This is a genomic window from Bradyrhizobium sacchari (assembly GCF_002068095.1).
Taxonomy (GTDB): domain Bacteria; phylum Pseudomonadota; class Alphaproteobacteria; order Rhizobiales; family Xanthobacteraceae; genus Bradyrhizobium; species Bradyrhizobium sacchari.
In genome coordinates this window covers 263,276-308,684 of the sequence record NZ_LWIG01000026.1, presented here as the reverse complement: position 1 = coordinate 308,684, position 45,409 = coordinate 263,276, and the positions used below count along the sequence as shown (strand labels likewise).

The 45,409-nt window shown below is 65.4% G+C and carries 47 protein-coding genes and 1 pseudogene; 21 read left to right on the top strand and 27 right to left on the bottom strand.

The window, feature by feature from the left end; genetic code table 11:
- Together A5906_RS25525 and A5906_RS25520 are read left to right on the top strand one after the other, a co-directional pair.
- A partial coding sequence (locus A5906_RS25525) for a Ppx/GppA phosphatase family protein (protein WP_430642415.1) occupies positions 1-469 on the top strand: 469 nt, incomplete at its 5' end.
- A 1-nt stretch (position 470) separates the two neighbouring features.
- Positions 471-1,148, top strand: a complete 678-nt coding sequence (locus tag A5906_RS25520) for an RlmE family RNA methyltransferase (protein WP_080138008.1) — start codon at positions 471-473, stop codon at positions 1,146-1,148.
- 150 nt (positions 1,149-1,298) lie between these two features.
- On the opposite strand, the gene A5906_RS25515 is transcribed toward A5906_RS25520, so the two are convergent.
- From A5906_RS25515 to A5906_RS25505, 3 genes are all read right to left on the bottom strand, one after another.
- Positions 1,299-1,490, bottom strand: a complete 192-nt coding sequence (locus tag A5906_RS25515) for a hypothetical protein (RefSeq protein ID WP_080138007.1) — start codon at positions 1,488-1,490, stop codon at positions 1,299-1,301.
- 40 nt (positions 1,491-1,530) lie between these two features.
- Positions 1,531-3,741: an autotransporter domain-containing protein gene (locus tag A5906_RS25510; RefSeq protein ID WP_080138006.1), complete on the bottom strand. Its 2,211-nt coding sequence runs from the start codon at positions 3,739-3,741 to the stop codon at positions 1,531-1,533.
- A gap of 117 nt (positions 3,742-3,858) precedes the next feature.
- The gene (locus A5906_RS25505) at positions 3,859-5,685 is read right to left on the bottom strand and encodes an autotransporter family protein (protein WP_080138005.1); all 1,827 of its coding nucleotides are present in this window, start codon (positions 5,683-5,685) and stop codon (positions 3,859-3,861) included.
- A gap of 252 nt (positions 5,686-5,937) precedes the next feature.
- Between A5906_RS25505 and A5906_RS25500 the strand changes: the two genes are divergently transcribed.
- Both A5906_RS25500 and A5906_RS25495 read left to right on the top strand, forming a co-directional pair.
- Positions 5,938-8,502, top strand: coding sequence for a sensor histidine kinase (locus tag A5906_RS25500; RefSeq protein ID WP_080138004.1), 2,565 nt, complete (start codon positions 5,938-5,940; stop codon positions 8,500-8,502).
- Positions 8,477-9,154: a response regulator transcription factor gene (locus A5906_RS25495; RefSeq protein ID WP_080138003.1), complete on the top strand. Its 678-nt coding sequence runs from the start codon at positions 8,477-8,479 to the stop codon at positions 9,152-9,154. The genes A5906_RS25500 and A5906_RS25495 overlap by 26 nt, the downstream gene beginning before the upstream one ends.
- A gap of 5 nt (positions 9,155-9,159) precedes the next feature.
- On the opposite strand, the gene A5906_RS25490 is transcribed toward A5906_RS25495, so the two are convergent.
- Positions 9,160-10,650, bottom strand: coding sequence for an MFS transporter (locus tag A5906_RS25490; protein ID WP_080138002.1), 1,491 nt, complete (start codon positions 10,648-10,650; stop codon positions 9,160-9,162).
- Positions 10,651-11,021: 371 nt separating this feature from the next.
- Here A5906_RS25490 and guaB point away from each other — a divergent pair, with 371 nt between their 5' ends.
- The 3 genes from guaB (at position 11,022) to A5906_RS25475 (ending at position 14,383) form a co-directional block, all read left to right on the top strand.
- Positions 11,022-12,515, top strand: coding sequence for an IMP dehydrogenase (gene guaB / locus A5906_RS25485; protein ID WP_080138001.1), 1,494 nt, complete (start codon positions 11,022-11,024; stop codon positions 12,513-12,515).
- Between the two features lie 281 nt (positions 12,516-12,796).
- Positions 12,797-13,819: an NADP-dependent oxidoreductase gene (locus A5906_RS25480; protein ID WP_080138267.1), complete on the top strand. Its 1,023-nt coding sequence runs from the start codon at positions 12,797-12,799 to the stop codon at positions 13,817-13,819.
- Positions 13,820-14,089: 270 nt separating this feature from the next.
- The gene (locus A5906_RS25475; RefSeq protein ID WP_080138000.1) at positions 14,090-14,383 is read left to right on the top strand and encodes a hypothetical protein; all 294 of its coding nucleotides are present in this window, start codon (positions 14,090-14,092) and stop codon (positions 14,381-14,383) included.
- A 6-nt stretch (positions 14,384-14,389) separates the two neighbouring features.
- On the opposite strand, the gene A5906_RS25470 is transcribed toward A5906_RS25475, so the two are convergent.
- From A5906_RS25470 to A5906_RS43155, 11 genes are all read right to left on the bottom strand, one after another.
- Complete coding sequence (locus A5906_RS25470) at positions 14,390-15,454, bottom strand: LacI family DNA-binding transcriptional regulator (RefSeq protein ID WP_080137999.1); 1,065 nt, start codon at positions 15,452-15,454, stop codon at positions 14,390-14,392.
- Positions 15,455-15,495: 41 nt separating this feature from the next.
- Positions 15,496-16,524 carry a succinylglutamate desuccinylase/aspartoacylase family protein gene (locus A5906_RS25465; RefSeq protein WP_080137998.1) on the bottom strand — a complete coding sequence of 343 codons (1,029 nt, stop codon included), beginning with the start codon at positions 16,522-16,524 and terminating at the stop codon, positions 15,496-15,498.
- A 57-nt stretch (positions 16,525-16,581) separates the two neighbouring features.
- The gene (locus tag A5906_RS25460; RefSeq protein WP_080137997.1) at positions 16,582-16,926 is read right to left on the bottom strand and encodes a RidA family protein; all 345 of its coding nucleotides are present in this window, start codon (positions 16,924-16,926) and stop codon (positions 16,582-16,584) included.
- A gap of 54 nt (positions 16,927-16,980) precedes the next feature.
- On the bottom strand, positions 16,981-17,778 hold the full coding sequence (locus A5906_RS25455) for a transporter substrate-binding domain-containing protein (RefSeq protein ID WP_080137996.1): 798 nt from the start codon (positions 17,776-17,778) through the stop codon (positions 16,981-16,983).
- Between the two features lie 54 nt (positions 17,779-17,832).
- Positions 17,833-18,561 carry an amino acid ABC transporter ATP-binding protein gene (locus A5906_RS25450; protein ID WP_080137995.1) on the bottom strand — a complete coding sequence of 243 codons (729 nt, stop codon included), beginning with the start codon at positions 18,559-18,561 and terminating at the stop codon, positions 17,833-17,835.
- Positions 18,548-19,198 (bottom strand): amino acid ABC transporter permease, encoded by a 651-nt coding sequence (locus tag A5906_RS25445; protein WP_080137994.1) that lies wholly within the window; start codon positions 19,196-19,198, stop codon positions 18,548-18,550. Before A5906_RS25445 ends, A5906_RS25450 begins: the two co-directional genes overlap by 14 nt.
- Before the next feature lie 10 nt (positions 19,199-19,208).
- Complete coding sequence (locus tag A5906_RS25440; protein WP_080137993.1) at positions 19,209-19,868, bottom strand: amino acid ABC transporter permease; 660 nt, start codon at positions 19,866-19,868, stop codon at positions 19,209-19,211.
- Positions 19,869-19,879: 11 nt separating this feature from the next.
- A complete protein-coding gene (locus A5906_RS25435) occupies positions 19,880-21,175 on the bottom strand; it encodes an alanine racemase (RefSeq protein WP_080137992.1) in 1,296 nt (431 codons plus the stop codon).
- Positions 21,176-21,317: 142 nt separating this feature from the next.
- On the bottom strand, positions 21,318-22,160 hold the full coding sequence (locus A5906_RS25430; protein WP_080137991.1) for a metallophosphoesterase family protein: 843 nt from the start codon (positions 22,158-22,160) through the stop codon (positions 21,318-21,320).
- Between the two features lie 107 nt (positions 22,161-22,267).
- Entirely contained in the window at positions 22,268-23,137 is an 870-nt protein-coding gene (locus A5906_RS25425) for a tetratricopeptide repeat protein (RefSeq protein WP_245326893.1), read from the bottom strand.
- A gap of 4 nt (positions 23,138-23,141) precedes the next feature.
- A complete protein-coding gene (locus tag A5906_RS43155) occupies positions 23,142-23,765 on the bottom strand; it encodes an acriflavin resistance protein (RefSeq protein WP_080137989.1) in 624 nt (207 codons plus the stop codon).
- Positions 23,766-23,923: 158 nt separating this feature from the next.
- On the opposite strand from A5906_RS43155, the gene A5906_RS25415 reads away from it, so the two are divergent.
- Together A5906_RS25415 and A5906_RS25410 are read left to right on the top strand one after the other, a co-directional pair.
- Positions 23,924-24,295, top strand: a complete 372-nt coding sequence (locus tag A5906_RS25415; RefSeq protein WP_080138266.1) for an MAPEG family protein — start codon at positions 23,924-23,926, stop codon at positions 24,293-24,295.
- A 35-nt stretch (positions 24,296-24,330) separates the two neighbouring features.
- The gene (locus A5906_RS25410) at positions 24,331-25,632 is read left to right on the top strand and encodes an RsmB/NOP family class I SAM-dependent RNA methyltransferase (RefSeq protein WP_080137988.1); all 1,302 of its coding nucleotides are present in this window, start codon (positions 24,331-24,333) and stop codon (positions 25,630-25,632) included.
- Between the two features lie 148 nt (positions 25,633-25,780).
- On the opposite strand, the gene A5906_RS25405 is transcribed toward A5906_RS25410, so the two are convergent.
- From A5906_RS25405 to A5906_RS25395, 3 genes are all read right to left on the bottom strand, one after another.
- Positions 25,781-25,990: a cold-shock protein gene (locus tag A5906_RS25405; protein ID WP_008141931.1), complete on the bottom strand. Its 210-nt coding sequence runs from the start codon at positions 25,988-25,990 to the stop codon at positions 25,781-25,783.
- 268 nt (positions 25,991-26,258) lie between these two features.
- Entirely contained in the window at positions 26,259-26,591 is a 333-nt protein-coding gene (locus A5906_RS25400; RefSeq protein ID WP_080137987.1) for a DHCW motif cupin fold protein, read from the bottom strand.
- Between the two features lie 234 nt (positions 26,592-26,825).
- Complete coding sequence (locus A5906_RS25395; protein WP_080137986.1) at positions 26,826-27,197, bottom strand: nuclear transport factor 2 family protein; 372 nt, start codon at positions 27,195-27,197, stop codon at positions 26,826-26,828.
- Positions 27,198-27,348: 151 nt separating this feature from the next.
- Between A5906_RS25395 and guaA the strand changes: the two genes are divergently transcribed.
- On the top strand, positions 27,349-28,947 hold the full coding sequence (guaA, locus tag A5906_RS25390) for a glutamine-hydrolyzing GMP synthase (RefSeq protein WP_080138265.1): 1,599 nt from the start codon (positions 27,349-27,351) through the stop codon (positions 28,945-28,947).
- A 50-nt stretch (positions 28,948-28,997) separates the two neighbouring features.
- On the opposite strand, the gene A5906_RS25385 is transcribed toward guaA, so the two are convergent.
- Entirely contained in the window at positions 28,998-29,849 is an 852-nt protein-coding gene (locus A5906_RS25385; RefSeq protein WP_080137985.1) for a LysR substrate-binding domain-containing protein, read from the bottom strand.
- 131 nt (positions 29,850-29,980) lie between these two features.
- Here A5906_RS25385 and A5906_RS25380 point away from each other — a divergent pair, with 131 nt between their 5' ends.
- A complete protein-coding gene (locus tag A5906_RS25380; RefSeq protein WP_080138264.1) occupies positions 29,981-30,616 on the top strand; it encodes an FMN-dependent NADH-azoreductase in 636 nt (211 codons plus the stop codon).
- Positions 30,617-30,856: 240 nt separating this feature from the next.
- Here A5906_RS25380 and A5906_RS25375 read toward each other — a convergent pair whose 3' ends face one another.
- The gene (locus A5906_RS25375) at positions 30,857-31,270 is read right to left on the bottom strand and encodes a GFA family protein (RefSeq protein WP_080137984.1); all 414 of its coding nucleotides are present in this window, start codon (positions 31,268-31,270) and stop codon (positions 30,857-30,859) included.
- Positions 31,271-31,554: 284 nt separating this feature from the next.
- Here A5906_RS25375 and A5906_RS25370 point away from each other — a divergent pair, with 284 nt between their 5' ends.
- Together A5906_RS25370 and A5906_RS25365 are read left to right on the top strand one after the other, a co-directional pair.
- Positions 31,555-32,805, top strand: a complete 1,251-nt coding sequence (locus tag A5906_RS25370; protein WP_080137983.1) for a serine hydrolase domain-containing protein — start codon at positions 31,555-31,557, stop codon at positions 32,803-32,805.
- A 187-nt stretch (positions 32,806-32,992) separates the two neighbouring features.
- Positions 32,993-33,874, top strand: coding sequence for an AraC family transcriptional regulator (locus A5906_RS25365; RefSeq protein WP_080137982.1), 882 nt, complete (start codon positions 32,993-32,995; stop codon positions 33,872-33,874).
- Between the two features lie 76 nt (positions 33,875-33,950).
- Here the strand turns inward: A5906_RS25365 and A5906_RS25360 are convergent.
- Positions 33,951-34,297, bottom strand: a pseudogene (locus A5906_RS25360) (cupin domain-containing protein).
- A gap of 194 nt (positions 34,298-34,491) precedes the next feature.
- Between A5906_RS25360 and A5906_RS25355 the strand changes: the two are divergent.
- A complete protein-coding gene (locus A5906_RS25355; RefSeq protein ID WP_080137981.1) occupies positions 34,492-35,154 on the top strand; it encodes an SRPBCC family protein in 663 nt (220 codons plus the stop codon).
- A complete protein-coding gene (locus A5906_RS25350) occupies positions 35,154-35,516 on the top strand; it encodes an ArsR/SmtB family transcription factor (RefSeq protein WP_080137980.1) in 363 nt (120 codons plus the stop codon). The genes A5906_RS25355 and A5906_RS25350 overlap by 1 nt, the downstream gene beginning before the upstream one ends.
- Before the next feature lie 27 nt (positions 35,517-35,543).
- Here A5906_RS25350 and A5906_RS25345 read toward each other — a convergent pair whose 3' ends face one another.
- Together A5906_RS25345 and A5906_RS25340 are read right to left on the bottom strand one after the other, a co-directional pair.
- The gene (locus A5906_RS25345; protein ID WP_161495431.1) at positions 35,544-36,311 is read right to left on the bottom strand and encodes a CPBP family intramembrane glutamic endopeptidase; all 768 of its coding nucleotides are present in this window, start codon (positions 36,309-36,311) and stop codon (positions 35,544-35,546) included.
- Positions 36,312-36,405: 94 nt separating this feature from the next.
- Entirely contained in the window at positions 36,406-36,903 is a 498-nt protein-coding gene (locus A5906_RS25340) for a peptide deformylase (protein ID WP_080137978.1), read from the bottom strand.
- A 75-nt stretch (positions 36,904-36,978) separates the two neighbouring features.
- Between A5906_RS25340 and A5906_RS25335 the strand changes: the two genes are divergently transcribed.
- The 5 genes from A5906_RS25335 to A5906_RS25315 all read left to right on the top strand — a co-directional run bounded on the left by A5906_RS25335 (position 36,979) and on the right by A5906_RS25315 (position 42,030).
- Positions 36,979-37,563 (top strand): TetR/AcrR family transcriptional regulator, encoded by a 585-nt coding sequence (locus A5906_RS25335; protein ID WP_080137977.1) that lies wholly within the window; start codon positions 36,979-36,981, stop codon positions 37,561-37,563.
- 112 nt (positions 37,564-37,675) lie between these two features.
- Positions 37,676-38,257, top strand: a complete 582-nt coding sequence (locus tag A5906_RS25330; RefSeq protein WP_080137976.1) for a DUF308 domain-containing protein — start codon at positions 37,676-37,678, stop codon at positions 38,255-38,257.
- A 112-nt stretch (positions 38,258-38,369) separates the two neighbouring features.
- Positions 38,370-39,386 carry an alpha/beta hydrolase gene (locus A5906_RS25325; RefSeq protein WP_080137975.1) on the top strand — a complete coding sequence of 339 codons (1,017 nt, stop codon included), beginning with the start codon at positions 38,370-38,372 and terminating at the stop codon, positions 39,384-39,386.
- Positions 39,387-39,604: 218 nt separating this feature from the next.
- On the top strand, positions 39,605-40,567 hold the full coding sequence (gene dapD / locus A5906_RS25320) for a 2,3,4,5-tetrahydropyridine-2,6-dicarboxylate N-succinyltransferase (protein WP_080137974.1): 963 nt from the start codon (positions 39,605-39,607) through the stop codon (positions 40,565-40,567).
- Between the two features lie 242 nt (positions 40,568-40,809).
- Positions 40,810-42,030 (top strand): MFS transporter, encoded by a 1,221-nt coding sequence (locus tag A5906_RS25315; protein WP_080137973.1) that lies wholly within the window; start codon positions 40,810-40,812, stop codon positions 42,028-42,030.
- Positions 42,031-42,051: 21 nt separating this feature from the next.
- Here the strand turns inward: A5906_RS25315 and A5906_RS25310 are convergent, their stop codons facing one another.
- Both A5906_RS25310 and A5906_RS25305 read right to left on the bottom strand, forming a co-directional pair.
- On the bottom strand, positions 42,052-42,438 hold the full coding sequence (locus A5906_RS25310; RefSeq protein WP_080137972.1) for an ester cyclase: 387 nt from the start codon (positions 42,436-42,438) through the stop codon (positions 42,052-42,054).
- Complete coding sequence (locus A5906_RS25305) at positions 42,435-43,346, bottom strand: LysR family transcriptional regulator (protein WP_080137971.1); 912 nt, start codon at positions 43,344-43,346, stop codon at positions 42,435-42,437. Before A5906_RS25305 ends, A5906_RS25310 begins: the two co-directional genes overlap by 4 nt.
- Before the next feature lie 102 nt (positions 43,347-43,448).
- Between A5906_RS25305 and A5906_RS25300 the strand changes: the two genes are divergently transcribed.
- Positions 43,449-44,174, top strand: coding sequence for an SDR family oxidoreductase (locus tag A5906_RS25300; protein WP_080137970.1), 726 nt, complete (start codon positions 43,449-43,451; stop codon positions 44,172-44,174).
- Positions 44,175-44,189: 15 nt separating this feature from the next.
- Here A5906_RS25300 and A5906_RS25295 read toward each other — a convergent pair whose 3' ends face one another.
- Together A5906_RS25295 and A5906_RS44980 are read right to left on the bottom strand one after the other, a co-directional pair.
- Positions 44,190-45,062 carry a bifunctional helix-turn-helix transcriptional regulator/GNAT family N-acetyltransferase gene (locus tag A5906_RS25295; protein WP_080137969.1) on the bottom strand — a complete coding sequence of 291 codons (873 nt, stop codon included), beginning with the start codon at positions 45,060-45,062 and terminating at the stop codon, positions 44,190-44,192.
- A 52-nt stretch (positions 45,063-45,114) separates the two neighbouring features.
- A partial coding sequence (locus tag A5906_RS44980) for a cupin domain-containing protein (protein ID WP_245326892.1) occupies positions 45,115-45,409 on the bottom strand: 295 nt, incomplete at its 5' end.

Genomic DNA, 45,409 nt, shown 5'->3' with positions numbered 1-45,409 from the left:
CTACGGCGTGGTCACGCTCGCCGAGCAGTTCGGCGGCCGCGACGTGACGCCGGAGACCTATGCCGCCATGGAGCGCGAGGTCGCAAGCCACGTCGCACCTTTCGCCGAGGAGCACGGCCGCGATCTCGCTGAGATGCATCTGCTCGGCACCTCGGGCACGGTGACGACGCTCGCCGGCATCCATCTCAACCTGCCGCGCTACGACCGCCGCCGCATCGACAGCATCTGGATGAACGATTCGGACATCACCGCGACCATCAACAAGCTGCTCGGCATGAGCTACGAGGAGCGCGCCAACAACAGCTGCATCAGCGTCGAGCGCGCCGACCTCGTGCTGGCCGGCTGCGCCATCCTCGATGCCATCAGGCACGCTTTTCCGCTGCCGCGCCTGCGCGTCGCCGACCGGGGCTTGCGCGAGGGCATGCTGGTCGAGATGATGCGCGAGGACGGCGCGCTCAGGAGCTGGTGAGATGGCGAAAGACACCACCGGCCGCTTGCACGTCCAGGTCAAGACCGGCGGCAAGCGCAAGCTGTCGTCGAAGCTGTGGCTGGAGCGACAGCTCAACGATCCCTATGTCGCCAAGGCCAAGGCGGCGGGCTATCGCTCGCGCGCAGCGTTCAAGCTGCTCGAGATCGACGACAAGTTCCGGTTGCTGAAATCAGGCATGGCTGTGGTCGACCTTGGTGCTGCGCCCGGCGGCTGGAGCCAGATCGCCGCCAAGCGCGTCGGCTCCACGGAAGGCAAGGGCAAGGTGGTCGCGATCGACCTCCTGGAAATGCCCGAGATTCCCGGCGTCGATTTCGCGCAGCTCGACTTCATGGACAATGACGCCCCCGGGAAGCTCACCGCGATGCTCGGCGGCGGCGCCGACGTCGTGATGTCCGACATGGCCGCCAACACCACCGGCCACCGCAAGACCGACCAGCTCCGGATCGTCGGCCTGGTCGAGACCGCGGCTGCGTTTGCCTGCGACGTGCTCAAGCCCGGCGGCACGTTCCTGGCCAAGACCTTCCAGAGCGGCGCCGACGCCGATCTGCTCGCCCAGCTCAAGCGCGATTTCGCAACCGTGCGTCACGTCAAGCCCGCCGCGAGCCGGCAGGATTCATCTGAACGCTACGTGCTGGCGACGGGATTTCGGGGTGGGTGACCACACCCACCGCTGTCGTCCCGGACAAGCGAAGCTCTCGGCAACGCGAAGCGTTGTCGAGTGCGGAGCGCCGATCCGGGACCCATAAACACAGAGAGTGGTTAGGCGAAGGCTCGTAGTTGCGAGCTTCGCGACTGGCGCCGCATGCCGCTAGTCATAATGCCCAAGCATCAGCTCCAGTGATGGAGCTGCGATCGTCGGTGCCGCGCGCGGCAGCAAGGTCACCGCCGTCAGAGCGTGGAGCATGACGAAGCCTGCCGCGATGATCGCCAGTAGCACGTTCTCGCTCAGCAGCGGGGCCTGAATGAAGCTCTCGCGCTGTTCTTCTTCTCTGATCGACATCGTCAGTGGCTCTCCAGGCTTGGCGTAATCATTGGCATCATCAGAAGCCGTACTTCACTGCCCCGCGCAGCCGCTGGCTTTCGACGCCGTTGAGGGAGCTCGTCAGCAGATATTCCAGATCGAGGCTGAGCGCGTTGCCGACGTCGGCGCGCAACGAGAGCCCGCCGGTCATGGTGTCGCGTGCGGTCGAAGTCCCGCTGAGCGCATAGCCGGAGGTCAGGCCGGCAAGATCGACGTAGTTCAGGCCCTGCACATAGCCGCCGTCGAAGGCGTGCCGCCATTCCGCGCGGACGGCCGGCGTCAGCACACCCCAGTTTTGCAGCATCGGATAGGCGAGGCGGCCGCCGAGAATGCTGGCGACGCTGGTCGCGTTCATCCTGTCGTAGCTCAGCGCCCAGGCGCTCGAGCCCGTCTCGCTGTAACCGTCGAGGCTCGCCCTCACGACGTCGAGCCGTCCATAGGACGAGAGCCTGAAGCCGTCCCATTTGGAGACGTGGCTCACGCCGACCGTGCCGAACACGTCGCGTCCCGAGCGCACGCCCGAGAGCATGACGTTGCCATCGCTGGACCAGCGCTTGCTGTCGAAGCGGAGCGTACCGTAACCGCCGGCGACGTCGAGATAAGTGTGCGGCAGGAAGCGCCAGCTCGCGTAGAGCGTCGCATCGAAGCTGCTCGCATCGATCCGCGAGCCGTCGGCCCCGACGTCGGTCCGCTCGAAGCCGAGGCCGACCGCCATGCCGGCCTTCAGGTCGTCGAGGATCCGCCGGTCGAAGCCGAGGGTCAGGCCGGAGGTCGTGAAGCGGTTGTCGAAACTGTTGTCGTTCTGCAACCGGCCAAATCCGACCGTTCCGGATGCCCAGACGTGGAAGGGCAGCACATTGGTCTTGTTGAGCGCATCGAGCGCCTGCGGAAGCGCTGCCGAAAGCTGGCTGACGGCGCGGCCGGCATCGTTCTGTGTGGCGAGACCGGTGCGGATCGGCAGATCGCTGGCATAGCCGAGCGCGGAGGCCGCGCTGGCCTGGCTGTCGAGCGGGTTCGCGGCGTGCGTATCGCCGGCGGCCTCGCCGCCTGCCGATGCGATGTTTCCGCGGCCTGTTCCGCCCTGGACCATTTGGCGACCGCCGCCGGTGCCGTTCGCGGCGCCATCATCCTCGTCGTGCAGGGCTTCGAAACGGCTGAAGATGTTGCCGATCTGGGTCTGCCCGAAGCGGACGGCGCTCGAGACTTGCGAGCTGACCAGGCCGCGCACGGTCGTATCGCTGGTGGGATCGGATCGCCCGACCTGCACGACGGTGACCGTCCCGGTACTCGAGGTCACCGACGCGTTGTTGGTGTCGCCATTGTACACCGCCGAGATCGTGTGCGCTCCCATCGCGAGAGGGGGGACCATCAGGATGGCGGTGGCGCCCGAGATCGTCGCATTGCCGAGCTGCGTCGCGCCGTCGTAGAAGGTCACGGTCCCGCTCGGCAAGGCGCTGCCGGACATCGTCGCGACCAGCGCGACCGAAGAGCCGTAGCCGATCGAAGAGGCCGACGCGTTGAGCGCGATCGAAGGCGTTGTCTTCGTCACCGTCACGGTCGCCGCGCTGGCCGACGTTGCGGCTTCGTGGTTGGAGTCACCGCCATAGCTCGCTGTGATCGCATGCGAGCCGACCGAGAGCGTGCTGATCGTCAGGCTCGCCGTCGTTCCCGAGACGGAGCCCGTGCCGATCGGTGCGCCGTTGTCATAGAAGGTGACGGTCCCGGTCGGCGAGAAGGCGTTGCTTAGCGTCGCGGTAAGGGTCAGCGGGTTGGTGTACGTCCCGGAGGACGGCGCCGAAACCGACAAACCGGGGGATGCTTTAGCGATGGTGATGTCGTACCCCACAGAGAAGAACGCGCCGCCAATGACCGCGTCGCTCGGAAATTGCGCGGAGCTGGTATGGAACTGGTAAGTCCCGGTGAAGGTCCCTGCGGCGGTGGGAGTGCCGTCGAGCCTGAAGGAGCACGTGAGCGAGCTCGACGTGTTCGTGAGTGTGAGGCCCGGGACGCTGAACGTGTTCAGCCCGTAGTTGCAAGCCAGTGTATCCGTATAAACGGCCGCGTTCTGCGAATAGGGAATGCCGACGGTGCCGCTGGCCAATATTCGATTGGCGTGCGCGCTTCCGTGCGCCGCGAAGCACAGCAAGGTCGCGAGCAGAATAGCGAACCAATCGAGCCCGATCTGACGCCGGCCGCGCCGCGCAATCACATCAAAGAAAAAAGACAGCATGCCCTATCCCCCAAACACCGGAGTGTCTGGTAGGCGACGGGAGCAAAATCGGCCATCAACGTGCGTTGATTGAGAAGTGATGGCCCGGACCGCGACCGCCCGAACGTGCGCGCAGCCTCAGAACCCGATCTTGAGATGGGCGCGCCCGCGCTCGCTGCGCGCGTTCTGGGCGATCAGTTCGTCAAGCTGGATGCCGAGACTGACGGACCGGTTCACCTGCAGCTCCAGGCCGAGACCGATCAGGGCATGGCCGCGCTTCTCCGCCGAGCCGAACATGCCGTAGATGGTCGTCGGATCAAAGCTGTAGGCGACCGCTTGCGTATAGGCGCCGCTGAAGCTGCGGCGATAGGCGAGCTCAAGGCTCGATCTGAGCGTGCCGGCCGAAGTGTCCGTCACATGGTTGAACCTGGTCCCGAGCACGCCGGCGAGATCGACGGCCGAGGTCTGGTTGAAGGCCAAGTTGTAGATGCCCGCGCCGGTCTCGACATAGCCGTCGAGCCGGATCCATTGCAGGTCGAGCCGCGCATAGGGCGCGATCTTCCAGCGGTCGAGCTTGATCTCACGGCTCACCGACAGCGAGCCGAACAGATCGTTGGCGCCGCGATGTCCGGAGCCGAAGGACTGCGCGGAGGCGTCGTAGCGATAATTGCCGAGACTGCCGACGGCATAGCCGAGGACGGCGTCGACGGACCAGTGCGGGGCGACTCGGTAGCTGGCATAGGCCTGTGTGGACCAGACATTGGCGTTGATGTGCGAGCCATCGCTGCCGATGGTGGCACGATCGATCCCGAATCCGACGGCGACACCGGCTTTCAGATTTCGGGCGAGGCGCGTGTCGACGCCGGCGGTCATGCCGGTCGAGGACACGTTGTACCTGGCATCGGCATAAGTCGTGTCCCGGCCGAACAGCAGCGCGCCCGCGGTCCAGTAGCGCAGCGATGGATCGGATCCGGGCGGCAATGGCACGGCCTGTCGATCCTTCGTCTTCTTCCGGGCCTGCGCCATGTCGGGTGCGGAGATCGTATTGTCGGCGAGATCCGCCGGCAGGCCGTATTGCCTCTGGGACGCCGGCATCTGCGCGAAGGACGCCCTGTTGCTGACCAGGGGCACGTCATCATTGTGCAGCTCGATCAGCCGGTCCTGCACATTGTCGATCTGCTGCTGTCCCATCACCTGCACGGTGTGCACCTGGAAGTCGACCATCGCTTTCACGGTCGGATCGGCGGTCGGGTCGGGCATGGCCGCGTAGCGATAGATGGCCGTGCCCGTGGCGGAGCCGAGCGGCGTGGTCACGGTGACATCGACCGCGCCCGCCGCATGCGGCGGCGTCACCACGGAGATCTGTGTCGCGCTCAGCACCGTAAATCCGAGCACGTTCACGCCGCCGAATTTGACTGACGTGGCGCCGGAGAGGTGCTGGCCGATGACGATGGTGGTTTGCTGTCCGGCGATCGGGCCCGATGCCGGATTGGTGCTGGTCACTACGGGGCCGGGGGCGGGGATGGGGCTGGGAGCGGCCGCACAGGTGACAGCGACGTCGATCCGCGACGGCAGGCCTTCGCTCAGGGAGCGCCAGCTGAAGGTCTGCGTGCCGGTCACTGCCACGGTGACCTGCAGCGTGCCCGACACCACGCCGGAGCCGTCGGCATAGTGGCCGCCGACACCGAGCTCGATGCCGTGGAAGAAGGTCGTGTCGACGACGAACGTGTAGTTCAGCTTGATGACGTCGCCGGCGGTCAGCGTCACCGGCGTGTCCGCCTGGAAGTCGGCGCCGCCCACGTTGAACGCGCCGGCATTGATGCCGGCACAGGTGGTCGCCGCGAGCGCCGGGCCGATGCCGGTTGCCTGAAGCAGAGCGAACAGCACGAGCGTGCGGAGGAGGGCGATGGGCGCCTGCTTGAAGCGGACAAGACGCGCGCACCTGTCGAGACCAACGAAAGCCATACCCCAATTCCCACTCGTCGAGATCCCCGGCCGCGATTGGCCGTGACGCGAGACCGCTTGTGATGCGACGTCGGACGTGTCTGGGATCGATTGACGGGGGCTGGTAGGCGAAAGGCGCGGAAACGACCATCAATGCGCGTTGATCCTGCCGCCGGTTGGAAACGAGACAACCGCCGACATTGGCTCTGGACGAGGGTGGATCAACTCTGCAATGGAAGAGCTCAGGGCGAATGAGCGCGAGGATTGGCCGGGATGCCGGCGGTAGAATTGGACCTTCAGGGACGCATCGGGACCAGCGGCGAATTTCGTGACCCGAAGACGGAGGCGGCGTTCTCCGAGAGTGTCTGGCGGTCGGCGCGCGCGATGGCTCTGCTGTGCGTCCTGGCCGACACCGCCGCGAGCCTCTCATTCCTGCCGCTCGACGTCATGACATTGGGCGGCTCGCGGCTCGTGTTTTTCCTGGAAGTGCGGCTCCTGATCGCGGTTGCGGCGGTCGTCGCCGTGCTGGCCCTGCTGCGGACGCACGGATATGTGCGCATTTTCGCGGTCACCTATGCGCACCAGTTTGCGTTCTTCACGCTCAACGCTCTGGTCTTCAACCATCCGAGCCTGACCCGTCACGGCGGATTGCTGCTGCCGCTGATCGCCATCGCGCTCAATCTGTGCCTGCCCGGGCGGTTTCGCTGGGTTGCGTTGATGAGCGCCTATGCGCCGATCGTCAGCCTGTTGTTCTGGGCCGTGCTCAGGCCGGATCCGGAGAGTCCGCTCGATCTCACGATCATCGGGCTGGTCGTGGCGGTCGGCTACGTCGTCGGTGCGGTCGCGCGCACGCAGTTCAACCGGCTGCGGCGCGAGGAATATCTGCGCATCGCGCGCGAGCGGCAGGTCAACCTCGATCTGCGCGAAGCCAAGGATGCGGCGGAGGCGGCCGCGAACGTCAAGGCCGACTTCCTTGCCGTCATGAGCCACGAGATCCGCACGCCGATGAACGGAATCCTCGGCATGGCGCAACTGGCGCTCGACGAGCCGCTGCCGCCCTCGCAGCGCAAGCGCCTGTCGATCATCAAATCGTCGGCGGAGGGGCTGCTCAACATCCTCGACGACATCCTGGATATCTCGAAGCTCGAACGCCAGGCCGAGATCTACGAGCGCGCGCCGTTCGACCTCCGGCAGAGCCTGCGCGAGATCGTCAATCTGATGACGCCGCGCGCGCACGAAAAGGGGCTCAGTCTTCAGCTGGAGCTGTCGCCCCTCGTGCCGCAATGGGTGCTCGGAGATCAGTCGCGCGTAAGACAGATCCTGTTCAACCTGATCGGCAACGCGGTGAAGTTCACGAGTCAGGGCAGCGTTACCGTCGAGGTCACGGCGGCCGGAGCGCAGGACCGGGCGCGGATCACGTTCTGCGTGTCCGATACCGGCATCGGCATCACGCCCGAGCAAAGGGCGCATCTGTTCCAGGCCTTCGGGCAGGCGGACGCGTCGATCCGGCGGCGCTTCGGCGGCACGGGACTTGGACTTGCCATCTGCAAGCGGCTGGTCGACGGCATGCACGGCGAGATCTACGTCGAGAGCGCGCCGGGAGAGGGCAGCCGCTTTCGCTTTTGCCTGCCGCTGCCGGCGATCGATGAACCGGCCGGCGGCGATGCGATCGATGCGGCAGCGCCGCAGGTCCGCCCCCTCAATCTGCTGCTCGTTGAGGATCTCCCCATCAACGCGATGGTCGCGCGCGGGATCCTGGAAAAGGCGGGGCACAGCATCGCGCTCGCCAGGTCCGGCGAGCAGGCGCTCGAACTGGTGCGGAGCGCCAGGTTCGATGCGGTCTTGATGGACATGCAGATGCCCGATGTGGACGGGCTGGAGGCGACGCGCCGCATCCGCGCCCTGCCGCCTCCGCACAGCGAAGTCCCGATCGTCGCGCTGACGGCCAACGTCATGTCGCAAGATGTCGCTGCGTGCCTTGCTGCGGGCATGGACGGGCACCTGGCGAAGCCGATCGACGTCGCGGCGCTGCACGCGGCGATCGAGGCGGCGCTGGAAGCCCGGCACTGGCCCGCATCCGGCCCGAGTGCGCCGCTGAAGGCCGGCGGCGATGTTCTCGTCGTCGGCGATGCGCGCAAGGCGACGCACGGTCCGCTTGAGGAGCTGGGTTTTCGTGTGTTTCCGGCGCAGTCGTTCGAGGCAGCCGGTACGATGGTCGCCGCGCGGGAATTCGCGGCGATCGTGGCTGTCGGCCCGCCGTCGGAGTTTGTCCGGTCACTGCGCCAGCGCGCGGCTGGAGAGGTCGGGGGCATGTTCATCGTCGGCGTTCCCGCCGATGGCGATGCCGCGGGACTCCTGGAGGAAGGCGCCGACCTCGCGCTTGCCGCGACGCTTGCGCCGGACGACATCGCCTGGAAGATCGGGGCCTTCCTCGCCTCGCAGCAGGCGTCCGGATCATTCGCGCTCGAAGAGGTTTTTGAGCGTGACCGCATCGACGAATTGCAGGGGCTGTTTGCCGCCAGCCTCAAGGAGCTGGACCGCGCTCTGGCGCGAGGCGACCTGGCACCGAGGGATCTTGCAGGCGTCGCGCACCGCATCAAGGGAAGCGCGGCAAACCTGCGAATGCCGGAACTCGCCGCGCGTGCGGATGATGCGCTGACGGCGGCAAGGGCCGCCGGAGCGAGTCGCGGCGGCCTCGACGAGGCGGTCGGGGCGCTGCGCCGGCAGATCGCCGTCGTCCTGAGGGAATTGGAAGCCGCCGGGCGAAGCAGGCTGGTGCCCGCCTCCGTCAACAGCGAGTTCGAGGGAGCGGATGTCGACGATCGTACTCGTGGTTGAGGACGCGCCGGAGATCCGGCTGATGCTGACCTCGTTCCTTCACGACGAAGGCATGGTCGTCCATGGCATGGCGACCGGCGGCGAGCTGCGTGCGGGGCTCGCTGCGCTCAGGCCCGACATTGTCCTGCTCGACATCAATCTGCCCGATGCCGACGGCATTGCGCTCGCGCGCGAATTGCGGCTCGGCGAGCAGTGCGGGCTGATCTTCGTCACCAGCCGGGATTCCGACGACGATGTTCTGTCGGGGCTGGAGGCGGGGGGCGACGACTATATCTCCAAGCCGATCAACCTGCGCACGCTGCTGGCCCGCATCCGCAGCGTCCTGCGCCGGACCAAGGAATCGGTCATCACCTTCGACGGCTGGATTCTCGACCCGGTCCGGCGTGAGTTGTTTCGTCCCGACGGCAGCATGGTCAAGCTGACGTCGGGCGAATTCAACATCCTCGCCGCGCTCGCCTCGCAGATGACGCGGCCGCTCAGCCGCGATTTCCTGCTCGACGTCATCTCCAATCGCGACCCTCGCGAGATCAGCGAGCACACGGTCGACAATCTGATCGTGCGGCTGCGACGGAAGATGCAATATGACGGAACGGCGGCGCCGATCGCAACGGTGCGCGGCGTCGGCTATGCGCTGAGGCCGCTGCAGCAATAACGCTGCTAGCCCAGCCGCTGGTCCCGCACGTCCTGGGTGTCTTCCGTCGCCACCTTTACGGCGGCCTTGGCTGCGCCTTTGCCGGCGCCCTTGCGGCTCGCGATCTCCACCGCCTTGCGGCCGGAGATCTCGTGGCCGGCATCCGCGGGCATCTGCCAGAAGAACCAGCTCGACGCCGCCGAGGTCAGCGCGACCACGACGAAGGCTGGCGCGAACACGGTGGCGTTGAGCTCGCTGACATGGCTGAGCCACATCGTCGTTTCCACCGAGGCGGCGCCGACGGCAACGCCGGCGGAGACCGCGAGCTGCTGGTTGACGCTGACCAGCGTGGTGGCGCGGCTCATCTGCGGGCCTTCCACGTCGGCATAGGCGACCGTGTTGATGGCGGTGAACTCGAGCGAGCGGAAGAAGCCCCCGACCACCAGGATCACCATGATGATCAGCAGCGGCGTCGTCACCGTGAACAGCGCGCAGACGCCGAGGAAGAACGCGCTGACGATCGCGTTCACCGTCATCAGGTTGCGGAAGCCGAAGGTGCGGATGATGCGCGCCGCCAGCGTCTTCATCCCCATGGCGCCGAGCGAGGAGGCGAAGGTGACGAGCCCGGAATGGAACGGCGACAGGCCGAAGCCGATCTGCATCAGGAGCGGCAGCAGGAACGGCAGCGCGCCGATGCCGAGGCGGAACAGGAAGCCGCCGAGAATCGCCGCGCGCAGCGTCGGCAGCTTGAGCAGCGAAAAGTCCAGCACCGGCGACCCCGTCCGCCGCGCGTGCAGGACATAGAGCGTCATCGAGATCGCGCCGCCGACGACCAGCGCGGCCACCGTGCTCCAGGGCAGCAGGTTGAGCCCGGCCACCGAGAGACCGAACGCGATGCCGGCAAGGCCGATGCCGGCGAGCACCATGCCGTAGAGATCGAACGGCTCCTGGGTCTCGCTCTTGATCGGATCGATGAACTTCAAGGCCATGAAGATGCCGAGCAGCCCGATCGGGATGTTGATCAGGAAGATCCAGTGCCACGATGCGTAGGTGGTGATGAAGCCGCCGAGCGGTGGTCCGATCACCGGGCCGATCAGGGCCGGGACCGTCACCCAGGCCATGGCATTGACCAGGGCGCTCTTGTCGACGGAGCGCAGCAGCACGAGGCGTCCGACCGGTGTCATCATCGCCCCGCCCATGCCCTGCAGGATCCGTGCGAACACGAAGTCGGTGACCGAGGTCGAGAGCGCGCAGCCGACTGAGCCGACCATGAACACGCCGACCGCGATCGCGAACACCATCCGCGCGCCGAAGCGGTCGGCGGTCCAGCCGCTCGCCGGGATGAACACCGCGAGCGACAGCAGGTAGGAGGTGATCGCAAGCTTCAGCGTCAGCGGGCTGGTGCCGATGTCGGCCGCAATCGCCGGCAGCGAGGTGGCGATCACAGTCGAATCCATGTTCTCCATGAAGAGAGCAGTGGCCACGATCAGCGGAATGATGCGTTGCTTGTCGACCATGACGGCTTGTTAATGAAAATCGGAAGAATGGGCGAGACCTGCGGCTTATCACTGCCACCCGGCCGGGACCATTGCGGATCGACGCATAGCACCTAAATCCTGTGCTCGCTCCTCGTCATTCCGGGCTCGCGGCTCCGTCGCGCCCAGGAACGACGGTGGGTGCCAGGCTATCCACGCCGAATTTACCCTAAAAAATGCCTGTGCATGGCTGGCCAGCGGCTCGAATTGCTTTGATTCGTCACGCGGGCGTGCTATCGACCCGCGTCAACCCCACCGATGGGCTCCGATTCTTAAGGCGATGCCGCAAGGTTCGCCGAGGGCGGCGCTCATCCATAGCTATTTGCGGCAGGGCCGCAGGAAGGAGTTGGCAGATGGCCACGGTGCAACTTCAAGGCATCCGCGAAGCCTTTACGTTCGACGACGTGCTGTTGAAGCCGGGCCTTTCGGACGTCATGCCGGGCGAGGTCGACATCCGCTCCCGCGTCACCCGCGCCATTCCGCTCAATATCCCGATCATGGCCTCGGCCATGGACACGGTCACCGAAGCCCGCATGGCGATCGCCATGGCGCAGGCCGGCGGCCTCGGCGTCATCCACCGCAATTTCGATCCCGAGGGGCAGGCCGCCCAGGTGCGGCAGGTCAAGCGCTACGAGTCGGGCATGGTGGTGAACCCGCTCACCATCAGCCCCGAGGCCAGCCTCGACGACGCGCTCAAGCTGATGAGCGACCACGGCATCTCCGGCATTCCCGTCGTCACCGGCGCCGGCAAGAACACACCGGGCAAGCTGGTCGGCATCCTCACCAACCGCGACGTGCGCTTTGCCACCGACCGCCGCCAAAAAGTCTCCGAGCTGATGACGCATGAGGGCCTCGTCACGGTGCGCGAGAATGTCAGCCAGGACGAGGCGCGGCGGATGCTGCATCAGCATCGCATCGAGAAACTGCTGGTGGTTGACGAGCAGTATCGCTGCGTCGGCCTCATCACCGTGAAGGACATGGAGAAGGCGGTCGCCCATCCGCTCGCCTGCAAGGACGCGCAGGGGCGCCTGCGCGTCGCTGCCGCCACCACGGTCGGCGACACCGGCTTCGAGCGCACCGAGCGGCTGATCGATGCCGGCGTCGATCTCGTCGTCGTCGACACCGCGCACGGCCATTCCCGCCACGTGCTGCATGCGGTGAACCGCATCAAGCGTCTGTCCAACTCCGTGCAGGTCGTCGCCGGCAATGTCGCGACATCGGAGGGCGCGCAGGCGCTGATCGATTCCGGCGCGGATTGCATCAAGGTCGGCATCGGCCCGGGCTCGATCTGCACCACGCGCATCGTCGCCGGTGTCGGCGTGCCCCAGCTCACCGCGATCATGGATGCGGTCGAGGCGGCCAAGAAGTCCGACATTCCCGTCATCGCCGACGGCGGCATCAAGTTCTCCGGCGACCTTGCCAAGGCGCTTGCCGCCGGCGCCGACATTGCCATGGTCGGCTCGCTGCTCGCCGGTACCGACGAGACCCCGGGCGAAGTGTTCCTGTGGCAGGGCCGGTCCTACAAGGCCTATCGCGGCATGGGCTCGGTCGGCGCGATGGCGCGCGGCTCTGCCGACCGTTATTTCCAGCAGGACATCAAGGACTCGCTCAAGCTCGTGCCTGAAGGCATCGAGGGCCAGGTGCCCTACAAGGGCCCGGTCGGCAACGTCATGCACCAGCTCGCCGGCGGCTTGCGCGCCGCCATGGGCTATGTCGGCGCCAAGGACATGAAGGAGCTGCACGACAAGGCCCAGTTCGTCCGCATCACCGGCGCGGGCTTGCGCGAAAGCCACGTCCACGACGTGACGATCACGCGCGAAGCCCCGAACTATCCGGGCGGGGGTTAGTCGGTCCGCTCGCGCTGCGCGTTAGGTTTAATGCGCTCGCCTCAATGACGGTGTCATGCCCCGCGAACGCGGGGCATGACAGTACGCTGCGGCTTCTCGGCTTGATCACTACTGTCTCTGGAATACTGGATCGCCCGCCTTCGCGGGCGATGACACCGAGTGTGTGGAGGTGGGTGCCACAACCTCGTCATTGCGAGCGCAGCGAAGCAATCCAGTCCTTTTGTGTTGACGCGGCTGGATTGCTTCGCTTCGCTCGCAATGACAGAAAAGTGGAGGAAGCCATGTCCCAAGCCAAGCGCATCGTTCTCGCCGCGCGTCCCGTTGGCGAGCCCAAGCCATCCGATTTCCGTATTGAGGAATTCGCTGTCCCGACGCCCGGCGCAGGCGAAGTCCTGCTGCGCACGATCTGGCTGTCGCTCGATCCCTATATGCGCGGCCGCATGAGCGAAGGACCGTCCTATGCCGCACCGGTGCCGATCGGCGGCGTGATGGAGGGCGAGGCGGTCAGCGAAGTCGCGGCCTCCAACAATCCTGACTTTGCTAAAGGCGACATCGTGCGCATCCGCTCCGGCTGGCAGACGCATGCGATCTCGAACGGCAAGGGGCTGAGCAAGGTCGATCCGAAGCTCGGGCCGATCTCGACCTCCATCGGTGTGCTCGGCATGCCCGGCATGACGGCGTATACGGGTCTGCTCGACATCGGCAAGCCGCAACCGGGCGAGACCGTCGTCGTCGCCGGCGCCTCCGGCGCGGTCGGCTCGGCGGTGGGGCAGATCGCCAAGATCAAGGGCGCCCGCGCGGTCGGCATTGCCGGCGGCAAGGACAAGTGCGACTACGTGGTGAAGGAGCTCGGCTTCGACGCCTGCGTCGATCACCGCGATCCTGATCTTGCCGCCAGGCTCAAGGATGCATGCCCGAAGGGGATCGACGTCTATTTCGAGAATGTCGGCGGCGCCGTGTTCGAGGCGGTGTTCCCGCTGCTCAACCCGTTCGCGCGGGTGCCGGTCTGCGGCCTGATCGCCCATTACAACGACACCGAGGCCAAGCCGCCGAAATGGGCCGCCAGCATGATGCGCGCGACCCTGACCAAGCGGCTGACCTTTCGCGGCTTCATCGTCTCGGACTTCGCCGCCCGCCACGGCGACTTCCTGCGCGACATGTCCGGCTGGGTCCGCGACGGCAAGGTCAAGTACAAGGAGTTCGTCACCGAGGGCCTGGAGAGCGCCCCCGGCGCCTTCATGGGCCTGCTGAAGGGCGCCAATTTCGGCAAGCAGCTGGTACGGGTCGGGCCGGATAAGACCTAAGCATGATCCGGAAAAGTGCGAAGCGGTTTTCCGGAAAGATCATGCGCAAACAATAACTTAAAGCGCGATGATGATTACATCCAAGTCTCATCGCGCTTTAAGCGACACGGACGCGGACTCCCGTTGCTCCACAGCCACATGCCGGCTGGGGATAGTTAAGAAAGAGTCACCAAATGGTCACACCTGCCCGCAAAAGCCGCAGGTGTGACGGCCTGTTCATTGACGCGCCGGCGAAGGCATTGAATCATCGCGCATATTTCAGGTGCTGCGATGTTAGAGATTGTTCTTTTCTGCGTAATCCTCGTTGCCGCCGGCTATTGGGCGACGATGTTCGTCATGGGCCGCCGCGACGATGTCATCCATGGCAAGTTCGTTCATGCCGAGGAGGAGGGCGATTTGGCGCCAGCCGCGATGCCGGCACCGCCGCCGTTCCCGAAACGGCCGGTCAAGGCTGTTCAGCCCAGCAGCGTCCAGCCCGCGACCGCCGAGGCCAAGCCGGTGAACAGCGCCGCGCTGGAATCGCTGCTGGCCGCGATTCAGCAGGATCTGAAGAGCGTCGCGTAAGCACGCTCAGACGCTGCCGCGCTCCACGAGGAACAGATCGATCGCGAGCCGCTGCTCGGCGAGTGGCGTGCCGGACAGGCGCGCCAAAAGCAATTCGCCCGCGATACGTCCCATCGCCGCCGCATCGAACGAAATGGTGGTGAGGCCGGGCGTGATCTGATCGGCAACGTCGTTGTCACCGAAGCCGAGCACGGCGAGTTCGCGCGGCACGGAAATCCCGCGGGCGCGGGCCTCGATCAGCGCGCCGGTCGCGAGCAAGTCGTTGGCGCAGAACACGGCATCGGCCTTGCCGCCGCGCTCGAGCAGGGCGGTGAAGGCGGCACGGCCGTCGACCAGGCCCGTGATTTCTCCCACACCGATCTCGTGGACGATCTCGAGCCCAAGTTTGGCTGCAGCGGTCCGAAAACCGTCGCGGCGCAATGCGCCACGGCCGCTGCTGCGGCCGATGAAGGCGACGCGGCGATGTCCGGCCTCCGCCAGCCTGCGCGCCGCGATGGCGCCGGCATCCGCGTTGGGCAGACCGACCAGCATGTCGATGGGATCGCGCGGAAACGCCCAGGTCTCGATCACGGGAATGCCGAGCTCGGCCAGCGCTGTGCGGTTCTCCTCGAGCTCGATGACGCCGGTGAACATCACTCCTGCGGGACGGATGCCGCGCAGCGACTGGATCATCGCGACCTCCTTGGCATAGGAGTAGGAGGTCTGGCCGACCAGAACCTCGAAACCTTGCGGCTCCAGCGTCGCAGCAAAGCTGCGCACCGCAAGGCCAAACTGCTGGCTGAGGATGTTGGAGACGAAGGCGACGACCACGTTCGAGCGGCCCGAGCGCAGCGCGCGGGCATGCGGGTTGGAGGCGTAGCCGGTTGCTTCGATCACCTCGAGGATGCGCTCGCGGGTCTGTCGATTGACCTTCTCGGGGTGGCGCAGCACCCGCGATACCGTGATCGGCGCGACGCCCGCGCGCTCGGCGACTTCCTCGATGCGCGGCGGCCGCCCGGTCGCATTGCTGCGGCCGGGCGGCGCCGGAATGCGCACGACGTCGTCGTAACCTGGCTTGGCCGGATCGGTCATCGAATCCTGAGGTTGGTCGCAGTCGGTATCGTCGCCAAAGTTCAGCGCGCGGGCAACTCCTCGCGTGACAGCGCGCGGCCGACCTGGACCAGGCAGTCGCCGCTCTGGCTGTCGGTGTGCAGGCGCTGCGAGATCACGATGCCGTCGGCGGGGAAGCGCAACACCTCTTCGGCAAGCTCGGGACGCTCGAAGTCGTGATACCAGCCGGCAATGTCGCCCGCCTTGACACGCGCACCGACGGTGACAGCGGGCTCGAACCAGCCGCGCCGCGTCGCGAACACCGCCTGGGCATGGCTCTGAAGGGCCAGCAGCTCTGTGACGCGCTCGACCGGCGCATGCGGCCCCAGCACGGGCGCTTGGACGAGGCCAAGCGCGAGCAGCAGCCGGTCGACCGCGCGCGCGGTGAATGCCATGGTCTGCGGCGTGACGGTGCCGCCGCCGCCGAATTCACCAGACAAGCCGATCGCGCCGGCGCGCGCGGCCGCGGCCATCGAGGTCGGCGCCGTCGCGCCGTTCTCGGCGACGAAGGCGAAGGGCATGCCGAGCCCCTCCATCAATCGCAGCGCGTGGCCGAACATTTCCGGCGGGCCCTGCCGCTCGATCAGTGCGCACGGCACATGCGCCATCGAGGTGCCGCCGGAGTGGATGTCGAAGACGACATCGTGGCGCGGAAACAGCTCGTGCTCGAGGAAATGCGCCAGACGGAATGTCGGGGTGCCCGCGGCATCGCCGGGGAAGGCGCGGTTGAGATTGCCTTCGTCGAGCGGCGAGCGCCGCCGCGCCGCCATCACGGCGGGCAGATTGGCGAAGGGCAGGACGGTGATCTCGCCCTTGATGTCCTTCGCATCTAACCGGCGATACAGCCGCGTCAGCGTGATCTCGCCCTCATATTCGTCGCCGTGATTGCCGGCCATCAACAGTAGCTTCGGCCCGGCGCCGTTCTTGATCCGGAAGATCGGGATCTTGACTTGGAAGTAGGGGGAGCGGTCGATCGAGAAGGGAATGCCGAGATGGCCGGACCATTTCTGGTCCTTCTCGAAGTCGATCTCGTGAAAAAGTCCGGTATGCATGGGAGCCTCATGGCCGCGTCGTCGCCGACGCTGGCCGAAGGTTGGGAGAAGTGGTCTTTACAGCAGAGCGACTGCGGTCATCTCGACGCGCAGATCGGGGTCGGCGAGGCGGGCTTCGACGCAGGCGCGGGCCGGCGGATTGGCGGGATCGATCCAGGCGTCGTAGACCGAGTTCATGGTGTCGAAGTCGATGATGTGCGGCAGGAAGACGTTGACCGCGATCAGCTTGGAACGGTCGGTGCCGGCTTCCTTCAAGAGCGCGTCGATCTTGGCGAGCACCTGCTGGGTCTGCGACACGATGCCGGCCTTGCGGTCATCGGCGACCTGGCCTGCGATGTGCACCATGCCGCCGGCGGCGACGGCCTGGCTCATGCGCGAGCCGACAACGTAGCGTTTGATCATCTCAATTCTCCTCGTGAAGGTCGGCTCCCGCTGATGCGGGAGCCATGTGCGAGCTTACAGCGTCGGCAGCGACTGCTCTTCCTTGAACCATTTCAGCTGCAGGGCACCGAGCTTGCCGTTGAGCTTGTTGAAGAAGATGTCGGTGTTGATCCAGTTGAGCAGGTTCTGCTCGCCCTGGCGCACGCCGACATGGGCCGGCGACTGCCGGATCAGGAATTTCAGCTCGACCTCCTTGGTCGGGTTCTGGTCCTGGACCTTCAGCGCGATGGCGCTGTTCTCGGCGAAGGTGTCGGCCTGTCCGGCGAGATAGGCTGCGATCGCAGCCGGCGTGTCCTCGAAGCGCACAAGCTTCACCTTCGGCGCGTTGTCGGTGAGCCAGACGTCGAGCGTCGAGCCCTTGGCCACAGCGACGCTGCGGCCGTCGAGATTGTCGGGCTTCTTGCTGGTGGCTGCGGGAAGCGACTTGGCACCGTAGACGCCGAGATTCACCACCGCATAGGGCTGCGAGAACATGACCTGCTGGGCCCGCTCGGGCGTGGCGCCGAGACCGGCGATCAGCATGTCGATCTTGTCCGAGAGCAGGCTAGGAATGCGCGCCGCGCCCGTCACTGGCACGATCTCGAGCTTCACGCCCATGTCGGCGGCGATCAGCTTGGCGAGATCGGCGTCAAGGCCGGCGATCTCGCCCTTGTCGTCCTTGAAGCCCCAGGGTGCTGCATCGGTGAGGATGCCGACGCGAATCTTGCCGGCGCCGAGCACGTCCTGGAGCTTGTCTGCCCTGGCGACGTTCGGTCCGGCAAGGACGGCGAGGGCGGCCGCCGCAATGGTGAAGAGGGACTTTAGATGTCTCATGACTCTCTCCTTGAGGGGGAAGGTTCTCACTCGGAAGGTTTCACTTGGAAGGTTTTATTTGGCAGATGCGATGAAGCTTGCGAGCTCGGGGGTTTCAGGGTTGGCGAACAGCTTTGCGGGCGGTCCCTGTTCCCAGACGCGGCCCTGATGCATGAAGACGATGCGGTTGGCGACGTTGCGGGCAAAGCCCATCTCGTGGGTGACCAGGATCATGGTCATGCCCTGCTTCGCCATCGCCTCCATCACCTTCAGGACTTCGCCGACGAGCTCGGGATCGAGCGCCGAGGTCACCTCGTCGAACAGCATGAGGTGAGGGGACATGGCGAGGCAGCGCGCAATCGCCACGCGCTGCTGCTGGCCGCCGGAGAGCTGCTCGGGCCAGGCGTCGATCTTGTCGGCAAGGCCGACGCGGGTCAGCACATCCTCGGCCAGCGCGCGGGCCTTCGCCTTGTCGATGCGGCCGGTGAGGAGCGGGGCCAGCGTGATGTTGCGCTCGACCTTCAGATGCGGAAACAGATTGAAGGCCTGGAACACGATGCCGACGCGCTGACGGAATTTCTTGAGGTCCGGCATCCCAGCGTGGACCTTCTGGCCCTCGACGCGAATATCGCCGGAATCGACGCTCTCGAGCGCGTTGATGCAGCGGAGCAGCGTCGACTTGCCCGAGCCCGAGCGGCCGATGATGGTGACGATCTCGCCTTCCTCGACATCGAGCGAGACGCCCTTGAGCACCTCGACCTTGCCGAATGTCTTGTGCACGTCGCGGATTTCAACGAGAGCCATCGAGGCGGGCCTCCAGGGAACGGGACCAGAGCGTGAGCGGCAGGCACAGCGCGAAATAGATCGCAGCGACCAGCGCGTAGGTGAGCAGCGGCTGGAACGTCGCCGCGCTCACGACTTGGCCGGCGCGGGCAAGCTCGACGAAGCCGAGGATCGAGGCGAGCGAGGTGCCCTTGATGAGCTGCACCAGGAAGCCGACGGTCGGCGGCAGCGACAGCCGCAGCGCCTGCGGCGCGATGATGTGGCGGAATTGCTGCCAGGCAGAGAGGCCGAGGCAGGCGCCGGCCTCCCACTGCGCCTGTTTCACGGCCTCGAGGCCGCCGCGCCAGATCTCGCCGAGGAAGGCCGCGGTGTAGAGCGTATAGGCGACGGTCACGGCGACAAGCGCCGGGACCTGGATGCCGAGGAAAACCGGCATGCCGAAATAGAAGAAGAACAACAGCCCGAGCAGCGGCACGCTCTGGATCACCTGGATGCACGCCGCCATCGCCCAGCGCAGGCCAGCGAAGCGGCTGATACGGCCCAGGGCGAGCCCGAGCGCCAGCGGCGCGCCGAAGGCGAGCGCGAGCACGACGAGGGCGATGGTCCAGCGCAACGCCGCGAACAGCGAGACGAAATCGATGAGGGAGAAAGATCGCATCGCTCGTCCCTCAGCGCCGCCGCGGCCAGCGGAAGGCGGCGAGACCGACGACAGCGAACAGCGCCTTGAACGACATCGCCATCGCGAAATAGACCGCGCAGATCACCGCATAGACCTCGAAGCTGCGATAGGTGCGGCTTTCGATGAAGCCGGCGACGTGAAACAGCTCGTCGGCGGCAACCTGCGAGGCGAGCGAGGTGCCGAGCAGCAGCAGCACGAACTGGCTGGTCACGGCCGGATAGGCGTTGCGCAGCGCCGGTGGCAGGATGATGTGACGAAACACCTGCCAGCCAGATAGCCCGAGGCACTGTCCGGCCTCGACCTGGCTGCGCGGAATGGAATCGAGGCCGGCGCGGATGATCTCGACCGAATAGGCGCCGAAATAGAGCGACAGCGCCACGGCGGCGGCCTCGAAGGCCGGCAGCTTCAGGCCGAAACTCGGCAGCACGAAGAACACGATGAAGATCTGGATCAGCGACGGCGTGTTGCGGAACAGCTCGATGTAGAAACGCACTAGAAAGCGCAGCGGCACGATGCGCCCCTTCAGCACGACCGCGCCGGCGATGCCGATCAGGAGCCCGGCCAGCGCCGAGATCACCGTCAGCTCCAGCGTGACGATGGCCCCGTCGATGAGCTGGTTCTGGTAGCGCCACAGCGGCAGGAAATTCATCGCGCCCGCTCTCAGCCGAACTGGGTGGGAAGGGCGCGTGTCACGACGCCGTCGGCGTCGAGGCCGAAGATGATGCGCCAGCGGTCGAGGCAGGTGCAGGGATGCGAGATGCCGAAGGCGATGATGTCGCCGACCGCGAGCGCGGCGTCTGGCGCGACCGAGAGGAATGCATGCTGGTCGTTGAGGCGGGTCACGGTGAGTCTAGCGGCAAGGCCTTGCTGCTCGACGCCGTCGCGGACGACGCGCAAGGGCACGGGCAGTCCCTGGTCGAACGAGGCGTCCCGCATGCCGAAGCCTGCGATCGCAAGCTCGTCTTCGGGCCGCGACAGCACTTCGGCCCAGAGCGTCAGAGCGGGCCGAAAGCTCGCCAGGGCGGAGTGCTGCAGACCGTCGACGAGGAGGCCGCCGCGCCGGTCGATCTCGGCAAAGGCGCGCGCATAGATGCCGTGATCGGCAAAGAACAGCGCGCCTGAGCGCAGGAGCACGCTGGCATTTCCATCGGCCAGTGCCACCGGCGCCAGCGCGTTTGCGACGATATCGAAATAGGCCGATCCACCAGCGCTCATGATCAACGGCCGCTGAGGAGCGGCGGCGCGCACCAGCGCAAACGTCTCCATGGTGCGCTCCATCAGGATCGAGATCGCGCGCAATGTCGCGTCGATATCGGGCGTTGCGACCGCACCTTCGTAAGTGGCGACACCGCCGAGCACGAGCCGGTCGGCCGCAAGCACGGCCGCGATCGTCGCCTCGACCGCGGCGCGATCGCGCGCGCCGGCGCGGCCGGCACCGAGCTCGACCAGCACGGACAATTCACCGCGGCCTGCGATCCGCGCGGCTTCGGCGAGCGCTGTGACCGCAGCCGGTGAATCCGCGAAGGCGTGAAATTCGACGTCGGGATAGGCGCTCAAGAGCGCGCCGAGCCGTCGGCCGGCCGCCAGCCCGCCGATCTCGTTGGCCAGCAGCAGACGCCGTTCGCCGCTCGCGAGCAGCACGGCGGCCTGCTGGATGTTGGCGACCGTCGTGCCCCAGGCACCGGCTGCGCGCAGCGAGCGCGCCAGCTCCGGCGACATTGGCGTCTTGGCGTGGGGCGCGACGGCAACGCCGGCGTTCGCGCACCATTTCAGGAAAAGGTCTCGGTTGGCTGCGAAGGCGGCCTCGTCGAGGGTGAGGGCGGGCAGGGCGAGATCGCCGTGCGCAGGTGACCAGCGCTGGCTGGCGATGTCCTGGGTAGCGACGCCCTCGACCAGGGGAATGCCCCGAATGGTCGTGGAAAGGCGTTGGCTATCCCACCGGGACAAGAACTGCATGGTCGCTCCCCAGCGGCCCCTCGACCGCTGGAACGAACGATATGTCCGAATGACAACGTTGTCATTACACAAATATCGCCAAGCTGGGGACAACTTCGATGCAATGCGGTATTAAGATAAGGATAGGTGCCGCCGGATTGAGCTAGTGCTCGCCGCCCATCTGGGCGAGCACTTCCTCGATGTCGATATCGGTCTGGCCGGCCGCCCGGACGTGGCGGACCTCAAAACTGTCCCGCCGGAAGCGATACTCGACGAGGCCGGTCTCCTTGATCGCGATGCGATCCTGGCGGGCGTCGTTGATCCTGAAGCCGACCGACGGCGCCCAGATGTGACGGGTGTGACGATAGGCGAAGTCGCGGCGCTGATGCACGTGGCCGCTGGCGATAAGGCGCAGGTCGACAGGTGCGAACATCTCGATCAGTCGTGCCCGTGCCGGCTGCGGTACGTAGCGAATCGAGGTCTCCGGGGTTTCAGGGTCGTCGGGCAGGTTGAGGAACAGCGGCTTGTGCAGGAACAGCGCGACCGGCCTGCCGTTCACGCGCGAGATCTCGGAGGCGAGCCAGTCGAACTGCTCGGTCTCGAAGGCGAGGCCTGAATTCATGACCAGCGTGTTGAGGCCGATGAAGCGCCAGCCGGCGGCCTCGAACGACCAATGGTCTTCGCCGATGACGTCGTAAAACTGCCGGCGGTGCGCTTCCGTGACCGGCGGCTTCGGCGCAGGACCGATCGCGGTCGGATTGTCGCCGATGTCGTGATTGCCCGGAATGTAGCGGCAGGCGACGGGCAGGGCGTCGTGCAGGCCTTTTGCGAAGGCGACATCGTCACGGCTGGTTGGCCCGTCGAAGGAGACATCACCGGTGTTGACGACAAGGTCGGGCCGCCCGGTGTCGATGTGCTCGCAGACACGATGGAAGTTTGCAATCAGGCCAGGAAAGCGCCGGCCGAGATGCGTGTCGGAAATCTGCGTGAGGCGAAATTCGGACATGCGGTGATCGTATCCGCATTCGCACGTCGAAACGATGACGCACGCGCATGCCTGGCCATGAAACAAAGTTTAAAGCAGGCGGTGGTCGTCGCTCGCGAGGGAAGGCCCTATCCGCCGTCAAAGCAGATCCGTCCGACGGGTTTACCATTGCTGCGGTCCTTGAGCTGGTACGGACAACGCAGCCGTTCCAGCGCCTTGCCGGCATCTTCATTGCCGAGCGCGGCCGCGCGCTTGTAAAAGGCGATTGCGGCCTTGGCATCCTTCTCGCCGGCCCGGCCGGCCTCGGCATAGGCGCCCAGCCGCTCCAATGCGTCGGCATGATCGAGCGCGGCGGCCTTTTCGAACAGCGCCTTGGCCGCGACATCGTCTTTCGGGCCGCCGTCAGCGTCCTGCATCATCAATCCCAGCTGATACATGGCCTCGGCGGAATTCGCTTCCGCGGCCTTGGCGTACCATTTGCGCGCCAAAGCCAAATCCGACTTACCGCCGATACCGGCGCCGTAGAGCGAGCCGAGGTTGAGCATGCCCTCGACATCGCCGGCATTCGCCGCCTTCTCGATCAGCACGCGACCCTCGGCGATATCCTTCTTGATGCCGTTGCCCTGGAGCAGGAGCACGCCAAGGCCGGCCATCGCGGTGGAGCTGCCGGCATCGGCCGCCTTGCGATAGGCGTTTGCCGCCTCAGCGATCTGCCGGTCGAACTCATAGGCGCGGCCGAGCTCCGTCCAGATCCGGCGCGGCGCGTCGGGCATTGCTGCGGCCGTCTTGCAGGCCTTCAGCGCGGCAGGGACGTCGGCGATATTGAGAGTGCCTCTGACATTGGCAGGCTTGTCCGGATCGCTGGGGTGGGCGGCGAGCCGGTCGCAAGTCGCGATGTCGGCCGGCGCGGCGATGGCGATGGCTGGCATCCACAGTGCGGGACCAAGCAGGGCAGTGAGGACAAGCGCCGCGGCGGCGCGAAAGCGCATTTTGGGCATGATGTCACAGCACGCGATAGCGGATCGTGTAGGCATCCTGTGCGGCGACGCTGCCCGCCACAGGCGAGGCGATGCGGTCGGCGAGGTGCCAGGGGCCGAACTGCTCGGAGCGATGCGGCTCGGCGGGCAGGCGGAGGCGGAATTCAAACGTGCCCTTGCCCGGCAGATTCACGACCAGCACGCGGTCCGCGGTGCGATGGTTGAGCGCGACCGCGCCGCGCAGCACCGCGCGTCCGTCCGCGAGGTCGCGGACGCCGTCGACCAGCGCCAGCGTCTGGTTGCGGTCGGTGTGCAGCTCGATCTGGCTGTCGGCCACCGTCGTCAGCGTCTCGCGGGGCATGCGGATCTCGAACTCGACCGCTGGCTTGGAGGGGTTGAGGCCGAGATAGGCGAGCGCCGCGTGGCGCATGTCGTAGGCGGCGAAGGCGAACAGGACGAGGGCGGCGAGCGTGGTGAGGCCGTGCCTGACGACGTCCTGCCAAGTCCGGTAGCTCAGGCGGAAATACACCGTCATCGCCAGCGCCACCGCGAGCGCCGTGGCGATCCCTGCCAGCGCCGACATCAGGATGCCGAGCTGGCCGTCAGCGGATTCGGCGAAAGCGCCGATCAGGCCGGAGAGGGTGTTCATGGTGGTCTCTCGCCTTGCGCCCCCGACAGGGGCGAAATCGCCTTAACAATCGCTGGTTGGTCGCAAGATCGGGAACACCGGTTCAACTCGCTGATTGTCAGCGTCAGAAGTCGCGGCTAATGACGGTCCGCGGCGATCCGCCTTACGGGAAAGCTCCGATGTCCGTCCAAATGGTCCTGCTGCCTGTCTTCGTGCAGGTCGGTCTCACCTTCGCGCTCCTGATCGGCATGATGTTCGGCCGCCGGAAGGCGCTGCTCTCGGGCGAGACCAAGATCCGCGACATTGCGCTCGGCGAGTTCGAGCTGCCGGTGCTGTTCTACGCCCTGATCGCGCTGGCGCTGCCTTTGCGCCATGCAGATCTCTTCATCGTGCTGATGTCCTGGGTGTTCGTGGTGACGCGCTTTGCCCATGCCGGTGTGTTCGTCTCATCCGATGATCTCGGCCGTCGTTCCACGATCTGGCTCGCGGGCGTCCTGGTGCTGCTCGCGATGTGGATTTATTTCGCGCTGAGAATGCTCTTGGTGATCTGAGCCTTATGTGCCGGATCTAATCTGAAAGATTTGAAATGACCCCCGCTGCCCGGCTGTCCGCAGCCATTGAACTGATTGACACCATCGAGAGAGACCGCGTGCCCGCGGCCAAGGCGCTGAAGGAGTGGGGCACCGCGCACCGCTTCGCCGGCTCCGGCGACCGCGCCGCCATCGCTGGCCTGGTCTGGGACGTGCTGCGCCGCTACGCCTCGAGCGCTTACCTGATGGACGCCGACACCGCGCGTGCCAGGCTGATCGGCATGCTCCGCCTCGAACGCGACATGGACACGGCGACCATGGCCGCCTTGTTCGACGGCAGCCGGTTCGCGCCGGCGCCGCTGACCGAAGCCGAACAGGTCGCGCTCAGCCAGCGCTCCCTCAAGGACGCCCCCGCCGCCGTCGCCGGCGACTATCCGGAATGGCTCGATCCGCACTTCGCAAAAGTATTCGGCGACACCCGAGCGGCGGAGACGGCCGCGATGGCGAGCCGGGCGCCACTCGACCTGCGCGTCAACACGCTAAAATCCAATCGTGACAAGGTCCTGAAGGCGCTTTCTCATCTTCATCCGAAACCGACGCCTTGGTCCGCAACAGGCTTGCGCATCGAGCTTTCGGCCGATGCGCGCAACCCCGGCGTCCAGGCGGAAGAGGATTTCATCAAGGGCGCAATTGAAGTGCAGGATGAAGGATCGCAGCTTGCGGCCCAGTTCACCGCGGCAAAACCGGGCGAGCAGGTGATCGATCTCTGCGCCGGCGCCGGCGGCAAGACGCTGGCGCTCGCGGCCTTGATGCAGGGCAGGGGCCGGCTGATCGCAACCGACCGGGACAAGCGCCAGCTCGCCCCGATTCACGAGCGCCTCTCGCGTGCCGGCGTGCACAATGCCGATATCCGCACGCCCAAGGGCGAGGCCGATCCGCTTGCCGACGTCCGCAGCAGCGCCGACCTCGTCGTGATTGATGCGCCCTGCACGGGAACCGGAACCTGGCGCCGCAACCCCGATGCCAAGTGGCGCATGCGGCCGGGTGCGCTGGAGATCCGCCTGCGCGATCAGGCCGAGGTTCTGGAGCGTGCGGTTCCCCTGGTGAAGGCGGGCGGCCGCATCGCCTACATCACCTGCTCGGTGCTGTCGGAAGAGAACGGCGAGCAGGTGCGGGCGTTCATCGGCCGCCATCCCGAGTTCGCTGTGGTCCCGCCCGAGCAAACCGCCAGCGTGCTCTGGGACAAGGCCGAGGCGTTTGCCGACGCCGCGCTGCAGTCGGGCGAGGGCTGGCTGATGACGCCGCGGCGGACCGGCACGGACGGGTTTTTTGTCTCGGTGCTTAAGAAGGCGGGATGATCAACGTTGTCATTCCGGGGCGCGCGTGGCGCGAGCCCCGGAATGACGGGGGAGCAAAAACAAAAGCCCCGCCGACCGGTCCCGGTCGCGGGGCTTTCGAGTTCTGGCGTTCTGCCGGTACGTCCGTGGTCAGAACGCTGCGCCGGCGTTAGCCGACGCGGAGATTGTCAGCCGACGACTTGCCGCTGCGGCGGTCGGCGACGATGTCGAACGAGACCTTCTGACCCTCGTTGAGGGAGGAGAGGCCAGCGCGCTCGACGGCGCTGATGTGGACGAAAACGTCCTTCTGGCCGTCGTCCGGCTGGATGAAACCATAACCCTTTTGGGTGTTGAACCACTTCACGGTGCCCATAGCCATGGGAAATTTCCTTCAGTTAGTTAGAGACAGTACGCACGTGGACCGGTACGCGTCACTGCGCCCATAGCCCTGATGAGTCGATGTTTTGGAGAAATCATCTGAAGCGTGCGCGCCTGTCTTAGACGAGGCGAAGCGGCCCAGTCGTTCGGCCAAGTATCGATGATCACAATATAGCGAGATAATTGGACTTCTTCAAGGCACCACCCGTGGCCCGGCACGTCGCGCGGATCTTCTATTTTGCGGTGCAAATACACCGTGCCCACCACCCTCAATCGACGATGAAGAGCGTCGCCCCGGTGGCCGTCGAGGACCGGTGCGCGGCGTCGCCGAAGTCCGAAACCTGGTAGCTCATGCCCGCCGTCAGCTTGAATTTGCGGCCGTCGCGAAGTTCCGAATCGAGCTCGCCCTTGACCACGAAGATGACGTGGCCGCGGTCGCACCAATGGTCGGCGAGATAGCCCGGCGAATACTCGACCATCCGCACCCGGAGATCGCCGACGGTGAGGGTGCGCCAGAGCGCTTGCCCGGTCTCGCCGGGATGCGTGGTAGCCTCGACCTTGCTCCAGTCGGTGACGGTGAAGGGGGAGGTGGGAAGTTTCATCGGGGGATCCTGTCTCTGGGCCGGCGGGCGAGTGTTAGCGCACGCGTCCGCCCCAGTCTCCGTCATTGCGAGCAAAGCGAAGCAATCCAGAAATGCATCTGCGGAGACGGTCCGGATTGCTTCGTCGCAAGGGCTCCTCGCAACGACGCTTGCGGCACGCGGCGTACTGGATTTCCCGCTTTCGCGGGGAAGGACGGCGGTGGGTTGGGCCGCACCGTCCAACGCAGCGAGCCTTCACTCGACCAGATGGTTCGCCGACCCCTGCACGATCAGCCCGGCATCATTGACCCGCAGATACTCGCAGATCTTCTTGCCCCGCTCGTTCGCATAGAACACCACGACGCTGTCAGGGCTGACGAACACATCGATCAGCGTAAAGTGCAGCTCCGGCAGCAGCCCCAGCGCCTTGCCCCAATAGGCCCGCAGCGCATCCTTGCCGCGCACGGTGCCGCTGGCATCGAACCCCATCAGGGGAATGCGGTCCGAGGTCATCACGGCCCCCTCGTCGTAGAGCCTCAGCACGCGCTCGAGGTCGCGCGCATTCCAGGCCTCGACCCAGGTGCGGCCGAGCGCGGCCAACGTTGATGGCTGATGATGCTGTGACATGCGTTTTCTCCCTTGATCGGCCCCTGTTGGACGGTGGGGCAAATTAGGTCAATAATACTGACGTATATCCATTTGTCCATGCCCAAAGAAGAATGTGGGCGCACGGGCCAGCGCGGTTGCGGGCCGGGGCTCCGTCGCGTATCTGCTTGCCATGACAGCAGCACAGCACGACCGCTCCGCGTCGACGCCCTCATCGGCCTCGGCGCATGACAAGATTCTCATCGTCGACTTCGGCAGCCAGGTGACGCAGCTGATCGCGCGTCGCGTGCGCGAGGACGGCGTCTATTGCGAGATCGTCCCGTTCAACAAGGCGGAAAGCGCCTTCAAGGAGATGAAGCCGAAGGCGGTGATCCTCTCCGGCGGGCCGGAGTCGGTGCACGAGGCCGGCTCGCCCCGCGCCCCGCAACTGATCTTCGATTCCGGCGTGCCCGTGATGGGCATCTGCTACGGCCAGATGACCATGGCCGCCCAGTTAGGGGGCGAGGTCGAGGGCGGCCATCACCGCGAATTCGGCCGCGCCGATGTCGAGGTCAAAGCCGGGAGCAAGCTGTTCGAGGACGTCTGGACATCAGGCAGCAAGAACCAGGTCTGGATGAGCCATGGCGACCGCATCACCAAGATGCCGCCGGGCTTCTCGGTCGCCGGCACCTCGCCGAACGCGCCCTTTGCGATCATCCAGGACGAGACGCGCAAATATTACGGCCTGATGTTCCACCCCGAAGTCGTGCACACGCCCGACGGCGCCAAGCTCATCCGCAACTTCGTGCGCAAGATCGCCGGCCTCACCGGCGACTGGACCATGCGCGCCTTCCGCGAGGAGGAGATCGCGAAGATCCGCCAGCAGGTCGGCAAGGGCAGGGTGATCTGCGGCCTCTCCGGCGGCGTCGATTCAGCGGTCGCGGCCGTGCTGATCCACGAGGCCATCGGCGACCAGCTCACCTGCGTGTTCGTCGATCACGGCTTGATGCGCCTCAACGAGGCCGAGCAGGTCGTGGACCTCTTCCGCCACCACTACAACATCCCGCTCGTGCACGTGGATGCCTCGAAACAGTTCTTGGGCGAGCTCGAAGGCGTCACCGATCCCGAAGTGAAGCGCAAGACCATCGGCCGCCTCTTCATCGAGGTGTTCGAGCAGGAGGCCAAGAAGATCGGCGGCGCCGACTTCCTCGCCCAAGGCACGCTCTATCCTGATGTGATCGAGAGCGTCTCCTTCACCGGCGGACCTTCAGTGACCATCAAGTCGCACCACAATGTCGGCGGTCTGCCCGAGCGCATGAACATGAAGCTCGTCGAGCCGCTGCGCGAGCTGTTCAAGGACGAGGTGCGCAAGCTCGGTCGCGAGCTGGGCCTGCCCGAAATCTTCGTCGGCCGCCACCCCTTCCCGGGGCCGGGCCTTGCCATCCGCTGCCCGGGCGACATCACCCGCGACAAGCTCGACATCCTCAGGAAAGCGGACGCCGTCTACATCGACCAGATCCGCAAGCACGGCCTCTACGACGAGATCTGGCAGGCCTTCGCCGTGCTGCTCCCGGTCAAGACCGTCGGCGTCATGGGCGACGGCCGCACCTACGACTACGTGGTGGGCCTCCGCGCCGTCACATCCACCGACGGCATGACCGCCGACTTCTACCAGTTCGACATGAAGTTCTTGGGCGAGACGGCGACACGCATCATCAACGAGGTGAAGGGCGTGAACCGGGTGGTGTACGACGTGACCAGCAAGCCGCCCGGGACGATTGAGTGGGAGTAGGGGGCTGCCGCCATTCCCTTTGTCCCGGGTCTAACGGACCTGCGATCCAGTCAGCTCGCCATCGTCGCTGGCGCCGTGTGGATCATCTCCACTAAGGCGGCGATGGCGGGCGTATTCGCCCGGCGGCCGACCTTTGCAATGTATTCCACGTCGGGCAGGGACGGCAGGAAAGCCGCCTCTGGCCCGAGGATGCGCAGCTCGGGGCCGACCAGGCTTCGCGGCAACGGCGTAATGGCGATCGCCGCGGCCGCTGCAGCGCGGACGCCGGCAAGGCTGCCGCTGGTGCAAGCGATGGTCCAGCCCTGGTTCGCCCCGCCAAGGGCGCGAAGCGCTGCTTGGCGGTACGGGCAGGGCTCCGGGAAGAGCGCCAGGCGGAGAGGCGCGGGCGGCTCGCTCTCGCGCGCGAAGGCCCAAACCAACGGTTCGCGCCACAGCCTCGTCCCCTCCGTGTCTTCGGCGCAGCGGCCAGTGACCATGACGTCGATCTCCCCTTTGTCTAGCCGCCTCAGCAACCGGGGTCCGATCCCGATTTCCAGGTCGATCGCCACTTGCGGGAATTGGGTCACGAAGCGTCGCAGGAGGCGGGGGAGCCACGCGCCGGTCAAATCCTCCGACGATCCCAGCCGAATGCGACCGGCCGGTACGGCGCCGGAAAGACGCTGCCGCGCATCCTCGTTGATGCGCAGGATCGTCCGAGCATAACCGAGCAAGGTGTCGCCCGCTGGCGTGAGCTGCACCGAACGCGTGCTTCGAGCGAAGAGCGCTTGCCCCGCCTGATCCTCCAGGCGGCGAATCTGCGCGCTGACTGTCGACTGGGTGGAATGCAGGACCTCTGAGGCGCGGGTGAACCCGCCGCACTCGGCGACCGTGACGAAGACGCGCAGTAACTCGGTTTCGAACATGAGACCTCGCTGCCTTGGATTTAACACGTTTCTCACTGAATGCCAGCGGAATTACTCGTTTGCTAAATCTATCCGGAAGCGGGAGGTTGAGGTGACCGGCGCGGTTGTGCGCCTCGCAGGAATCGATCGCCATGACCAAACTGCTCTATCTGGAAGTTTCTCCCCGCAAGGCGGCGTCCGCCTCGATCGAGGTGGCACGCGCCTTCATCGACGCCTATCGCGCCGCACACCCCTCGGATGAGATCGAAACCCTCGACCTGTGGTCGTTGGACCTGCCGCCACTCGACGAGGACGCGCTGAATGCGAAGTACGCCGGCATCTATGGCGAGGGTCGCTCGCCGGCGCAGGCGGCGGCATGGTCGCGAATGGAGGCGCTGGCCGCGCCCCTGCTCGCCGCCGACAAGCTTCTGATGGCGGTCCCGCTCTGGAACTTCTCCATCCCCTATCGCCTGAAGCACTACATTGACTTGGTGTCGCAGAAGGACATCCTGTTCTCGTTCGATCAGACCGGCTTTGGCGGTTTGATGAAGGCGACGAAGGCGGCGGTCATCTACGCGCGCGGCCTGGACTATGCGCCGACCAGCAACTGGACCCCGGGCGAGCTCTACGATTTCCAGCGCCCCTATCTGGAGGCGTGGCTGCGGTGCATCGGCCTGACCGACATCCGGGGCCTGGTTGTGGAGCGCACCTTGTTCGGTCTCGAGGCCGACGCGGAGGCGCGGCGGGCGGCCGCGAGCGAGGCGCGCACCATGGCCGAAGACTTCTGACGTGACGAGCAAGCCGCCTGGGACGATTGAGGGGGAGTAGGCGTATGCCTGCTCCTGCATGGTCAGATTGAGAGTTCTCTCCCAGAGAGATCACGCGCAGCCCGTAGGATGGGTTGAGCTCTTCGCGAAACCCATCGCTTTTGCAGAACGAGATTGATGGTTGTCGCTTGCGCTCCACCCATCCTGCCAACGCCTGCAAAGCCGCTTTCGTTATCCGTCACCACCAGACACTCATTTCATCTATTCCGGTCCCGAGTACCATTTTGGCAGTTTGCGGATGTCTGGATCGAGACGGTCCCAATCGTACCCGCGCGAACAGAACAGCACGACGGAAGGTTTGAATGTGCTGGCGTCGTCCAGCGTCCCGACATAGATGCCGATGTAGTCCGGCTTTTCGTCCGGCTGGTTGTAGATTGGTGAGCCGCAGTTTGGACAAAACCCCTTGCGTTTGACTGCGCCGCTGTCTGCGGTGCGTGCGATCTCGCGCACCTCGCCGGTCACCGAGACCGCGTTTCGCGCGAATACGAAGACGGAGCTGTGGCCGCTCCCGGTATCGCGTTGGCAGTCGCTGCACTGGCATTGAAAGCCGCGGATCGGCGCGGCGGCAATGGTGTATCTAATCGCGCCGCAGGCGCAGCGCCCGGAAAAATCCATTGCTCAATCTCCCACGACGATGCCGACGGGGTCTGATCATATCGCCGGGGCGCGTTTCCCCACAAGGCTGGACGCCAGCCCGTAGGATGGGGAGGGCGCAGCGAAACCCATCGCGCTTGCAGAACGAAATTGATGGGTATCCTTGCTGCCAGTCGCTGCATCCGCCCGCACGACGCCTTACGCGGCGCCTCTGATCGTCGTGCAGGTCCCCTTGCACAAACGCAGGATCTAACGTCGTGCTCTCCTATGCTACGACATCGGCATTCCCTCTGGAGCCCGTGTTCATGTCTGCTGCGACTCAAGCGCCCGCCACCGCCACCGAAACCGATCCTGAAACGCTCGGCTGGATGAAGGGTTTTCCGCCGGCGCCGGATCGCACCATCACGTTCCAGAACGGCTCGTTCCGCAGCTTCCCCGAGCTGCGCTGGGCCTGGAGCAACGTCCGCCAGCTGGTGCCGACAGTGAATGTCTGGCGGGGGGCAGGGCCTGCATCCGTGCTTCCGCGCGCGGATCACGACATCGGCGCCGTCGCTTCGACCACCATGGATGGCCGTCCCATGACCTTCGCAAAGATGCTGGAGGAGACCTACGCGGACGGCATCGCGGTGCTGCACCGGGGCAAGCTGATCTACGAGCGCTACTTCGGCGCGCTCAAGCCGCACAAGCCGCATATCGCGATGTCGGTGACGAAGTCGTTCACCGGCGTGCTCGCAGGGACACTGGTCAAGGAAGGGAAGATCGATCCGCAGGCGCCTGTCACGGATTATGTGCCGGAGCTGAAGGCCAGTGCATTCGGCGATGCGCGCGTGCACGAGGTCATGGATATGACCACGGGGCTCGAATACACCGAGGTCTACACCGACAAGAGCTCGCATGTCTGGGGCCTGCGGCGCGCCAACGGCATGGCGCCGATCCCGCCCGACTATGACGGCCCGACCACCATCTTCGACTTCCTCGTCGCGCAGAAGAGGCAGGGCGAGCACGGCAAGGCCTTTGCCTACAAGACCGTCAACACCGACGTGCTCGCCTGGATCATCAGGCGCGCCAGCGGCATGACGCTGTCCGACCTGTTGTCGGAGCGCATCTGGGCGCCAATGGGCGCCGAGGAGGACGCGCATTATCATGTCGATCGCATCGGCACCGAGAGCGGCGGCGGCGGTCTCTCCACCACGTTGCGCGATCTCGCTCGCTTCGGCGAGACCATGCGCAATCACGGCCGCTTCAACGGCCGCCAGATCGTGCCGTCGCAGGTGGTCGAGGACATCGCGCGCGGCGGCGATCCCGAAAAGTTCAAGCCGGCCGGCTACACCACACTTCCCGGCGCTTCCTATCGCAACCAATGGTGGGTCACGCACAACGCCCACGGCGCCTACATGGCGCGCGGCGTCTACGGCCAGGGCATCTACATCGATCCCAAAGCCGAGATGGTGATCGCGCGCTATGCCTCGCATCCCGTCGCCGGCAACGCCGCCAACGATCCCGTGACGCTGCCGGCGTACATGGCATTGGCGAAGGCGCTGATGGCAGGCGGGTAGGGTGGATTAGCCCGCGGCTGCGCGAAGCGCGGTCCGCCGGCCTAATCCACCATCCTTCGTCGTGCCGTGTTGTTAGATGACGGATTACGCGTCGCCAATCCGCCCGGCAGGTTCTGCCAAACCGCAAGATCGGTCGAGCGCGTCATGGCCACCAGCGGCTAACTGAGGCCGCCACGGAGGAAAGAAGATGAAGGCGGCGCTGCAGAACTATCGGGCGCGGATGCGGCGGGTGCTGGACCATATCGACCGGCATCTCGACGACGGTCTGGACCTGGAAAGCTTGAGCACCGTTGCGGCCTTCTCGAAATTTCATTTCCACCGGCAGTTCACGGCGACCTTCGGTCTGTCCGTGCATCGCTATGTCCAGCTGGCCCGTCTGAAGCGCGCTTCCTATCGGCTGGCCTACAGCGACGCCCTTGGGGTCACGGACATCGCGATGGATGCCGGCTACGACGCACCGGATGCCTTTGCCCGCGCCTTCAGGCAACGGTTCGGGCAATCGCCGTCGTCGTTCCGGAAATCTCCCGACTGGGAGCCGTGGCTTGCGGCCTTCGGGCCTCTCGACAACGCGAGGAGCAAGCTCATGCAGACGACCTTTACCACCGACGACGTGACCATCCGTGACGTGCCTGCCACGAAAGTGGCGATCATGGAGCATCGGGGCGACCCGGCGACGCTTGGCGCCACCATCCGGCGCTTCGTCGCCTGGCGCAAAGCGGCAAACCTGCACCCCAGCAAACATCCGACCTTCAATGTCTGGCGATCCGAACGGCGTCCTGCTTCGCCGGCCGATTACAGCGTGGACCTTTGCGTCGGCACCGATCAGCCGATCGCGGGATGCGGCGAAGCGATCAAGGCCGGCGAGATCCCCGGCGGCCGCTGTGCCGTGCTGCGCGTCGTCGGCTACACCGACAATCTGGAGCCCGCCGCGCTCTACCTTTATCGCGACTGGCTTCCCGCCAGCGGTGAGGAAGCGCGCGACTTCCCGATCTATTGCCAGCGGCTGAGCTTCTTTCCGGAGGTCCCCGAGCACGAGACGGTCGCCGAGCTGTTCCTGCCGCTGAAGTAGCGGTCTCCGGCGGNGGTGCCTGTATTTTCGATCGCAAGAAAAGCGGCAGGCCGCCATCGACGTTAAGGTTCGCGCCTTACCCGCGTGCCTCCTGCCAATGCGGATAGGTGACGTAGGCGGTGACGGCGCCTTGCTCATGGGAGTGGATGGTGACCGTCTCGCCCTTCGGCATGTAAACGATCTCGCCGGGACCCGCGGTGACGGTGCTTGCACCGCTCGTCACCGTGAGCTTGCCTTCCAGCACGAGCATGACGTCATCCACGGTGAGCTTTTCATCAAGGTGCTGGTTTGGCGCATAGCGGCCGAAGCCGATGGTGATCGGTCCACGCGTTGGTCGACAACGTTGCCGGCGAAGATCTCACCGTTTTGACCAGGCGATCGCTCGAACGAAGCGTCGGTGATGGCGAATTTGCGAACTTTCATGACTGTTTCCGTCTTGTGCGGGGACTTGGGTGGGCTGGGTCTTGGCGGAGTGGGGACACGTCGACGCACGAGCAAAGGTTTTGTTCGACGGGCTCCGCGAGGCGGTTTGACGCAGCCAGGCCGTTATATAAGTATTGACTTATATTAGAATCAAACGATATTCATGTCCGCGCTCAACGACGGGGAGATTTGCTATGGAGATCGATGTCGCCAGGGTGCTGGGGCTTGTCGCGCGGTCGGTGAAGAACTTCGAGAAGGACGGAAGACCGGCCAGCACGGTGACGCTGTCGCGTCTCTACGAGACTGATGTCGACGATCTCTGGGACGCCGTGACCAGCAAGCAGCGCATCCCGCGCTGGTTTGCGCCGATCGAGGGCGAGCTCCAGCTCGGGGGAAGGTACCAGATCAAGGGCAATGCCGGCGGCACCATCACGACGTGCACGCCGCCGACGCACTTTGCCGCGACATGGGAGTTCGGTGGCGCGACGAGCTGGATCGATGTCAGGCTGACATCGGAGCGCAATCAGGCGCGTTTGACGCTTGAGCACACCGCGATGATCGAGGATCATTGGAATCAGTTCGGTCCGGGCGCGGTGGGGATCGGTTGGGACCTCGCCCTTGCGGGACTCGAGCGATACCTTTCGTCCGGGGCATCGGTGGACCATGAGACGGCTGAGGCATGGATGGGCTCGGCTGAGGGCAAGGACTTCATGACGACCAGCGGCGAATATTGGTGCGCGGCGCACGTCGCAAGCGGGGTGGACCCGGCTGTGGCAAAGGAGCGCTCGGATCGCACCATCGCGTTCTATCGCGGCGAGATGCCGCCCGGCGTCGCACATCCGGGCACGGGAAGCTGATGCACGTCTTCGAGGTCCTCGCCGATCCCGTTCGCCGTCGCATCCTCGAGCTGCTCGGCCCCAAGGAGATGGCGTCCGGTGAGGTCGTCGAGGCGATCGGGGCCGAGTTCGGCATCACCCAGGCGGCCGTGTCGCAGCACCTCAAGGTGCTGCGCGAGAGCGGCTTTGCAACGGTCCGGGCGGAGGCGCAAAGGCGCCTCTACTCGGTTGACGTCACAGGGCTTCAGGCGGTGGATGCGTGGATCGGCCGGTTCAGGACATTCTGGGAGCCGAAGCTCGACGCGCTCGCGACCGAAATCGCGCGCGGCAAGCGGGAGCGTCGCAACGCGCCCGTGATCAAACGAGGCGGGAAGAGGGCCTGAGCAGCCCGTACCCTGCGCCGGGCGGCATCAGTTTGGACCCACACGCCCACGCCGCGCCGCCACGATCGCGGCGAGGATCCAGAATGCGCAGGCCAACGCGATATGGTAGGCAAGGCGCTCTGCCTCGCTCACGGGCGGTGCGAACACGAAAGTCGTCGAAGCCGTCAGGGAGCCGTGCATCAGCACCGCCAGGAGCAGGCTCCCGGTGCGGTCATGAATCCACAGCATGAGCAGTCGATAGGGCGGCAGCACACCGGCATAGAACGCGATCTGGGACAGCAACATCACGGGCGCGAGCTGGCCGGAAGCCGTTCCGCTTCCCCACAGCGCCACCGCGGAGTGCCACAAGGCCCAGAGGCCGCCGACGATGAGTCCGGAGGCGACGAAGCCGAGCTGCGATCTGAGGCGTGGTATGGCGAAGCCGGTCCAGCCGATCTCTTCGAACAATCCCGCGACCAATCCTGCCGCAAGGCCGGGAAGGAGGATCGCCGCCTTGTCCTCGGCGCCAAAGATCGTCGGCAAAAAATGAGGCGACACCAGCGCCAGCGCGAGCAGAACCGCAACAACCGTCAACGGCGCGATGAAGAGCGCCGCAACATACCATATGGCGCCCACGCGCCATGTCAGGATGCGTGAAAGCAGCGTGCGCAGACCCGCCGCGCGCGACACATAGACCGTCATGAAGATGCTGGCGAGCGAGGGGCCGGCGACCATCGCCAGGACCACGGCGGGCAGCAACCGTTGCAACTGGCCGGCGTCCGCCGGGAAACCCTGGGGACCACCTACGATCGCCAAGACGCCGCCCCAGGATATTGCGAACGCCAGGACGTAGAATGAGAGGACAGCGTTCGCCCTGATCAAATCCCGCATCGTCTGCCCCGGCGACGTCTCAGCTGCGCGACATCTTCTCGAACTTCTTCACCAGCCGCTCCCGCTTCAGCCGCGACAGCCGCTGAATCCAGAACAGGCCGTCGAGCTGGCCGATCTCGTGCTGGTGGCAGACCGCGCGCAAGGCTTCGGACTCTTCGGTCTGCGGGTTGCCGTCGAGATCCTGATAGCTGATGCGCACGCTGGCGTGGCGCTGCACCTCTGCGTTGACCCCGGGCATCGAGACGCTGCCTTCCCTGTGCATGATCATTTCGGACGAGGCCCATTCGATTGCCGGATTGACGTAGGTCTGCGGCCCCGTCTTGGCGTCGAGCTCGAGCACCACGACGCGCAAGGGCACGCCGACATGCGGCGCCGTGATGCCGATGCCGGGCGCGGCGCGCATCGTGTCCAGCAGGTCTGCGGCAAGCTCGCGCAAACTCTCGTCGAACGCGGTGACGGCGCGGGCCGGTATCGCGAGCCGGCGGTCGGGATAGCGGACGATCGGGCGAATGGTCATTCAATCTCCTACCACTCACGGATCATTGAAGCACCTGTTCTTGACCCCCTACCAACTGGAAGGTAGCTTACGGCCATGACCAACGTTTCCTCGACCGCCGACGACATCCTGGCCTGCGCACGCGGCCTGATCATCGCGGGCGGCTATAACGGCTTCAGCTATGCCGACATCGCTGACGTCGTTGGAATCCGCAAGCCGAGCATCCACCACCATTTCGCCAGCAAGATCGATCTGGTCCGCACCCTCGTGGCACGCTATCGCGAGGAAGCGGAGGCGGGGCTGGCGGCGCTCGAACGCAATGTTCCTGATCCGCGCGACCAGCTCAAAAGCTATGTCGGGTATTGGGAAGCGTGCATCACCGATGCAACGGCGCCGTTCTGCGTCTGTGCGCTCCTGGCCAGCGAACTTCCGATCCTGCCGGAGGAGGTCGCACTCGAAGTCCGCGCGCATTTTCGCGCGCTGGCGTCGTGGCTGACGTCCGTGATGGAGCGCGGCAAGCGGAAGGGGCGGCTTCACCTCTCGAGCTCAGCCAAGGTCGAAGCTGAAGGATTCATGGCAACCATTCACGGTGCGATGCTGTCGGCGCGCGCCTATGGCGATCCCAAAATGTTCGGTGTGATCACCACCCCGCTGCTGGACCGGCTGTCCGCCAAGCACTGAAAGATATCGGCCGGACGACAACGACACGCATGCAAGCGCGCAGGCGCGCAGGCGGCGAGGGCGATTTCCTGGTAATCGAAACTACCAACTAGTAGGTAAAGGAGAGATGCAAATGTCATATCATCAACCGGATCTCGTTCGGGCCGATCGCGAGCGATGGCTGAAGCAATATTACTTCATCCGGGCGGCGTTCTCCGTCACCTGGGTTGTTGCCGCGTTTGCTGTCGGGAGATCATCCGTGATCGCAGGCGCCTTGCTCGTGCTCTATCCCGCCTGGGACGCGGCGGCGAATGCCGTGGACGCGCTCCGCAGCGGCGGCTTGACACAAAGCCGCACGCAGGCACTCAACGTCCTGGTCAGCCTGGCGGCCACTATCGCGGTCCTCGTCGCCTTGCAGATGAGCATGAACGCTGTGCTCGCGGTGTTCGGAGCCTGGGCGATCCTGTCCGGATTGCTCCAGCTCGGCACGGCCATCCGGCGCTGGAAGAGTTTCGGCGCGCAGTGGGCCATGGTGCTCAGCGGTGGTCAGTCGGCGCTGGCCGGTGGCTTCTTCATCTTTCAAGCCTCGACGCCCGCGGTGCCGTCGATCGCGACGGTCACAGGTTATGCCGCCGTCGGCGCGCTCTACTTCCTGGTCTCGGCAATCTGGCTCACCGTCAGCGCATGGCGGCGTCGGGCGAGGCACGCTTACTGAGCGGAGATCGGCAGGAGCCGCGAGCGACCAGGAATGGACCTCCGAAATTGCTTTGCATTGACGCTTCGCCTAACGTTGCCGCCAACAACAAGCATCCGGGAGGACCAACCTCATGCGCACGATCGCGATCGCCCTGGCGGCAACCCTTGCAGCGGCAACGCCTGTTAAGGCCGATTACCTCGTCAAGGAGGTCGGCAGCTTCCACATCGGCGGGCACACCGAGACGCTGAACGGGCTCCCATCCAAGGAGATCGTGTTCTCGCCCGGCGCGCCGCCGATCAAGGTCGATCCGAATGGCGAGTTCGAGGTCGAGCAGATGTATGTCCAGTTCGTCAAGCAGGCGGCGCCGAAGTCGAAATGGCCGCTGCTGCTCTGGCACGGCGGCGGCCTCTCCGGCGTGACCTGGGAGACCAAGCCCGACGGCAAGCCGGGCTGGCAGCAGTTCTTCCTCAATGCCGGCAATGACGTCTACGTCTCCGATGCGGTCGAGCGTGGCCGCGCCTCCTGGGCGCGCTACCCCGAGATATTCAAGAGCGAGCCGTTCTTCCGCCCGAAGAAGGAGGCCTGGGAGCTGTTCCGGATTGGGCCGAGCTATGAGGTCGGTGGCAAGCGCGAAGCGTTCGAGGGCGGGCAGTTTCCGATCGAAACGTTCGACCAGTTCGCCAAGCAGAGCATTCCGCGCTGGGCGACGAACGATGCCGCCACGCAAAAAGCATATGACGCGCTGGTGCAGAAGGTCTGCCCATGCATCGTCATCGTTCACAGCCAGGGCGGCAATTTCGGCTTTACCGCCGCGCTGAACGCGCCCGACAAGATCAAGGCGCTCATCGCCATCGAGCCGTCAGGCGCGCCCGATCCCGCCAAGGCCGATGCCCCGAAACTCAAGGGTGTGCCGCATCTGATCGTGTGGGGCGATTTCCTCGACAAGGTCCCGGTGTGGTCGAAGCTCGTGGTCAACCCGACCAGATGGGGGCAGGCCATCGCGGCGGCCGGCGGCAAGGTCGATACCTTCGAATTGCCGAAGATGGGCCTCAAGGGCAACACCCACATGATGATGATGGACCGCAATTCCGACGACGTCGCCAAGCTGGTCAACGACTGGATCGGGAAGCAGGGGCTGGAGAACTAGGGCGTTTAACGCGCGGCTAGCGATAGCCGGATGGATGCGAGTTGGACCAAGACAAGTAGTTCCCGCGAACCTGCCGTAGCGCGTCACCTCACGACGGCACAATCTGCGCTGAACCGTCGAAAAGGCCCCATAGAGAGGGGTGTTTGCACGTCCGGAAGTTGCCAATTCCGGGAGAACTCGCGTATGCACTATGCAGGATCGTAATGTGAGCAATTCAAATGGCGAGGGGCGCGAGCGGTGAGGGATTTGCGACGATTGCCGCTGACGGTCGCGTGTTGGATTCCTGGTTTCCTCAGTTGCGTCTCGTTATGGGGGCCGACAGGGCTGCAACGGTACGGCTGACGGAAGACGAGATCGAGAGATCGTTGGGTCAGTCGGCGAACGGATATGCGCGGCACGACGACATTCGCAATGTCGACATCGTTCCAATCCGTACGGAAATTGACTCCCTTGCATCGGCGCCGACGGATGTGCACGACACCTATCTTCGACTTCATCTATTGAGCCACCGGCTCGTCCGGCCTCATTGCCTGAACCTTGAAGGCGTTTTCAGTCTGTTGCCTAACGTTGCCTGGACGATCCTCGGTCCCTGTGAATGCTCTCGTGTACCGGAAGCGCAAATGCTGGCACGAAAGCGTGGCCTCGCGTTTGAGGTGACAGGCGTGGATAAGTTTCCGCGCATGACTGACTATGTGACGCCTGCGGACGTGAGAATTGCGGATGCGGATCGTGTCAGGCTCGGAGCCCATTTGGCGCCGGGCACGACCGTTATGCATGAAGGCTTCTGCAATTTTAACGCAGGCACGCTCGGTCCCTGCATGGTCGAAGGTCGGATCAGCGCCGGCGTTGTGGTGGGACGTGGCAGCGACGTTGGTGGCGGAGCGTCGATCATGGGCACTCTGTCCGGAGGAGGGAAAGAGACCATTACAGTTGGCGAGCGCTGCCTGATCGGAGCCAACGCCGGAATCGGCATTTCACTGGGCGACGATTGTGTCGTCGAAGCAGGCTGTTATGTCACGGCAGGCGCGCGCGTTCTTCTGGAAGATGGCCGGGTCGTGAAAGCCAGAGAGCTGTCAGGCCAAAAGGGCCTTCTTCTACGTCGCAACTCCCAGAGCGGCGCTCTCGAGGCAACCAGACGAAAGCCAAATTGGGACGGCCTCAACTCGCAGCTTCACGGCTAGGCGGCTTACGCAAAGAAGTCGTCGTCGGCATGTGGCGCGTCAACGGCATCGCCTTCACGGGCTGGCATCGCTATGGCCCTCGTAAGTCATTGATCCCGCTGTGGCCGGCTACTGTGCATGGGGTTGTTTTCGAAACTTTTTGCTGGCACGTCACAAAAGCGTGCGGCAAAAATCGTCTGCCGCTGTCGGCCGGCCCGGTTCCCATTCGTCTTCCACCCAGACAAATCTGACGGGAGAACGAAATGACCTCTTTCCCCTATCGCTGGGTGATCGTCGCCGCCGGCGGCTTGCTGGGCTGCGTCGCGATCGGTGGCATGTTTTCGCTGCCGGTGTTCCTGCAGCCGATCGCCAAGGACACCGGCTGGTCGGTGACCGGCATCTCCAGCGCGATGACGATCGGCTTCCTGGCGATGGCCTTCACCAGCATGGCCTGGGGCACGGCGACGGACCGGTTCGGGCCGCTGCCGGTGGTGCTGACCGGATCGACCGTGCTGGCGCTGAGCCTGTTCGCCGCCAGCCATGCGACCTCGCTCATCGCGTTCCAGTTCGTGTTCGGCCTTCTGGTCGGCGCGTCCTGCGCCGCGATCTTCGCGCCGATGATGGCAACCGTCACCGGCTGGTTCGACACCAATCGCAGCCTCGCGGTATCGCTGGTCTCGGCCGGCATGGGCATGGCGCCGATGACGATGGCGCCGCTTGCGGCCTGGCTCGTCTCCGGCCACGACTGGCGCACCTCGATGCAGATCATCGCGCTGGTGGTTGCCGTCATCATGATTCCGGTCTCCTTGCTGGTGCGCCGTCCCCCCGCGCTCGCGCAGGCCGCGGCCGCGCCAATGGCAGAGGGGACCGAGCAGAGCGAGATGTCGATGGGCGAGGCGCTGCGCTCGCCGCAATTCTTCATTCTGCTTGCCACCAACTTCTTCTGCTGCGCCACCCATTCCGGCCCGATCATCCATACCGTGTCCTATGCCATCAGCTGCGGTATCCCGCTGGTCGCGGCGGTGACGATCTACAGCATCGAGGGGTTTGCCGGCCTCGGCGGCCGCATCGCCTTCGGCCTGATGGGCGACCGTTTCGGCGCCAAGCGCGTGCTGGTCTCGGGCCTGCTGCTGCAGGCGTTCGGCGCGCTCGCTTACGTCTTCGCACATCAGCTCGCGACCTTCTACGCGGTCGGCGCCATCTTCGGCTTCATCTATGCCGGCACCATGCCGCTCTACGCCGTGCTGGTGCGCGAAAACTTTCCGCTGCGGATGATGGGCACGGTGATCGGCGGCACGGCGATGGCCGGCAGCCTCGGCATGGCGACGGGCCCGCTCGCCGGCGGCCTGATCTACGACGCGTTCTCCAGCTACGCCTGGCTCTACATCGCCTCCTGGGCGATGGGCCTGGGGGCTTTCCTGATGGCGATGAATTTCAGGCCGTTCGCCAAGCCGCAAGGCGAGGTGGCGCCGGCGGCGGCGTGAGCTCCGGGTCGGGGCGCGGCGTCAGAGCTGCGCCTCGATCGCGGCCTTGTCGATCACCGACGACACTTGCCAGATCTTGCCCTCGCGAAACTCATAGAACACGTTCTCGAAGAACGTCACGCGCCTTCCGTTGACGGCAAGTCCGAGAAATGTCCCAACCGGCGCGCAATCGAATTTCAGCCGGGCGGCGATGTTGGGCGGGTCGGAGACCAGCAGTTCGATGTTGAACCGCAGATCCGGAATCTCCCGAAAATCCTGCTCCAGCATGGCGCGATAGCCGGAGAGTCCGAGCGGCCGCGCGTTGTGAATGACGTCGTCGTGCACGAACTGCCCGAGCGCCGGCCAATCCTGCCGGTTCAGGCAGGCGATGTAGTCGTGATAGAGGGCGGCAAGCTCATCCCTGGTCACGGCAGATTCCTTTGGCTGATGCCGCGCCGCTGCACATGCTCGATCAGCGCGCGCAGCTTGGGCGCGACGTTGTGGCGGCTCGGATAATAGAGATAGAAGCCGGCGAAGAACGGGCAATAGTCTTCCAGGATCGGCACCAGCTCGCCGCGCGCGATCGCGGCGCGGAAGCTCGCCTCCATGCCGAAGGTGATGCCGGCGCCGGCGACCGCGAGCTTCATCATCAGCGCCATGTCGTTGGTCGTGATCTCCGGCGCGACTGCGACGCTGAACTCCTTGCCGCCATCGGCGAACTCCCAGCGATAGGGCGTGACGTTTGGCGCCGGGCGCCAGCCGATGCAGCGAAAGGACGTCAGTTCGGACGGGTGGGAGGGTGCGCCGAAGCGATCGCGGAAGGCCGGCGCGCAGACCGCGAGCTGGCGTTCGTCGCCGGCGATCGGCAGCGCGATCATGTCCTGCTCGATGATCTCGCCGAGCCGCACGCCGGCGTCATAGCCGGCGGCGACGATATCGAACTCCGCATCGCTCACGGCGATGTCGAGCTGCACCTCCGGATTGGCTTCGGCAAAGGCGGCAAGAAACGGACCGGACAGGAAATGCTCGGCGATCGAGGAGACCGCGAGCCGCAATACGCCGCGCGGGCGCCCACCCAATGCCTCGGTATTGCCGAGCGCGGCGCGCATGTCGGCGATGGCGGGCGCGACCTGCGCATGCAGCCGCTCGCCGGCCTCGGTCAGGCTGACACTGCGCGTCGTGCGCTGGATCAGCGCGATGCCGAGCGTTTCCTCCAGGCGTCGGATGGTCTGGCTCACGGCCGAGCGCGTCACGCCGAGACGGTCGGCGGCAGCGCGAAAATTCCGCTCCTCGGCGACCAGTGCAAAGACGGCGAGGGCGTTGAGGTCGGGTTCCATCGGTTAGTGCAGCTTGCCAGCGTGGTTAGACGTCATCGTCTTATCACAGCGACGGCATCGGTCCATCTTCCAGCGATCACTCGGAAAGCGACGGGAAGCCTCATGCCAATCGACAAAGTCATTCTCATCACCGGCGCCTCCAGCGGCATCGGCGCCGGCATCGCGCGCGAGCTGGCAGCGGCCGGCGCTAAGGTCCTGCTCGGCGCACGGCGTGCCAATCGTCTGAAGGATCTCGCGGCCGAATTGAACGCGGCCGGCGGCACGGCGCTTGCGCATCCCCTCGACGTCACCGATCGCGCCAGCGTCGCCGCCTTTGCCGACGCCGCGCGCGGCGTGTGGGGCCGCGTCGACGTCATCGTCAACAATGCCGGCGTGATGCCGCTGTCGCTGATGGCCTCGCTCAAGGTCGAGGAGTGGGACCGGATGGTCGACGTCAACATCAAGGGCGTGCTCTACGGCATTGCCGCGGTGCTGCCGGAGATGGTGGCGCGCGGATCGGGCCACGTCATCAACATCGCCTCGATTGGTGCCTTGAGCGTGTCGCCGACGGCGGCCGTCTACTGCGCCACCAAATATGCGGTCCGCGCGATCTCGGACGGCCTGCGCCAGGAGCACGACAACATCCGCGTCACCTGCATCCATCCCGGCGTGGTCGAGAGCGAGCTCGCCGATACCATCACCGACCCCGCGGCCGCCGCGGCGATGAAGACCTATCGCGCCATCGCGCTTCAGCCTGACGCGATCGCCCGCGCCGTGCGCTTTGCCGTCGCGCAGCCCGACGATGTCGATGTCAACGAGATCGTCGTGCGCCCGACGCGGACGACCTGACGATGTCCGGCAGCGTCAGATGCCTTTCTCGAAGAACAGGTCAGGGTAGGGATCGTCATTGAAGCGCGGTATCTCGCGCCAGCCCGTCGTGCGGTAGAGCTGGCCGGCTTCGGGCAGCGCGCTGTTGGTGTCGAGCCGCAGCAGCGTGATGCCGAGCTCGCGCGCTGCGTCTTCCGCCGCCTCCATCAGACGCCGCCCGAGCCGCAGCCCGCGCGCGGCGGGGGCGACCCAGAGACGCTTGATCTCGGCATAGCCGTAATCGGTTCCCTTCAAGCCCACGCAGCCGATCGGCAGCGCGTCCGACATCGCGACGATGAAGGTGCCGCGCGGGCGGCGCATGTCCTTGGCGTCAGGATCGCGCGACAGCGAGACGTCAAAGCCCTGCTTGAAACGGCGGCCGAGCTCGGCATAGTACTCGCCGAGACAATAGCGTGCCTGTCCGCTCCGTGGATCCATCTCCTCCAGCGTGACGCGTTCGCGGGTCAATGCCGAGGCAATCAGGTCCATCGCCGCCAGCAGCGCCTCGCGTTGTGAATGTTGCGCCAGGAAGTCCTCGGCCTGCGTGTTCGAGAGCGCCTCGTAGGCTGCGAACTCGCGCCGGCCCGTGCGCGTCAGCCGCGCGACGCGGCGGCGAGCGTCGTCCGCATGGGCCGTGGTTTCAACAAGTCCCTCGTCCTCGAGGCTGCGGAGCAGCCGGCTCATCAGTCCGGAATCGAGACCGAGATAGTCGCGGATTTCCGCAACGTCCGCCCGCCCGTGCCCGATCGCATTGAGCACGCGCGCAGCACCTAATGGCCGTCCGCGCCCCAGAAACGAGGTGTCGAGTGCTCCGACGGCGGAGGTGACGGCACGGTTGAAGCGGCGGACACGGGAGACGGGATCGAGCATGATGTCTGACTTTAGTCAGATATCTGGCTTGGGTCAATCGGGGCCGCCGGCCTCACTTCGCCAGCGTCAGAAGCGGCTTGTCCTTGGCGACGATATAGGTGGCAAGCTCGCTCGCAGACTCAACGCCGACATTCTTCGCCGCGTGCACCGTGCCGGCGGGAATGAACAGCACGCCGCCGGCCCTCAGCGTCACCGGCGGCTTGCCCTCGACATCGTATTCGATGGCGCCCGCGAGCACGTAGATGATCTCTTCGCCTGGATGCGTGTGCCGGCCGAACGCGACGCCGGGCGCGAGATCGACGCGTACCTGCACAGCCTCGCGACCGGGCGCGCTGAGATCGTGGCGG

Coding starts and splice junctions, on each gene's coding strand:
- A5906_RS25520 (WP_080138008.1), top strand. CDS start 471: ATGGCGAAAGACACCACCGGCCGCTTGCACGTCCAGGTCAAGACCGGC.
- A5906_RS25515 (WP_080138007.1), bottom strand. CDS start 1,490: ATGTCGATCAGAGAAGAAGAACAGCGCGAGAGCTTCATTCAGGCCCCG.
- A5906_RS25510 (WP_080138006.1), bottom strand. CDS start 3,741: ATGCTGTCTTTTTTCTTTGATGTGATTGCGCGGCGCGGCCGGCGTCAG.
- A5906_RS25505 (WP_080138005.1), bottom strand. CDS start 5,685: ATGGCTTTCGTTGGTCTCGACAGGTGCGCGCGTCTTGTCCGCTTCAAG.
- A5906_RS25500 (WP_080138004.1), top strand. CDS start 5,938: ATGCCGGCGGTAGAATTGGACCTTCAGGGACGCATCGGGACCAGCGGC.
- A5906_RS25495 (WP_080138003.1), top strand. CDS start 8,477: ATGTCGACGATCGTACTCGTGGTTGAGGACGCGCCGGAGATCCGGCTG.
- A5906_RS25490 (WP_080138002.1), bottom strand. CDS start 10,650: ATGGTCGACAAGCAACGCATCATTCCGCTGATCGTGGCCACTGCTCTC.
- guaB (WP_080138001.1), top strand. CDS start 11,022: ATGGCCACGGTGCAACTTCAAGGCATCCGCGAAGCCTTTACGTTCGAC.
- A5906_RS25480 (WP_080138267.1), top strand. CDS start 12,797: ATGTCCCAAGCCAAGCGCATCGTTCTCGCCGCGCGTCCCGTTGGCGAG.
- A5906_RS25475 (WP_080138000.1), top strand. CDS start 14,090: ATGTTAGAGATTGTTCTTTTCTGCGTAATCCTCGTTGCCGCCGGCTAT.
- A5906_RS25470 (WP_080137999.1), bottom strand. CDS start 15,454: ATGACCGATCCGGCCAAGCCAGGTTACGACGACGTCGTGCGCATTCCG.
- A5906_RS25465 (WP_080137998.1), bottom strand. CDS start 16,524: ATGCATACCGGACTTTTTCACGAGATCGACTTCGAGAAGGACCAGAAA.
- A5906_RS25460 (WP_080137997.1), bottom strand. CDS start 16,926: ATGATCAAACGCTACGTTGTCGGCTCGCGCATGAGCCAGGCCGTCGCC.
- A5906_RS25455 (WP_080137996.1), bottom strand. CDS start 17,778: ATGAGACATCTAAAGTCCCTCTTCACCATTGCGGCGGCCGCCCTCGCC.
- A5906_RS25450 (WP_080137995.1), bottom strand. CDS start 18,561: ATGGCTCTCGTTGAAATCCGCGACGTGCACAAGACATTCGGCAAGGTC.
- A5906_RS25445 (WP_080137994.1), bottom strand. CDS start 19,198: ATGCGATCTTTCTCCCTCATCGATTTCGTCTCGCTGTTCGCGGCGTTG.
- A5906_RS25440 (WP_080137993.1), bottom strand. CDS start 19,868: ATGAATTTCCTGCCGCTGTGGCGCTACCAGAACCAGCTCATCGACGGG.
- A5906_RS25435 (WP_080137992.1), bottom strand. CDS start 21,175: ATGCAGTTCTTGTCCCGGTGGGATAGCCAACGCCTTTCCACGACCATT.
- A5906_RS25430 (WP_080137991.1), bottom strand. CDS start 22,160: ATGTCCGAATTTCGCCTCACGCAGATTTCCGACACGCATCTCGGCCGG.
- A5906_RS25425 (WP_245326893.1), bottom strand. CDS start 23,137: ATGCCCAAAATGCGCTTTCGCGCCGCCGCGGCGCTTGTCCTCACTGCC.
- A5906_RS43155 (WP_080137989.1), bottom strand. CDS start 23,765: ATGAACACCCTCTCCGGCCTGATCGGCGCTTTCGCCGAATCCGCTGAC.
- A5906_RS25415 (WP_080138266.1), top strand. CDS start 23,924: ATGTCCGTCCAAATGGTCCTGCTGCCTGTCTTCGTGCAGGTCGGTCTC.
- A5906_RS25410 (WP_080137988.1), top strand. CDS start 24,331: ATGACCCCCGCTGCCCGGCTGTCCGCAGCCATTGAACTGATTGACACC.
- A5906_RS25405 (WP_008141931.1), bottom strand. CDS start 25,990: ATGGCTATGGGCACCGTGAAGTGGTTCAACACCCAAAAGGGTTATGGT.
- A5906_RS25400 (WP_080137987.1), bottom strand. CDS start 26,591: ATGAAACTTCCCACCTCCCCCTTCACCGTCACCGACTGGAGCAAGGTC.
- A5906_RS25395 (WP_080137986.1), bottom strand. CDS start 27,197: ATGTCACAGCATCATCAGCCATCAACGTTGGCCGCGCTCGGCCGCACC.
- guaA (WP_080138265.1), top strand. CDS start 27,349: ATGACAGCAGCACAGCACGACCGCTCCGCGTCGACGCCCTCATCGGCC.
- A5906_RS25385 (WP_080137985.1), bottom strand. CDS start 29,849: ATGTTCGAAACCGAGTTACTGCGCGTCTTCGTCACGGTCGCCGAGTGC.
- A5906_RS25380 (WP_080138264.1), top strand. CDS start 29,981: ATGACCAAACTGCTCTATCTGGAAGTTTCTCCCCGCAAGGCGGCGTCC.
- A5906_RS25375 (WP_080137984.1), bottom strand. CDS start 31,270: ATGGATTTTTCCGGGCGCTGCGCCTGCGGCGCGATTAGATACACCATT.
- A5906_RS25370 (WP_080137983.1), top strand. CDS start 31,555: ATGTCTGCTGCGACTCAAGCGCCCGCCACCGCCACCGAAACCGATCCT.
- A5906_RS25365 (WP_080137982.1), top strand. CDS start 32,993: ATGAAGGCGGCGCTGCAGAACTATCGGGCGCGGATGCGGCGGGTGCTG.
- A5906_RS25355 (WP_080137981.1), top strand. CDS start 34,492: ATGGAGATCGATGTCGCCAGGGTGCTGGGGCTTGTCGCGCGGTCGGTG.
- A5906_RS25350 (WP_080137980.1), top strand. CDS start 35,154: ATGCACGTCTTCGAGGTCCTCGCCGATCCCGTTCGCCGTCGCATCCTC.
- A5906_RS25340 (WP_080137978.1), bottom strand. CDS start 36,903: ATGACCATTCGCCCGATCGTCCGCTATCCCGACCGCCGGCTCGCGATA.
- A5906_RS25335 (WP_080137977.1), top strand. CDS start 36,979: ATGACCAACGTTTCCTCGACCGCCGACGACATCCTGGCCTGCGCACGC.
- A5906_RS25330 (WP_080137976.1), top strand. CDS start 37,676: ATGTCATATCATCAACCGGATCTCGTTCGGGCCGATCGCGAGCGATGG.
- A5906_RS25325 (WP_080137975.1), top strand. CDS start 38,370: ATGCGCACGATCGCGATCGCCCTGGCGGCAACCCTTGCAGCGGCAACG.
- dapD (WP_080137974.1), top strand. CDS start 39,605: ATGGCGAGGGGCGCGAGCGGTGAGGGATTTGCGACGATTGCCGCTGAC.
- A5906_RS25315 (WP_080137973.1), top strand. CDS start 40,810: ATGACCTCTTTCCCCTATCGCTGGGTGATCGTCGCCGCCGGCGGCTTG.
- A5906_RS25305 (WP_080137971.1), bottom strand. CDS start 43,346: ATGGAACCCGACCTCAACGCCCTCGCCGTCTTTGCACTGGTCGCCGAG.
- A5906_RS25300 (WP_080137970.1), top strand. CDS start 43,449: ATGCCAATCGACAAAGTCATTCTCATCACCGGCGCCTCCAGCGGCATC.
- A5906_RS25295 (WP_080137969.1), bottom strand. CDS start 45,062: ATGCTCGATCCCGTCTCCCGTGTCCGCCGCTTCAACCGTGCCGTCACC.